Here is a 42385-nt window from a genome sequence, read left to right as displayed (position 1 = left end):
GGACGACGTCTACGCGATGATCAACGTGAGCGCGTTCTTCTACGGCGCGTCCCCCTTCCTCACCTCGGCGGCGAGCGACACCCCGGTCATCGGCGGCGCCTGGGACGGCGCCCAGGAGTGGTCGGCCACCGACGACAACCTGTTCAACTCCGGCTTCGTCCCCGACTACGACACCGTCTACAGCGGCGCCGGCCAGTTCCTCGCCGACCAGGGGGCGACGAAGGTCGCCGGCATCGCCTACGTCAGCCCGAGCTCGCAGGCCGGTCTCGAGAGCGGCTTCGCGTCGATCGAGGCGGCCGGCCTCGAGCGCGGTTACGTGAACAACAGCGTGCAGTTCGGCAGCACCGACGTCGGCCCGCTGGTGCTGGGCATCCTCGAGTCCGGGGACGACGCCGTCTACACGACGATCAACTTCGACACCTCGCTGGCCCTGGTCGCGGGGCTCAAGCAGGCGGGTTGGGAGGGGAAGGCCTTCATCTCCCCGACCGGCTACGGCGCCGACCTGCTCGCCTCGGAGCCGGCCGTCGAGATCGGGCAGGGCGTGATCTTCTCCAACGCCTTCACCCCGGTCGAGAACGACACCGAGGCGACGCGGGCGCTGAGCGAGGCCCTGCAGGCCGAGGGCAACGAGTCCGGCATCCCCGGCTTCTACGAGAGCCAGGGCTGGTTCGGCGCCGACCTGCTGCTCTACGGCCTCGAGCAGGCCGGCTGCGACGCCACCCAGGAGGAGCTCATCTCCACCCTCCAGGAGACCGACGACTGGGACGCCGGCGGCCTCTACCCGCGGGCCATCCCGCAGAGCACCACGGAGTACGACGAGCAGTGCTCGTTCTACCTCCGGCTCGAGGGCGACAGCTTCGTGCCGCTCAACGACGGCGAGCCCGTCTGCGGCGAGGCCATCAGCTAGGAGGGGCCCATCCCCCCGGACGGCCCGGCCGGTCCCGTGCGGACCGGCCGGGCCGTCCGGCCGCGCGGCACCGGTGGTCGCGCGGCGGCGCGCCTCGGGACGGGCGGTGGGCATGCGGCTCCTCCGGAGACACCTCCCCGGCACGGGGAGTTCGTGGCAGTTCCTGCCACGAGGCAGATCGTGCCATACATTGACGACCTTCGACAGGTGCCGTGCGGCACCGGCCCGGACGGCGAGGAGAGCGGCATGGAGGGACTCCGCGAGCGCAAGCGCGCGCACGCCCGCGCGGCGACGGTCGAGGCCGCGCTCCGGCTCTTCGCCGAGCACGGCTACGAGCGGGTCACCGTGGCCGACATCTGTGCCGCGGCGACCATCGCCCCGCGGACCTTCTTCCGCTACTTCCCCTCGAAGGTCGACGTCCTGGCCGCGCCGGTGCAGGACCTCGCCGACCGCCTGGTGGAGACGATCGAGGCCGCTCCGGAGGACTGGGGCGACAGCGAGGTGCTGCGGCGCGGGCTGCGCGAGGTGGGCGAGCGCATCGTCGCCCACGAGGGGTCGATGTCCCTGCTGTTCCGGCTGATCCGCTCCTCGGAGGAGCTGCGGACCTCGCCCTGGATGTCCCTGGAGGACCACGAGCTGCGGTTGGCCACCATCCTCGCCGCGCGTCGTGGCCAGCCCGGCGGGGCCGACTGGCGCACCCGCCTCGAGGTGGCGTGCCTCCTGGCCGCCTTCCGGATCTGGCTGCACGACTTCGCCGAGCAGCGCGGCGCCGACCCGCTCGGGCACCTCGACGAGGTGCTCACCCACCACTGAGGCCGGCCTGGCCCGACGGCGGCGGCCGGGGATCCCGCTCAGCCGCCGGCCGCGGCCTCGCGCCGGGCGATCCACTGCTCGGCCGCGGCCAGCACGCGCAGGTGGTAGGCCCGCGCCGTCCACCCGAGGCTGATGTTGTGGCCGGCGTCGGCCTCGAGCGCCGTCTGCACCACCGGGGCGGCGGTGAACAGCGCCGCCACCTCCGCCAGCGCCGCCGGTCCCGGGGCCCACCACGCCTCGTGCTCGGCGAGGACGTACCGCGTGGGCACGCGCACCCGGGCGGCCAGCCGCGGGAGCTCCTCGCCCCAGCCGGCGAGGTCGGTGCCCTCGCTGACCGTGCCCGGGGTCGCCGGGCGGACGGCGCGGCGGCTGCCCGCCGGGTACAGCTCCTCGTGCCCCCAGATGAGCCGGCCCAGCGAGGACCCGCCCAGCCGGCCGTCGCCGGCCGCGGTCGCCTCGTGCACCGCCGGGGAGAAGCGCAGGCCGGTACCGGAGAACTCGAGGCCGAGGAGGCCGGCCCCGCGCGGGTCGGCCGCCATCCGGATCGCGGAGATGCAGCCCATCGAGTGGGCGAGCAGGAGCACCCCGGCGCCGCGGCCCCGGCCGGCCAGCGCGGCGTCCAGGACCGCGTACAGCAGGTCGGTCCGCTGCTCCGGCGGCAGGGCCGCCGCGCCGTCGCCGGGCACGTAGCCCGGCCGGTCGGGGGCCACGACCGTCCAGCCGAGGGCCGGGGCGACCCGCAGCAGCGACAGGGACGGTTCCAGCGGGTGGTCGAAGTACTCCTTCCCCGAGCCACCGCCGTGCAGGGCGAGGACCACCCCGCGCGGTCGCTCGGCGTGGGCCACGAGGACCGACACCGGCGTGCCGAGGACCTCGGTCTCGAGCAGCTCGGGGGCGTCGCCGACCCGCACGCCGGTCACCGCCACACCTCCCGGACCGCGGCCGCCACGGCGCCGGCCTGCCGCCGGCCCGCGCGGGCGGAGGGGGCGCGGATCCGCGGGTCGAGCGGGTCGGTGCCGAACGCCGCCCGGGAGTCGTCGTCGGCGACCACCGCGAGCACCGTGCCCTGCCGGCGGACCGTCTCGAGCTCCGCGGCCAGGCCCGGTCCCAGCCCGCTCACCGCCGAGCCGTCGACGGGGGCGAGCACCAGCACGCGGGCGCAGCCGGCCGCGAGGTCGGCGTTGGTGGCCGAGCGCATGCCGCCGTCCACGTACCGGGAGCCGCCGACCGTCACGGGGGGCCACAGGCCGGGGACCGCGCAGCTGGCGGTGACCGCGTCGAGCAGCGGCACCCCCGACCCGGCGTCGAAGGTGGTGAACGCGCCGTCGGCGGCGTCCACCGCGGTCACGACGAGCCGGGCGGCCGGCCAGCCGGCGTCCCCGATCCGCGAGGCGACGGCGGCCCGGCGGTCGGCCTCGGGCACGGTGTCGGCGGCCAGCGCGAACTCCCCCACCCGCGCCCGCGCCTCCTGCTCCCCGCCGGCGCCGGTCAGCGCGGCAGCGATGGCGCCCATCAGGAGCACCGGGTCGAACCCGACGGCCGGCTCCTCGTCCGGCACGGGCTGCAGCTGGTCGGCGTAGAGCTCCTCGAGGTCGCGCCCGGTGCCCAGGAGCGCGCCGACGACGGAGCCGGCCGACGTGCCGACGACGAGGTCGGCGTCCCGCACGTCCACGCCCGCCTCGGCGAGGCCGGTGACCAGGCCGATCTCCCAGGCCGCCCCCGCGATCCCGCCGCCGCCGAGCACCAGGCCCCGCTCGGGCGCCGCGCCGCCCCGCCGGGACATCAGCCGTACCTCTCGACGAAGGTCGCCAGCATCCGCCCCGGCTCGGTGACCACGGCGGTCGAGATGCGCGCGACGAGCTCCTCGAGCTCGGCGGGCGGGAAGTAGCCCGCGTGCTGGTAGACCCGGGCGCGGGTCACGACGCCCGCGACGTCGAGCTCCGGGTGGAACTGGGTGGCGTAGACGTTGCGGCCGACGCGGAACATCTGCACCGGGCAGGCCGGGGAGGACGCCAGCAGCACCGCCGAGGGCGGCAGCACCCGGCAGGCCTCCTTGTGCCCGACGAGCGCGTCGAACACCTCCGGCATCCCGGCGAGCACCGGGTCCTCGCGGCCGGCCGGCGTCAGGGTGACCGGCACGCAGGAGACCGGCTCCCCGTACGTGCGGTCGACCACCCCGCCCTGGTGCACACCGAGGGTGCCGACGCCGTAGCAGGCACCGAAGAACGGCTTGTCCGCCGGCACGACCCGGTCCAGCAGCGCCGCGAGATCGGCCTCCACCCGCCGCTGCACCGGCGACTTGTCCGCGTCGGGGTCGCTGGAGGTGAACGGGCTGCCCCCGACGATCACCCCCGCGTAGTCGTCGAGGTCCAGCTCCGGCATCGGCGCGGCCTCCAGGCGCACCCGGCGCAGCCGCGACTCCGGCAGGCCCGTGACGCGGAGGAAGGCCGCGTACTCGTCATCGGCCGCGGCGTCCTCCGCCCGCGTGGCCAGCAGGACGAAGGGCCGGCGCACGGCAGCGATGCTAGGGCCGCGATGCTGGTCCGGTGACGGCCGAGCCCACCACCACCGACCTCCCCCGGGCCGCCCGCGCCGCGGTGGCCGCCTGCTTCTTCACCAACGCCGTCCTCTACGCCGCGCTCGTCCCCCGGCTGCCGGAGGTCAAGGACCGGCTGGACCTGTCCAACTCCGCCCTCGGCGCCGCCCTGGCGGCGCTGCCGCTGGGCGCCCTGCTCGCCGCGCTCTCCTCCGCCGCGCTGATCCGCCGCTTCGGCTCGGGCCGCGTGGCGTCGGCGGGGCTGGTCGCCCTCGCCGCCGGGATCTGGGCCGCCGGGGTGGCGCCGTCGTGGGGGCTGTTCGCCGGGGCGCTGCTCGTGGCCGGTGCGCTGGACGCGGTGGTGGACGTCGCGCAGAACGCGCACGGGCTGCGGGTGCAGCGCCGGTACGGCCGGTCGATCCTCAACTCCTTCCACGGCATCTGGAGCGTCGGCGCGGTCACCGGCGGGCTGCTCGGGTCGGCGGCCGCCGGGCTCCGCGTCCCCCTCGCCGCACACCTGGGGGCCACCGCCGTCGTCTTCGCGGCCGTCGCGGTCGCCGCCGGGCGGCGCATGCTGCCCGGCCCCGACGACGCCGACCGCGACCCGGCGGCCGGCGCCGCCGCCGGCGAGCGGCCGCTCCCCCGGCGCGGGCTGCTGCTCGGCATGGCCGCGCTCGGCGTCCTGGCCGCGTGCGGCGCCTTCGTCGAGGACGCCGGCTCGTCGTGGAGCGCCCTCTACCTGCGCACCGAGCTGGACGCCGGCGCCGCCACGGCCGGCCTGGGCTTCGTCGCGCTGTCCGCGGCGATGACGGTCGGCCGGCTGACCGGGGACCGGGTGGTCGACCGGTTCGGCCAGCGGCGGGTGGCCCGGGTCGGCGGCGCGGTGGTCGCCGCGGGTCTGGGGCTCGCGCTCGCGCTCCCCTCGGTGCCGCTCACCCTGGCCGGCTTCGCGCTGGCCGGGCTCGGCGTGGCCACCCTCGTCCCCGCCGTCTACGCCGCGGCCGACGCGCTGCCGGGGCTGCGCCCGGGCACGGGCCTGACGGTGGTCAACTGGCTGCTGCGGATCGGCTTCCTGGTCAGCCCGCCGCTGGTCGGGCTGCTGGCCGACGCCGCGAGCCTGCGGGTGGCGCTGCTGACCGTCGTCGTCGCCGGGCTGGTCACCCTGGGGCTCGGCCGGGTGCTCCGGCGCTCGCCGGCGGGCTGAGGTCAGGCAGGGACGGCGAGGACGTCGTCGACCTGGGCCAGCGACGAGGTCAGCCCCTCGACCACGCCCATGTCGAGGACCTGCTGCATCTGCTCGCGGGAGGCGAACCGCGACCGCACGGTCATCCGGGTGCCGCCCCCGACCGGCTCGAGGTCGACCCGTGCCCGGGTCACGGGCATGCCCTCGGCGGGCTCGCCGTCCGGTCCGGAGAACCCGTCCTCGAACTCCAGCGAACGCGGCTCGTCGAGCGCGGTGGAGCGCCACCAGCCACCGGAGGCCGTCCCGTCCGGGCCGGTCATCGTGTAGCGCGACTGCCCGCCCACGGCGACCTCGTGCCGGGTGGAGCGGGCCGGCCAGGTGGGCGGCCCCCACCAGCGCTTCAGCTCCGCGGGTCGGCCCAGACCTGCCAGATCCGCTCCGGCGGCGCGGCCAGTTCGGCCACGACCGTCAGGGTCAGGGCGTCGAGGTCGGTGGTGGTGTCGACGACGGTCACGGGTTCCCTCCGGGGTCCTCGGCGAGCAGGTCCTCGATCCGGCCGATGCGGCCGCGCCAGACCCGCTCGAGCTCTCCGAGCAGCCGGGCGGCCGCTCGGACGGTGCCCACCTCGCCGCGGACGAGCTGCTCGCGCCCACGGCGTTCCTTGCTGACCCAGCCCGGCCGGCTCGAGCACGGCCACGTGCTTCTGCACCGCGGCGAAGTTCATCGGGTACGCCCGCGCGAGCTCCGACACCGACGCCGGCGCGCTCAGCACGCGGGCGACGATGTCGCGCCGCGTGGCGTCGGCGAGGGCGCCGAACAGCCGGTCGGTGGTCGCCACGTCCAGCTGATCTACAACCACGAGGTCGTACGTCAGCGCCGCCGCCTCCGGCTGTCGACCCCGTTACCGTCGGGCCGTGGACCCCGACCGCCCCGGCTCGACCGTCGTCGCCGGGGTCGACGGCTCGCCCACCTCCCTGCGCGCCGCGGCGTACGCCGTGGGCCTGGCCCGCCGGCAGGCCGCCGGCCTGGTGCTGGTGTACGTGCGCGAGCCGGTGCCGGCCTCGGCCGCCATCGGCGCGGGCCTGGACCCGCAGGCGTTGGTCTCCGCCCGGGAGGTGCAGGACGCGGTGCAGGCCGAACTCGGCCGGGCCGTGGCCGAGCTCAGCGGGCCGGACGCCCCGCCGGCGGAGTTCGTCGTCCGGGTGGGCAACCCGTTCCGCGAGCTCACCGCGGTGGCGCGCGAGCGGCGCGCCGACGTCGTCGTCGTGGGGGCCTCCACCCACCCCGGCCACCGGGTGGCGGGCAGCCTCGCGCTGCGCCTGGTCCGCGCCGGCGAGCGGCCGGTGACCGTCGTCCCGTAGCGGTCCGGCGCGGCCCGGATCCCGGCTGCGCTGACGTACCCTGCCCCGGTCCCCTGCCGGAGCGGCCCGAGGACGGAGGGGAGCCCAGGTGAGCGCACCGGCCGCGGACGGCCCGGGCTGGCTGGCCGACCTCGTCGCCCGGCTGACCGGCGAGCTGGACGCGTCCGCAGGCCGCGCCCGCTCCTGGGCGGTCCGGCACCCGCTCACCGGCGCACCGCTCACCCTGACCGCCGAGCTCTCCGGCGGGGAACTCGGGCTCCGGCTGGCCGGTGGGGACCCCGCGGCCGACGGCGGGCTCCCGGTGGCCGGAGGTGCGCTCGACGCGCTCGCCGGCAGCCTGGACGTCGCCGAGGCCGCCGACCAGCTCGCCCGCCTGGTCGTGCCCGGCCTGGCCGACTGGGCGACGGTCACGGTGCTCGGCGAGGACGGCGCCCCGGACCGGTCCGCGCTGGCCCACACCGACCCGGCCCGCCTGGGCGACGTCGACACCTACATCAGCCGGCGGGTGACCGCCCCGCGCGACCAGGCCTCGGTCACGGCCGCGCTGCGCTCGGGCGAACCGGTGCAGATCCGGCAGATCGGCGTCGACCTGGGGCCCGACGCCCAGCCGGACCCGGAGGTGCGCGCCGCCTGGCGGCGGCTGGACCCCACCTCGTCGCTGTTCGTGCCGCTGCGGGCGCGCGGTGCCGCCTTCGGCGTGCTCTCGCTGGTGAACTGCGGGGACCGGCCGCCGCACGGCCCGGCGGAGATCGCCGCGGCCGTGCGCCTGGCCCGCCGCGCGGCGCTGGCGCTGGACAACGCCCGGCTGTTCGAGCGGCAGCTGCAGGTCGCCGAGACCCTGCAGCACAGCCTGCTCACCCCGCCGCCGCAGCCGGCCGGGCTGGCGATCGCCGTCCGCTACCGGCCGGCCAGCTCGCACGCGCTGGTCGGCGGGGACTGGTACGACGCCGTCGAGCAGCCCGACGGCGCGACGCTGCTGGTCATCGGCGACGTGGCCGGGCACAACGTCGAGGCAGCCTCGGCGATGGCCCAGCTGCGCAGCGCCGTGCGGACGCTGGCCTACGACCGCCCCGACAGCCCCGCCCGCACGCTGGAGCGGGTCGACCGGGTGCTCACCGGCCTGCACGTCGGCACGCTCGCGACCGCGCTGGTGGCGCGCCTGGAGGTACCGGGCTCCGACGGCGGCCGCGTGCTGCGCTGGTCCTCGGCCGGGCACCTGCCCCCGCTGCTGCTCGCCCCGGACGGCGACACCCGGCTGCTCGAGGCCCCGCCGGAGCGGATGCTCGGCCTCGAGGACCCGACGCAGCGCACCGACCACGAGGCGACCCTCCGCCCCGGCGACACCGTCCTGCTGTGCACCGACGGGCTGGTCGAGGCCGGGCGCGTGGACATCGACGCCGGCCTCGCCCGGCTCTCCGCGGCGGTCGCCGACCTGGCCGCCCTGGACCCGGGCGCCCTGTGCGACCGGCTGCTCTCCCGGCTGGTCCCCGACCGCGCGGAGGACGACGTCGCCGTCCTCGCCGTCCGCTGCCTGGCCGTCGGGGTCGGTCCGTGACCGCGTCACCACTGGTGACGTTCGACCTGTTCAGCGCGCTGCTGGACGCCCGCACCGGTGGCGCCGCCGTGCTCGGCCGCCTCGCCGCGGAGCACGGCCGGCCGGGGGCCGGCGAGGACCTGTACGCCGCCTGGGACGCCCGGAACAAGGCCTCCCAGCGGGACACCGCCGAGTGGCTCACCTTCGCCGAGCACAGCCGGCAGGCGCTCGCCGGCGCCTGCGCGGAGCTCGGTGTGCCGCTGGACGTGGACGCGGCCACGGCGGCCCTGCTGGCGTCCGTGGCGGAGTGGCCGCTGTGGCCGGACACCGCCGCCGGGCTGGCCGCCGTGGCGCGGGAGTTCGCGGTCGGCGTGCTCTCCAACGTCGACGACGAGGTGTTCGCCCGCACCCGCGTGGCGGCGCTCGTGCCCCCGGACGCCGTCCTCACGTCCGAGCGGTTGCGGGCCTACAAGCCCGCGCCGGCGGTCTACCGGCGGGCCCTCGAGCGCGCCGGCGGGCGGCTGGTGCACGTGGCCACCTCGGCGCGCGACGTGCGGGGCGCGCTGGAGGCCGGGCTGACCGTCGTCCGCCTGCGCCGGCCGGGGCACGCCCTGGACCCCGCCGGACCGGCTCCCCGCTGGGACGTCGGCGGCACGGCCGAGCTGCTGCCCGTGCTGCGGGAGGCCGCCGGCGCCCGGTGAGGGCCGCCGCCGGCGCGGGTGGGTCAGCCGGCGATGCGGCGGCACTCCGGGCAGCGGGCGCTGTCGCCGACGCGCTGCCAGGCGAGGTCGGCGACGGCGGTGACCAGCTCGCCGCACTCGGCGGCGGCCAGGCCGTCGACCACCGGGCGCGAGACCGCGTGCGCGCGGCCGAGGACCCGGTCGGCGTCGGTGGCGCCCTGGCCTGCACGGCCCGGGACGGCGGTGGGCGTGCCCACCACGTAGAGATCGGCACCCATGTGCGCACGATGCACGCCGTCCGGAACGGCCCGGTGTCGTCCAGGTGGCGGCCCGGTGTCGGCGGGACGGACGTCCGGCGCGGGCCGGACACGGACCGACGGCCCTACCGCCGCCGGCTGCGCGGGCGGACCCTGGAGGGGCACGGGGGACGGCCCTCGCGGAGGTGCGGCATGACCCTGACGACCCCCACCCCGACCGGCGCCCCGGCGGCCGCCGGCGACCAGGCACCGCCGGCCGTCGTGGTCGGCAGCGACGGGAGCCCGTGCGCCCTGGAGGCGGTGCGCTGGGCGACGGCTGAGGCCGCGCGGCGCAGCGCGCCCCTGCGGATCGTGCACGCCGCGCCGCACCTGCGGGCCGCGGCGCCGGCCGGGACGCCGGACCTGCGCGCCGCCCGGCGGCTGACCGGCACGGCGTACACCCTCGCCCGGCACACCGACCCGGCGGTGGTCGTCACCACCGAGGTCGTGCCCGACGCGCCGGTCCGGGCCCTGCTGCGCGCCGCGGAGGACGCACAGCTGCTCGTGCTCGGCATCTCGACGACCGGTGCGCTCGACGAGCTGGTCCTCGCGCCGGTCGCCCAGCACGTGGTCGCCGGCAGCCCGCGCCCGGTCGTCGTCGTCCCGCGCCCCCGGTCGGCGGCCGACGCCGGCCGGCCGCTGGTGGCGGTCCTCGGGCTGGGCGAGCCCGCCGACGACGAACCGGTGGCGACCGAGGCCGCCGCGGCGGCGGTGCGCCTGGGCAGGCCGCTCACGGTGCTCCACGCCGGTGGTGCCCGCCCCGGCTGGACCGCCGACCCCGCCGAGTGGGCGAGCCGGTACCCCGACCTCGACGCCATGCACACGCCGCTGGCGGCGGTCAGCGGGAGCCGGCTGGCGGCCGCGGCCTGCCCGACGCCGCTGCTGCTGCTCACCGCCGGCCACGGCGGGCTGCTGCACCGGCCGCTGGACGGCCTGCACCGCTGGCTGCTGCGGCACTGCACCTCGCCGATGCAGCTGATGCCCTCGCCGTCGCGGCCGACGGGGCGCGAGCCGCGGGAGGAGGTCGTCGCGATCGGCTGACCACCGTGCCGGCCGGGGAGGCGACCAGCGCCCTCGCGGAGCCCGGCGGCACGACCGCCGTAGATTCGAGGGCGTGAGCACCGCCGCCCCCGCCGAGACCCGTGAGCTGGCGGAGGCGCTGCGCTCCGCCGGCCTGGCCGACGTCGACGACTCCGGCCTGGCCCGGGCGCTGTACTCCTCCGACGGGTCGCTGTACCGGGTGCTGCCGCGCGCCGTCGTCCGTCCGCGGCACCCCGACGAGCTCGTCGCCGTCCTCGAGGTGTGCCGGGAGCTCGGCGTGCCGCTGACCGCACGCGGCGCGGGCACCTCGATCGCCGGCAACGCGGTCGGGCCCGGCGTGGTGGTGGACACCAGCCGGTACCTGCACCGCGTGCGGTCGATCGACGCCGAGGCGCGGACGGCGACCATCGACCCCGGCGTGGTGCAGGCGGCGCTGCAGACCGCCGCGCGGCCGCACGGGCTGCGGTTCGGGCCCGACCCGAGCACGCACAACCGCTGCACCGTCGGCGGGATGATCGGCAACAACGCGTGCGGCTCGCGGGCGCTGGGCTACGGGCGGACGTCGGACAACGTCGTCGGCCTGGACGTGGTGACCGGCGGCGGGGAACGGCTGGCCCTCGGCACCGGGCCGGTGAGCGGGTCGCCGACCCTGGACCGGCTGCGCGACCTGGTGGCCGGGGACCTCGCGGCGATCCGCACCGAGCTCGGCCGCTTCGGCCGGCAGGTGTCGGGCTACTCGCTGGAGCACCTGCTGCCCGAGCACGGCTTCGACGTGGCCCGCGCGCTGGTCGGTAGCGAGGGCACGCTGGCCCTGGTGCTGGGCGCCACCGTGCGGCTGGTCGCCGACGCGCCGTTCCGCGGGCTGGTCGTGCTCGGCTACCCGTCGATGGCCGACGCCGCCGACGCGACGCCGCCGCTGCTCGCGCACGGGCCGACCGCCGTCGAGGGCCTGGACGAGCGGATCGTGCAGCGGCTGCGCGACGTGCCGGCCGCCGTCGTCCCCGAGCTGCCGCGCGGCAACGGCTGGCTCATCGTGGAGCTGACCGGCGACTCGGTCGCCGAGGTGGAGGCCAAGGCGCGCGGCGTGGTCGCCGACGCCGGCGCCGTGGACACGATGGTGGTCACCGACGTCGCGCAGGCCGCGGCGATCTGGCGGATCCGGGAGGACGGCGCGGGGCTCGCCGCGCGCACCTCCGACGGGCGCCCGGCGCACGCCGGCTGGGAGGACGCCGCCGTCCCCGTGGGGCAGCTCGGCGGCTACCTGCGCGAGTTCGACGCGCTGCTCGAGGAGCACTCCCTGCAGGGCGTGCCCTACGGCCACTTCGGCGACGGCTGCGTGCACGTGCGGATCGACTTCCCCTTCGGCCGCGAGCCCGACCGCGGCCGCGAGGCCTACCGGTCGTTCGTCACCGACGCCGCAGCGCTCGTGGCCCGGCACGGCGGGTCGATCTCCGGCGAGCACGGCGACGGCCGGGCCAGGGGCGAGCTGCTCACCTCGATGTACTCGTCGAAGGTGATCGGCCTGTTCGAGCGGGTGAAGGCCGTCTTCGACCCCGACGACGTGCTGAACCCCGGCGTGCTGGTGCGGCCGGCGCCGGTGGACGCCGACATCCGGGTGTCGGCCGCGCCGCGGCTGACCCGCACCTCCCGGCCCACCCTCGCCTTCGCCTACCCGCACGACGGCGGTGACTTCTCCAACGCCGTGCACCGCTGCACCGGCGTGGGCAAGTGCCGGGCCGACCTGACGGCGGCCGGTGGGGTCATGTGCCCCTCGTTCGTGGCCACCCGCGAGGAGGCGCACAGCACCCGCGGCCGCGCCCGCGTGCTGCAGGAGATGATCGCCCCGGGCGGGCCGGTGACCGACTGGCGTTCCCCGGAGGTGCACGAGGCGCTGGACCTGTGCCTGTCGTGCAAGGGCTGCTCGCGCGACTGCCCCACCGGCGTCGACATGGCGACCTACAAGTCCGAGGTGCTGCACCAGACCTACCGCCGGCGCATCCGGCCGCGCTCGCACTACGTCCTGGGCCGGCTGCCGTTCTGGTCGGACCTGGCCGCCCGCACCCCGAGGCTGGCCAACGCGGTCATGCGCTCGCGCCTGGGTGGGCGGCTGGCGAAGTGGACCGCCGGGGTCGACCAGCGCCGCTCGCTGCCGGCGTTCTCGCCGCGCACGTTCCGCGCCGACTGGGCCGCCCGCCCGGCCGCCACCCACGACGGGCCGCCGGTCGCGCTGTGGGTGGACTCCTTCACCGACCACTTCGCCCCCGAGGTGGCCTCCGCCGCCGTCGCGGTGCTCGAGGACGCCGGCTACCGGGTGCAGGTGCCCGGCGCCGACACCTGCTGCGGGCTGACCTGGATCACCACCGGCCAGCTCGACGCGGCGCGGAGGACGGTCGGCGCGACCGTCGCCGCGCTGGCCCCGCTCGCCCGCGCCGGGGTGCCCGTCGTCGGGCTGGAGCCCTCGTGCACCGCGGTGCTGCGCGGCGAGGCGAAGGACCTCGTCCCCGGGGCCGACGCCGACGCCGTCGCGGCCGCGACGAAGACCCTCGCCGAGCTGCTGCGCGACACCCCGGGCTGGCGGATGCCCGACCTCACCGGCCTCCCGGTCGTGGCCCAGCCGCACTGCCACCACCACGCCACCATGGGCTGGACGACCGACGAGACGCTGCTGCGCGACGCCGGCGCGCAGGTCCAGCGGATGGGCGGCTGCTGCGGCCTGGCCGGCAACTGGGGCGTGGAGAAGGGCCACCACGACGTGTCGGTCGCCATCGCCGGGCACCAGCTGCTCCCGGCGGTCGAGGCGCTGCCCGCCGACGGCGTCGTGCTGGCCGACGGCTTCTCCTGCCGCACCCAGCTCGACGACCTCGCCGGCCGCCGCGGCCTGCACCTGGCCGAGCTGCTCGCCCAGCGGCTGCCCGACCGGGCCCGCGCCTAGCGGACGAGGACGGCGGCGTCCGTCGACGGCGCCGCGTCGCCGGCGTCGCCGTCCGGCTCCTCCTCGTCGGGCCGCTCGACGGTGGCGTGCGGCAGGCGCACCGTGACCACGGTCCGGCCGGGGCGACTCGCGACGTCGACGCTGCCGCCGTGCGCGGCGACCACGGCCTGCACGATCGCAAGGCCCAGGCCGGTGCTGCCGGCGGCGCGGTTGCGGGAGGCGTCGCCGCGGACGAACCGCTCGAACACCCCCGGCTGCAGCCCCGCGGGGATGCCGGGGCCGTCGTCGGTCACCTGCAGCACCGCGGTGCCGTCCTCGGCCCGCAGCCGGGTCGTCGCGGTGGTCCCCGGCGGGGTGTGCGTGCGCACGTTGGCCAGCAGGTTGGCCAGCACCTGGTGCAGGCGGACGGCGTCGCCGGGGACGCAGACGGCGGCCGCTGGCAGGTCGACCCGCCAGCGGTGTGCCGGACCGGCGGCGTGGGCGTCGCTGACCGCGTCGAGCACGGTGGCGGTGAGGTCGACGGTGCCGGGGACGATCTCCCGGCCGGCGTCCAGGCGGGCGAGCAGGAGCAGGTCGTCGACGAGGCCGGACATCCGCACCGCCTCGGCCTCCACCCGGCGCAGCGAGCGGTCGGCGTCCTCGGGCAGGTCGGTGGTGCGCCGCAGCAGCTCGGCGTAGCCGCGGATCGACGTCACCGGCGTGCGCAGCTCGTGGCTGGCGTCGGCGACGAACTGCCGCAGCCGGGTCTCCGACGTCTGCCGGGCGGCCATCGCGCCCTCGACGGAGTCCAGCAGCCGGTTGAGCGCCGCCCCGACCCGGCCGACCTCCGTCCGCGGGTCGGTGTCGGCCACCGGCACGCGGTCGGCCAGCCGGACCTCGCCGGAGGCCAGGGGGAGCTCGGCGACCCGGCCGGCCGTGGCCGCCACCCGGTGCAGGGGGCGCAGCGTCCGGCCGATCACCAGGTACGCGGCGGCGCCGGCGGCGACGAGCCCGAGCAGGCCGGCGACGGCCTCCGCGGCGGCCAGCCGCAGCAGCGCGCTCTGCACCGGCTCCAGCGGCAGGCCCGTCACGAGGACGGTGCCCTCGCCGGTGGCGCTCGCGACGACGCGGTACTCCCCCAGCTGCCCCAGGTCGACGGTGTGCGGCTCGCCGTCGGCCGGGACGCCGGCGAGGACGGCGGCCTGTGCGGCCGTGAGCGCCCGGCCGTCGCCGTCGGCCTCGATCACGGCGGCCGCGTCGACGACCCCGTCGGTGATGCTGGCGCCCAGCGTCCCGTCGCCCTGGCCGGGGGTGAGCAGCCAGTCCGGTCCCCCGCCCGGGCCGGTCCCGAACGGCGCCTCGTCGGCGTGCGAGGACCGGTCGGCGGCCGCGGCGAGCCGGGTGTCGACCTCGCCGACGAGCTGGCTGCGCAGCGCCGCCGTCGCGGCGGCGCCCACGACGGCGAGGACGACCGCCAGCGGCACGAGGAAGGCACAGAGCAGCCGGGCCCTCAGGGAGAGCCGGCGGGCGGACGGGCGTCGCATGCTCCCACGGTGGGCGGCCGCGCTGCCCGTTGCCTGGACGCCGGCGGTGAGCTCGCTGGACGGACTCCCCGGTCCGGGACGCGCCCGGCCCCGCGGCGGGGAAGACTGCCCCGGGAGCGGGGTGGGAGGGGGCGGCATGGACGTGCGGACGCCCGTCGGCGTCGCGGCCCCGGCCGGGCTGAGCGCGGCGGAGGCGGAGGCGCGGCGCCGGCGCGGGGAGGCCAACACCGCCGTCCGCGGCTCGTCGCGCAGCTACGCGCGGATCCTGCGGACCAACGTCTTCTCGTTCTTCAACGTCATCCTGTTCGTCATCGGCGCCGCGCTGCTGGCGCTGGGCCGGTACAGCGACGCGTTCACCAGCGTCGGGCTCGGGCTGGTGAACGCGGCGATCAGCGCGGTCCAGGAGATCCGGGCCAAGCGGAAGCTGGACCGGTTGCAGCTGCTCAGCCGCGGCCGGGTGACGGTGGTGCGCGACGGCCGCGACGCCGAGGTGCTGCCGCACGAGGTGGTCCGCGGTGACGTGCTGCACCTGCGGCCGGGCGACCAGGTCGTCGTCGACGGCCCGGTGCTCGACGGCGGGCAGCTGGAGGTGGACGAGTCGCTGCTGACCGGGGAGTCCGAGGCGCTGCTCAAGCGGCCGGGCGACGACCTGCTGTCGGGCAGCGTCTGCGTCGGCGGCGACGGGCACCAGCTGGCCCGGGACGTCGGCGCCGCCGCGTACGCCGGCCGGCTGACCGCCGAGGTCCGCCAGGTCAGCACCGACGCGACGCCGCTGCAGCGCCGGATCGCCTTCGTCGTCCGGCTGGTCATGGTGCTGGTCGGGCTGATGAGCGCGACGATCCTGGCGCAGGCCGCGCTGGAGGGGTTCTCGCTGGTCCGGACCGTGCAGACCACCGCGGTGCTCTCGGGGCTGGTGCCCTACGGGTTGTTCTTCCTGGTGGCCGTCGCCTACACCGTCGGCGCAGCCCGCAGCGCCGGCCGGGGGGCGCTGGTGCAGCAGGTCAACGCCGTGGAGTCGGTGAGCAACGTCGACGTCGTCTGCACCGACAAGACGGGCACGCTCACGACCGGCCGGCTCTCGCTGGCCGAGGTGGTCCCCCTCGGCCCGCTGCCGGCCGCGGAGGCCGGGCGGCTGGTGGGGTCGGTGGCGCGCAGCGCCGGGGCCGCGAACCTGACGACGGCGGCGCTGGCCGAGGCGCTGCCCGGCGACGCCGAGCCCGTGCTGGAGGAGGTGCCGTTCTCCTCGTCGCTGCGCTGGAGCGCGGTGCGCACCGCGGCCGGCGTGCTGGTGCTGGGGGCGCCCGACCGGCTGGCGCCGCAGCTGGCCGGCCCGCCACCGACCGACGCGGTGACCGCCCGGACCTCGCAGGGACTGCGGGTGCTGGTGGCCGCCCGGGCGGTCGATCCCGGCGTGCCGCTGCGGGACGACTCAGGCCGGCCGCGGCTGCCCGAGCTGGAGCCGCTCGCGCTGCTGGTGCTCGCCGACGAGCTGCGCCCAGGGGTGCCCGAGGCGATCGCGCGCTTCGCCGCGGACGGCACCGAGCTCAAGGTCGTGTCCGGCGACGACCCGGCGACCGTCGCGGCGCTGGCCCGGCAGGCCGGGCTGGACGGCGTCGACCCGGTGAGCGGCGCGCAGCTCGACGGGCTCCCGGACGCCGAGTTCGACGCCGTCGTCGCCCGCGCGTCGGTGTTCGGCCGGATCGCGCCGGAGCAGAAGGAGCGGCTGGTCGCCTCCCTGCGGCGGCAGGGCCGGTACGTGGCGATGATCGGCGACGGCGTGAACGACGCGCGGGCGCTCAAGCGCGCGCAGGTCGGCGTGGCGATGCGCAGCGGCAGCGCCGTCACCCGCGACGTCGCCGACATCGTGCTCACCGACGACTCGCTCGCCGCCCTGGCGCCGGCCCAGCACGAGGGCCGCCGGATCATCGCCGGCATCGGGACGTCGATGCAGGTGTTCCTGGCCCGCGTCGGCACCCAGGGGCTGGTGATCCTCGCCGTCACCATGCTGGGACTGGGCTTCCCCTACTCCCCCGCCAACGTCGGGCTGACGCTGCTGACCGTCGGGCTGCCGACGCTGTTCCTGACCGCGTGGGCGCGCCCGGCCCGGCCCGACCCCCACCTGCTGACGAACCTCTGGCGGTTCGTGGTGCCGGCGATGGTCGTGACCGCGGCCGCCGGCGTGGCCGTCTACGCCTACCACTACACGACGCTGCTCGACGGCTTCACCGACGACCAGGTGCCCGACGTCCTCGTCGACGCGTTCGAGCGGTTCACCGGCCTGTCGTCGGACGACATCGGCTTCACCGAGGCGGCGGCGACCATCGGCGCGCAGACCGCGCTGTCGACGTTCGTCTCCTACGCGGCGTTCCTGCTCATCCTGTTCCTGCGGCCGCCGCACCGGTTCTTCGCGTCGTGGACGAGCCCCGACGGCGACCGCCGGCCGGCCGTGCTGGTGGCGGCGCTGGTCGTCGTCTTCTCCGCGGGGTTGTTCGTGCCCTGGTTCACGACCTACTTCGGCCTCACCGACGCGGCTCGGCCGGTGTTCGAGACCGTGGTGCCGGCGCTGCTCGTGTGGTTCGCCCTGTTGAGCGCCGCCTACCGGTTCCGGGTGCTGGAGCGGGTGCTCGGGCTCCGGCACCTGCCGGCCGAGGGGACGCCGCTGGGCTGACCGGCGTCCCCTCGGCGGGGGCTCAGCCGCGGACGGCGCGGACCAGCCGGCGGGTGCCGAGCCAGGCAACCGCCGCGCCGGCCACCCACGGGCCGGCGACGAGGACCGGGTCGACCGTCTGGTGCCGGACGTCGACCCGCCCCCGGCGGGACGCGACCGGGTGCGCCGAGGCCTCGGTCAGCACGCCGGTCTCGGTGATCGGGTTGTCGGGCCGGAGCGTGGCGAGGGAGCGCAGGTGCGCGCCGGTCGCCTCGACCCGGTCGCCGGCGACCAGCAGCAGCCAGTGCGCGAGCCGGGCCTCGCTGAAGCGGGAGTAGGCCAGGCGGCGGATCGCCCCGGACACCCCGTGCAGCGGCTGCGCCGTCCCGAAGACCGGGGTGACGGCGGCGTGCTCGATGGAGTGCTCGCGCGGGCCGTGCCGCTCGGGCTGCTGGTCGGGGACCTCCCAGTGGGCGCCGGAGAAGCCCTCCTGCCACTGCAGCTTGGGCACCGACGGCCGGTCGGCGGGGTCGAGGTCGACGCCCCAGTACGGGATGCGGGCCTTGAGCTGCTCGGTGGTCTCGGGCAGCGGGGGCTTCTGCGGGGTGTAGGCCATGGTCGCTCTCCTCGCTCAGGCCGCGCCGGGCACGACGAGCGGCTTGATGCAGCCGTCGAGCTTGGCGGAGAAGACGTGGTACCCCTGGGCGACGTGCTCGAGCGGGAACCGGTGGGTGACCAGCTCGTGCGGGGTGAGGTGGCCGTTGCGGACGTGCTCGAACAGCCGCGGCCACTGCCGCTTGACCGGGGTCTGGTTCATCCGCAGCGTCAGCCCCTTGTTGAGCGCGTCGCCGAACTTGACCATGTTCGGGATCGGGCCGTACGCGCCGACCACCGAGACGGTGCCGCCCTTGCGCACCGAGTCGATGGCCCAGTTCAGCGCGATCGGCGAGCCGCCCTGCAGCTTGAACTTCACGCCGGTGAGGTGCTGCAGGAGGTTGCCGTCGGCCTCGGCGCCGACCGCGTCGATGACGACGTCGGCGCCGAGGTGGCCGGTCGTCCGCTTCATCTCCACGACGATGTCGTCGTACTCGGCGAAGTTGAACGTCTCGGCCGAGGCCCAGGAGCGGGCGACCTCGAGGCGGTACTCGAGGTGGTCGACGACGATGACCCGCCCGGCGCCCATCAGCCAGGCCGACCGGGCGGCGACCAGGCCGACGATGCCGGCCCCGAAGACGACGACGACGTCGCCCTCGACGATGTCGCCGAGCTGGGCGCCGAAGTACCCGGTGGGGACGGCGTCGGTGAGCAGGACGGCGTCCTCGTCGCTCATCCAGTCGGGGATGCGCACCGGCCCCACGTCGGCGAAGGGCACCCGCACGTACTCGGCCTGTCCGCCGTCGTAGCCGCCGGTGGTGTGCGAGTAGCCGTAGATGCCGCCGACCGCCGTGGCGTTGGGGTTGACGTTGTGGCAGTTGGAGTAGAGGCCGCGGGCGCAGAACCAGCAGGTGCCGCAGAAGATGTTGAACGGCACCATCACGCGGTCGCCGACCTGCAGGTTGCGCACCGAGGGGCCGACCTGGTCGACGACGCCGATGAACTCGTGGCCGAAGGTGTGCCCGATCCGGGTGTCCGGCATGAGCCCGTGGTAGAGGTGCAGGTCGGAGCCGCAGATGGCGGCGAGGGTGACCCGCACGATCGCGTCGTTGGGGTGCTCGATCGCCGGGACGTCCTTCTCCTCGACGCGGAGCTTGTACGGGCCCCGGTACACCATCGCTCGCATGGGCGGGGTGCCTCCTCTGACCGCGGGCGCCGCCCCGGCCGTCGTGCCTCCCGGCGTTGCTGACCGGCGTGCCCCGACCCTGCGCCGACGGGACCCGGCGTGCCACTCGAGGGGTCAGGGGCTGGCCAGGACCTCGCCGAGCGTGAGCCGGTCGGCCTCGGCCCGGCCGACGCGCAGGGCGTCGTCCCCGGCGGCGCCGAGCAGCTGCGGCCAGCGGGTGGCGTGCCGCGCCATCGCGCGGTCCGACAGCGACCGGCCGCGGGCGGTCTGCCCGTCCCGCGCCTGCGTGGCGGGCACGTCGAGCAGCACCACGTGGACCGAGCGGCCGGCGTCGCGGGCGGCGCCGAGGACGGCGGTCCGCCAGCGCGGGCTGGTCCACGGGTCGGTGAGGACGACGACCGGCGCCGGACCGGCCACCGCCCGGAGCACCCGCCACCGGTGGAGCAGGTGCACCGCCGGCCGCAGCAGCCGGTAGGGAACCCGTGCACCGACCCGCCGCACCCGCGCGGCGACGTCCTCGGAGTCGAGGCCGAGCACGTCCGGGCCGGCCACGCCGGGGTCGGCCACGTCCGGGCCGGTGCGGTCCCGCGCCGCGTCGGCGAGCCAGCGGCGCAGCAGGGTGGTCTTGCCGCTGCCGGGCAGGCCGCCGACGACGACCAGCACTCCCCCGGTCCGCGGCGCGCGCGGGGGCAGCAGCCCGACCGCTCCTGGCGTCGTCCCGTCCGTCATGCCGGCTCCTCTCGCCTGTGCGCTCAACGGTCCACGCGGCGCTTGCGATCCAGCCGGGAGCCACCTGGACGGGAGCTGTGAACGCGGGGCCGGGCCCGGCGACCCAGGGGCTCGGCAGCTAGGCACCCGCCGGTGGCCGCCCGCGCGATGCCCGGGCGGCTGGGCCGGACCGGAGTGCGGTCAGGCTGGAACGAGCGGGTCGCCTCGCCCGGAGGCGAGGTCGCGGTGGCGACCCGGTCGGGATCGCGGAGGTCGACCGGGTCGCCGGACCCCAGGTCGGTGCCGTCGAGCAGGTGGTCCCGGGTCAGGACGATCTCGGTGCCGTCGGGGCGGTAGGTGTGTCAGACGCCGTCGGCGTCGCGTTCGACGGTGTAGCCGTGGTGGACCTTGCCGTGGTGCCGTTCGCACAGCAGGCCGAGGTTCTCGAGCTCGGTCTGGCCGCCGAAGGCCCAGTGGATGCGGTGGTGGGCCTCGCACCACCAGGGCGGGGCGTCGCAGCCGGCGAACACGCACCCCTTGTCCCGCAGGTCCAGCAGGTGCCGCAGCGCCGCTGGCACGATCCGTACCTCCCGGCCGCGGTGTATCGGCTCCCCGTCGGGGCCCATCACGATCCGGGCGACGGTGGAGTCGCACGCCAGCCAGCGGGCGCGGGCGGCGGAGATCGTGGCGCCGAACCCCAGCTCCGCCGCGGTCTTCCCCGGCGCGGGGTCGACCAGGTCGTCGAGGTCGAGCACGGCGGCGATGCCGGGCTTGCGGGTGCGCTGGATCGGCACCGCCCCGGCGGCGAGGGTGAGATCGGCCCACTGCACGAACGCGTCCCCGCGCACCTGCGCGGGGCCGCGAACGTCGCCGGCGGTGCGGGAGGCCGCGGCCATCGGCTCGAGCACGGCTTTGACCTTCTCCCCACCGACGGGGTCCAGCTGGGCGATCAGGGTGACGGTGTGGTCGGCGTGGGTGACCATCTGCAGGCTGCGCTGCGTCTCCGGTTCCGGTTCGGGCCCGTCGGGGTCCAGCCGGGCCAGGTAGTCGGCGACCGCCCCTGCCAGCTTCTGGGAGGTCTGGGACACGGCGATCGTCGCGAGCGCCGCCTCCACCTCCCCCGCATCGATGCCCTGCGCGGCGGCCAGCGCCGCCGGCCGGGGCGCGACCACCTTGCTGATCTCGGTGACGTGCTCGGCCCCGATCGCTCCGGCCGCGAAGGCGGCCGCGGTGGCCGGCAGCAGGGCCAGCGCCCGCCCGCGGTGCACCAACCCGGCTGCGGCGTTGCCCTTGAGCCCGGCGTGGGTGCGCAGCCACGCGGCCATCGTCTTCAGCCCGTCGTGCTCGCACGCCGACCGCGCGTCGGCGGCCCGCACCACGGCGGCCAGCCGGGCGGCGGCCCGGTTCTGCTCGGCCACTGCCGCAGCGACCTCGGCCAGCAACTCCCCGTCGGACAACACGTGCAGGTCCACCCGGTCCGCATCTGGCGAGCTGTTCGAACACATGTACGGAGTCTAGCGGCTACGACCGGACTGCGCAGGGCGAATCCCCAGCTCAGACGCTTGTCCACAATCTTCTCGCCAGGCTTGCGCGGAATCCCGGTCGGCGTCCTCTCGCCCGGCTCGGCGATCCACAGGCGCGCCACGGGCCGGTGCCAGGAAGGACACAGGAACGCCCCTCAACCTCGGGTCAGACGGCCGGACGGACCGGCCGACAGGAGGACATCGTGCGCAAGAAGCTGATCATCGCCGGCGCCACCGGGGCGCTGACCCTGGCCGGTCTCGGCGTCGCCCTGCCCGCACTGGCCGACGACGAGACGACCACGGGAACGGGGACGTCGTCGGAGGACCGCATCCGCGACGCCCTCGCCGATCTGGTCGAGGACGGCTCCATCACCCAGGAGCAGGCCGACGAGGTGGCCACCACCCTGAGCGACGCCGGGTTCGGCGGCCACCACGGCGGCGGCCCCGGGTTCGGCCGGCTCGGGCTGTCGACGGCCGCCGAGGCCCTCGGCATGACCGAGGACGAGCTGCGGACCGCGCTCGAGGCCGACGACGCCTCGCTCGCCACCGTGGCCGAGGCGCAGGGCGTCGACGTCCAGACGCTCGTCGACGCGCTGGTCGCCGAGGCGACCGAGCGGATCGAGCAGGCCGTGACCGACGGCGACCTCACCCAGGAGGAGGCCGACGAGCGCCTCGCCGACCTGGAGGAGCGCATCACCGAGCGGGTCACCAGCACCGACGGCCCCGGCGGCTTCGGCGGCCCGCGCGGCGGCCACGGTCAGGGCGGCCCGGGTGGCGAGGGAGAGGGCGAGGGCGACTGACCGTCCTCACCGCCCGACCTCGAGCGGCGCCACCTCCCCGGGGGTGGCGCCGCTCGCGCGTGCGGCCCGCCCCGCGGACACCGTCCCGGTCACCGCCGCCACGTTGGCCAGCACGACGACGGCGATCCCGATCCACACGTGCGCGGCGAGGAACTGGCCGAGCAGCACCATCCCCACCAGCGCGGCCAGCACCGGGTGCACGCTCATGGCGACCCCGAACGCCCGCGGGGGCACGTACCGCAGCGCCGCCAGGTCCGCGGCGTACGGCACGGCCGACGACAGCACCCCCGCCGTCACCGCCGCCAGCAGCGGGGCTCCGCTCAGCCGGTCCTGCGCGGCCAGCACGACGAGCACCGGCAGGTACCCGACCGCGCACAGCGCGGAGGCGACCGCGGGCGCCTGGAGTCCCGGCAGCCGCGCCCCGGCGAGCCGGTTGAGCAGGATGTAGGCCGCCCAGCAGCACCCGGCCACGGCGCCGATCAGCAGGCCGGCGACGTCGCTGGCCGGGCCGGGCAGCACCAGCACGTAGACGCCGGCCGCCGCCACCACCGCGATCAGCAGGTCGCGCCGCGTGCGGGAGCCGGCGAGCGCGACCCCGAGCGGGCCGAGGAACTCCAGGGTCACCGCGAGCCCCAGCCCCACCCGGTCGATCGCCGTGTACAGCGACAGGTTCATGGTCGCGAAGACGACGGCCAGCAGCAGCACGGGCCACCACTGCGCCCAGGTCAGGCGCCGCACCGGCGGGCGCGCCAGGGGGAGGAGCACCGCCGCGGCGACCCACTGCCGCACCGCGACCACCCCCGGCGGGCCCACGGCGTCGAAGGCGTGCGCGCCCACCGCCGCGCCGACCTGGTTGCTCAGCGCGCTCCCGGCCATCGTCGCGAGGCCGCGCAGCCGCCGCCCCCTGGTCGCGTCGCGGAACACCCGGTCGAGTCTGGGCACCCACCGCCGTGGAGAGAAATGCCGATCCCGGCACCGGCGATACGGTCGGTGTATGGAACCGGAGGTCCGGCAGCTGCGCGTCCTGCTCGCGGTCGTCGACACCGGCACCTTCACCGCGGCGGCCGCTGCACTGCACACCACCCAGGCCTCGGTCTCCCGCACGGTCGCCGCACTGGAGCGGGCACTGGGCGCCCGGGTGCTGCACCGCACCACGCGGCACACGGTGCCGACCCCGGCCGGCGCCCGCGTGGTCGCGCATGCCCGCCGGGTCCTGGCCGAGGTCGAGGCGCTGCGCCGGGCGGCGCGGGAGGCCCGCACCGAGCTGCGCGTCGGCTACCCGTGGGCCGCGCTGGGCCGGCACACCACCCCGGTGCAGCGCGCCTGGGCGGCCGCTCACCCCGGCTCGTCGCTCGTGTTCGTGCAGTCCAACACCCCCACGGCCGGCCTCACCGAGGGGACGGCGGACGTCGCCGTCCTCCGCCGCGCCGTCCGTGAGCCCCGGCTGGCCACCGCGGCGCTCGGGACGGAGCGGCGCTCGGCCGCGCTGGCCGCCGACGACCCGCTCGCCCGCCGGCGCAGCGTGCGGCTGGCCGAGCTCGCCGAGCGCACCGTGGCCGTCGACGGCCTGACCGGGACGACGACGGAGTCGTTGTGGGCGCCTTCGGCCGGTCCCTCCACCCGCACGGTCCGCGGCGTGGACGAGTGGCTCACCGCGATCGCCGCGGGCGACGCGGTCGGCATCACGACCGAGGCGACGGCGGCCCAGCACCGCCGGCCGGGCGTGGTGTACCGGCCGGTCCGCGACGCCCCGCCGGTCGACGTGCGGCTGGCCTGGTGGGCGGCCGCTCCCCCGCCGGCGCTCGAGCCGTTCCTCGCCCTGGTCCGCGACCGCTACGCGGGCAGCCCTCACCCGTAGGGGTCGTACGCTCCGTCGACCCGTCCCGGGCGGAGGGCCCAGGCCCCACCATCACCGGATGACGACGCGGCAGCAGGAGGGCCGGCCGGGCATCGGCCGGGTCGGCACCCGCCTGCTCGAGTACGCCGAGAACGTCGTCTACGCCGGGATCGCGGCCTTCCTCGTGGTCACGGCCCTGGTCTGCCTCGCCCTCGCGGGACGGACGACGTGGCGACTGACCTCGGACTTCTCCGAGCAGCCGGTGCTGGACCTCCTCGACGTCCTCCTGCTGGTCTTCATCGTCGTGGAGCTGCTGTTCGCCGTCCGCACCACGGTGGAGAAGCGGGAACTGCTGGCCGAGCCCTTCCTGCTGGTCGGGATCATCGCCTCGATCAAGGAGATCGTGGTGCTGTCGGTCGAGTCGGCGAAGGAGGTCGGCAACGGCGCGCAGTTCACCGACCGGATCGTCGAGATCGGCGTCCTCGGCGTGCTGGTGCTCCTGCTCGGCCTGACCGCCCTGCTGCTCCGTCGCAAGGAGCGCGAGCCCGACGAGGGCGAGAGCGGCCCACCTCCGCCGGAGCGCCGCGCCGACTGAGGCCGCCCTCCTCGACCCTAAGCGTGTGCGCCGGCGCCGCAGGATCCGACCGATCCCGCGGCCCCGGCGCACACGCTCGTCGCAACCCTTGACGGATGACAGTAACGATGTATCGTTACAGTCATTCGATGAAACAGGAGGAGCACCATGCACCCCATGCGAGGACACGCCGGACACCCCGGCGCACGCTTCCACCACCCCCGCGCCGGCCGCCCGCCGTTCGGCGAGGGCGGCCCCTTCCGCGGCGGCCCGCACCACGGCGGACGGGGACGCCGCCCGCGCGGCGACGTGCGCACCGCCGTCCTGCTGCTGCTGGCCGACCAGCCCATGCACGGCTACCAGCTGATGCAGGCGATCGGCGAGCGCAGCGGCGGCCGCTGGACGCCCAGCCCGGGCGCGATCTACCCGACGATCAGCCAGCTCGAGGACGAGGGCCTGGTCACCGTCACCGCCGACGCCGGCCGCAAGCTGGTCACCCTCACCGAGGCCGGCCGGGCGCACGTCGAGGAGGTGCGCCGGACCGCGGCGGACCCCTTCGCCGGCGACGAGGCGGCGGGTGCCGGGCCCGACCTGCGCGGCCTGGTGGCCGGCCTGCACGGCGCCGTCAAGGAGGTCGCCCGGACCGGCAGCGAGGCCCAGCGCGCCGAGGCCGCGCGGATCCTGGCCGACGCCCGCCGGTCGCTGTACCTGCTGCTGGCCGACGGTCCGCAGGCCCCGGCCGACGGGGGTGCCGCGTGAGCGCCACCTCCCGGGCCGACGTCGCCACCTCGACCCCCGAGCGCTACGCCAAGCAGCTGGCCGCCCACCTCGGGCGGCGCAGCGCGGTCCGCGAGGAGGCCGACGGCACCCGCGTCGTGCTGGCGGTGGGCGACTGCCTGCTGCGGTCGCACGAGGGTCGGCTCGAGCTGCTCGCCACCGCGGCCGGTCCGGAGGAGCTCGAGCGGGTCGAGTCCGTCGTCGGCTCGCACCTGGAGCGGTTCGGCCAGCGCAACGAGCTCCGGGTCGTCTGGCAGCGCGGCTGACCTAGGCCGAGCGGTCCCGTCCGGCCAGCGTCCGGTCGAGGAACGCGGTCACGTCGGCCAGGACCTCGTCGGCGTTGGTCTCGTTGAAGACCTCGTGCTGCGCGCCGGGGTAGATCCACTCCTCGTGGCGGCCGCCGCCCAGGTGGGCGATGCCGGAGCGGCTGCCCTCCACCGGCACGAGCCGGTCGTCGGCACCGTGCACCCACAGCAACGGCAGGTCGCCGAGGTCGGGGCCGGCGTCGATCGCCGCGAGCGCCCGCTGCCAGGCCTCGAGCATCGGCCGCTTGAACGGCCCGTGCCAGACCAGCGGGTCGGCCTCGTAGGCCTCCCCCACCGCCGGGTCGCGGGACAGCGTCGTGCTGTCGAGCGGGACGTCGGGGATCTCCGGCATGCCCAGCAGCACCTCGACCGTGGCGAACTCCCCGACGACGGGCCCGGAGAGCACCAGCGCGGCCAGGGTGTCGCCGTACCGCTGCGCGTAGCGGGCGGCGACGAGCCCGCCCATCGAGTGCCCGATGAGGACGACGGGCAGGCCGGGGTGCTCCTGGCGGGCCCGCTCGTCGACGAGGTGGAGGTCGTCGACGACGGCCTCGACGTCGCCGAACACCACCCGCTCGCCCTCGCTGCGGCCGTGGCCCATGTGGTCGACCGCGTACACGACCGCGCCGTTCGCGACGAGCGCGTCGGCCACGTGCCCGTACCGGCCGATGTGCTCGCCGTAGCCGTGCGAGAGGAGCACGACGTGGCGCGGGTCGCCGTCCCCCTCCCAGGTGCGGGCGGCCAGCTGCCCGGCCGATCCGTCGAGCGTCCAGTCGCGGGACGTGGTCACGTGCACCTCCTCGTGCGGCCGCGCCCGCGGCCGGAGCCCATCCTGGCCGAGCCGGCGAGGGCGCGCGCTCCGGCAGCCCGGAGCCGGCGGGGCTCCCGACGGCGGTGGCGCCGGGAGCCCCGCTTCCGTCAACGCACCGGGTAGGCCGGGAGCCGGGTGACCGCCGTCATCCCGAACACCAGGCCGTTGGGCTGGGCGGCGTCGACGGCGACCCCCGCGTCGTTGACGACGTGTCGGATCCCGCCGCCGGCGTTGATGACACCGGTTGCCATCGACGCGAAGCGGACGCCGCCGGTCCGCGGTGCCTCGATGGCGCTCGCCACATGGACCTGCGGCCCGGACAGGGGACCCTGCGGCCCGAAGCCGGCGAGGAACAGGGAGTACATCGCGAGGCCGGTCGCCTGGTGCCGGCGCACCCCGGGTGCGACGACGTAGGCGGCATGGCCCTCCGAGGTGCCGTCCATCCAAGCAGCCTGGTTGGGGGGGTCGTAGGGGAACTCGCTCTGGTAGAAGACCGTCTGGCCTCGCTCGCCGTTCCAGATGACCTGCTCGCGCTGGTAGTGCTCCACGAACAGCCCGAGCGCGGTGACGTCGTCCCCGTTCACCACCAGGCCGTGATCGGCGCGGTTGACGTTCCACCCGGTGGTCCCGGGGAGGCCGTGGTCGCCTCGCCAGAGCCAGGTGTGGTCCAGCAGCACGTGGTCGCTGTTCACCTCGACGCTGGTGGTCGCCTGACCCGAGCGCGGCCCGCCGACGCGGACGAACAGGTCGGTCAGGGTGGTCGGGTCCATGGCGTGGCCGACCTGCCGGTTCCCGGTCCCGATGCGGACGAGGACGTCGGTGCTCGGCCCGGCGTCCACGGTCAGCCCGGAGACCACGACGCCGTGGACGTCGCCGACCTCGAGCGCGGTCGTGCCGGCGGCCGGCGCGAGCGATGCGTAGCCCAGCCCCATGACGACCGTGTCGGGGCGAGTGACGCGGATCGGCTCGTCGAGCGCGTAGACGCCCGGCGTCAGCATGAGGTGCTTGCCCGAGGCGAGCGCCGCGTTGATCGTCGCAGCGGAGTCCGACGGCTTCGCGATGAAGAACCGGTCGATCGGCAGGACCTCGCCGTCGCGCCGTCCCTGCTCCCAGTGGGTCCCGGACGTGTTGTTCCGCGCCTCCGGGACGAACACGGCGTAGTCGTCGCCGTCGACGAACAGGTACGGCGCCTCCCGCGACACCGGCGTGGCGGGCAGCGTGGTCATCCCGCCGGTGCCGAAGTCCGTGGCGGGGGCTCCCCGCACGCCGGAGAAGACGTAGTTCACGCCCCACCCGTCCCAGGCGCCGATCTGGCTGTCCCGCGTGTACCACTGGGCCTGCGCCGGCTCGACCTGCGTGTCCCCGCTGATCACTGCGCCGTCGACGCGGCTGTTGGCCATGTAGGTGCCGAAGGCGTTGGCGCCGTACCGGCCGGTCAGGTCGAGGTCGCCCTGGATGTGCACCCGCCGCAGCGTCGCCGCCTGGGACACCGCCCAGCGCATGGTGTGCGGCTCGGCGATGCCCTCCGGGTTCGGACGCGCCGCGTCCGCGCCCACGGGCCGCTGGATCGGGTTGATCGTCATGTTGCCCAGCGAGCGCCAGAAGTTCGTCAGCGCGCTGCTGCCGCGCGACGTCTGCTGCGGTTCGACGTGCAGCGCGCCGTTGATCACGACGTCCCCGGGAGAGGCGCCGAGTCCGTGGATGGCGGTGTAGTAGCCGACCTCGGAGTTCACGATCCCCGGCGCGGTCGCCGGGTCGTCCTCCCCCGCGGCGCTGCCGTACGTGCCGGGCAGGAAGAACACGGCATGCCGGTCGCTGCTCATCTCGGCTGTCGCGGAGATGCCCTGCAGGTAGGCGTTGATCTCCTCCACCGGGGTGTCCGGGGCGAAGATCTTGACGTTGGGGCCGAAGTCCGGCGTCGACGGCGCCTGCGCGACGGCCGGCGCCACGCCGGAGAACGTCAGGGCTCCGGCGACGCCGATGGTCGCGACGGCCAGGAACCGTCGCCTGGTGGCTGGGGGCACGTACGTCCTCCTCGATGAGGTACTCACGCGGGACCGGCCCGGCGGACGAGGTGCCGGGCCGGGGGCTGTCAGGTGGTGCGGACGCCGCGGCTGCGGCCGAGGTAGTGGGACAGGCCGACGGCGACGAGCAGGGAGGCGCCGTTGAACACGGGGCTGACCCAGGTGCTGGCGCCGGCGAGGGTGAGGCCGCTGACGCTGACGGAGACGAACAGGACGCCGATGAGCGTGCCGACGACGTTGAAGAACCCCGGCCGCACCGCGGTCGCCCCCAGGAACGCCGCGGCCAGCGCGGGGAACAGCAGCGTGGTGCCGGGGTCGGCGGTGGCCGAGCCGGACCGGGCCAGCGCCATCACGCCGACCACCCCGGCGATGGCCCCGGCCAGGACGAACGTGCTCCACACCGAGCGCTGCACCCGGATGCCGACCAGCGCCGCCGAGCGGGGGTTGGAGCCGATGGCGTGGAGGCTGCGCCCGAACGGGGTCTGGGCCAGCAGGTACCACAGCAGCAGGGCGACGACGGCGACGACGTAGACCACCTGCGGGACGCCGAGCAGCGTGGTGGAGCCGAACTCGGCCAGCCGCGGGTCCAGGCCGGCGAGGATGGTCTGGCCGCCGGTGTACCACTGCACCAGCCCGCCGAGCAGGGTGGCCATGCCCAGGGTGGTGACGAAGGCGTTGAGGCCGAAACGGGTGACCAGCAGGCCGTTGACCGCGCCGACCAGCACGCCGACGCCGATGCCGGCGGTCGCGGCCAGGCCGAGCGGCAGGTCGTGGAAGCTCATCAGCCCGGCGGTGAGCACGGTGGAGGCAGCGGCGGTCGCGCCGAGGGAGAAGTCGAAGTAGCCACACACCAGCGGCAGCACCACGGCCAGGGCCAGCAGGGCGACGGTGGCGTTGTTGCCCAGCAGGACGCTGACGTTGTCCTGGGTGAGGAAGGTGTCGGAGCTTGCCGGCAGGAAGGTGAAGAAGGTCCCGACCGCCAGCAGCAGCAGGAGCAGCGCGTGCCGCTCGAGCAGGCCAGTGACCCCGCCGTGCCCGCCGGTGCGCGGGCTCGCCGGCGCAGCCGCGGTGTCGGTGGGCGCGGTCTGGTCGGTGGCCGGGGACGGCACGGGTGGGGTGTCGGTGACGCTCATCGCGGTGCTCCAAGCAGTTCGCCGGCCGGGTCGGCGGCCGTGCTCTGGGTGAGGGCGGTCAAGTGGTCAGGAGTGAGGTCGGGCCCGGAGACCTCGGCGGTCACCCGCCCGTCGGCCAGCACGACCACGCGGTCGCACAACGTGGCCAGCTCCAGCAGGTCGGAGGAGGCGACCAGGACCGCACAGCCGCGGCCGGCCGCCTCGCGGACGGTGGCGTAGATGTCGGCCCGGCTCATCACGTCCACGCCCTGGGTGGGCTCGTCCAGCAGCAGCAGCGCCGGGTCGCGCTGCAGCCAGCGGGCCAGCACGACCTTCTGCTGGTTGCCGCCCGACAGCGACGCCAGCGGCACCTCCGCCGAAGGGGTACGCACGCCGTACCGGGCGACCAGCCCGGCCGCGTCGGACCGCTCGCGGCGCCGGTCCATCCCCCACGGGCGCCAGTACCGGCGCAGCACCGGCACGCTGAGGTTGTCCCGGACCGTCAGCCCAGCGAACGCCGCCTCGCCGCCCCGGTCCTCGGGCACCAGCGCGACGCCGGCGGCCATCCGCCCGGGGACGTCGCCGGTGGTGGTCACACGACCGGCCGTCCCGCGGACGGTCACGGTCCCCGCCGCCGGCCGGTGCTCGCCGAACACCGTCCGCAGCAGCGAGCTGCGCCCGGATCCCACCAGCCCGGCGACCCCGACGACCTCGCCCCGGCCGACGGTCAGGTCGACCCCGCGCAGCGGGCCGCCGCGCAGACCGCGGACCGAGAGGACGGCCTCCGACTCGTCGGCGGACGCCGCCGGCGGTCCTCCGGCGGTCCGCCCGACCGTCTCGTCGGCGGTGCGCGCCGGCGGCGCCCCGGTCATGTGCCGCACGAGCTCCCCCTCGGAGGGCCGCTCGGCGACCAGCGCGGCGACGGTCCGGCCGTCCCGGAAGACGGTGAAGTCGTCGCAGACCGACAGCACCTCGGGCATCCGGTGGCTGACCATCAGCACCGTCTGCCCGTTGTCCGCCCGCCGGCGGACGGCGTCCAGGAGCACCTGGGACTCGTGCTGGGGCAGGGTCGCCGTCGGCTCGTCGAGGACCAGGACCAGCTGCCGGTCGGCCTCCTGGTCCTGCAGCGCCCGGCAGATCGCGACCAGGGTCCGCTGCGCCGGGCGCAGCGCGGCGACCGGGGTGCGCGGGTCGGCGTCGATCTCGTAGGCGGTCAGCAGCCGGGCGACCCGGGACTGCAGGCTCCCCCACCGCACCCGCCGGGCGGGCCCGGTCGGGTAGCCGGCGTCCAGGGCGAAGTTCTCCGCGATCGACAACTCGGGGAACAGGCCGAGGTCCTGGTGCACGAAGCGGAGCCCCGCCGCCCGGCCGGCCTTGGCGTCGTAGTGCGCGGCGTCCCACTCCTGCCCGGCGACCTCGATCCGCCCGGCGTCGGCGCGGTGCACACCGGCCAGCACCTTGATGGTGGTGCTCTTGCCGCAGCCGTTGCCGCCCACCAGCGCGTGCACGGTGCCCGGCCGCAGCGCCAGGTCGGCCCGGTCGAGAGCCAGCGTCGCGCCGAAGCGCTTGGTCAGCCCGGTCACGCGGAGCACGGCGTCGCTCGTCATCGGGTTCACGTGGGTCCTCCCCCTGTGCCGCTGGCCGCCCCTCGCGGGGCGGCCAGCGGGTGGTGCCGGACGTCGGTCAGAGACCCCAGGCCTCGCGGTAGGCGGCCTCGAAGTCCACGCCGCCGGTGAAGGGCTGACCGGCCTCGGGCAGGTTGTTCTCGGCGTCGACGACCTGGAAGCCGTCGCCCTGCACCTGGGGCTCCTCGCCGTTGAGCACGCGGATGGCGGTGTCCACCGAGCCCCAGCCGCCCCACTCGATCGGGTAGCCGACGACCGCGTCGAGGCCGGCGTCGCCGCGGATCGCGTCGTAGCTCGGCGTGACGGGCAGCGCGGCGATGACGCTCAGGTCGGCGGACCGGCCGGAAGCGACCACCGCCTGACCGAGCCCGGCGTTGAGCACGCCGCTCACCGGGACGAAGACCGCGTTCGCGTCGGGCGCCTGCAGCAGTGCCGTGGAGAACTTCTGCGGGAGGGTGCCGCCGCCGACGTCGGAGTTCGAGTACTCCAGCGTCGAGACGATCTCGCACTCCGCGCAGGTCGCCATCTCGTCCTCGAACCCCTGCGCCAGCCACGGACCCCACAGCGGGTCGGTGAACACCAGGTGCAGGACCTTCGCCTGACCGTCGGTCCGGCCGATGAGCCAGTCCGCGGCGAGCTTGCCCTGCAGCTCGTACAGGTCCTGGGCGGAGACGCCCTCCAGCTGCAGGCGCTCGCTGGCCCACAGCGCCTCCCCGCCGACGGAGTCGCAGTCCGCGCCACCGCCGCCGACCACGGTCACACCGGCGTCGCGCGCCTCCTGGAACGGCTGCTGGATCGACGGGCAGTCGATGCCGACCGGGATGATGACGTCGGCGCCGGCGCTGACCGCCTGCCGCACACAGGTGCCCCACCCGTTGGGGTTGAGCTGGCCGTCGCAGACGTTGACCGTCCAGCCGACGGTCTCGGCGGCGTCGACCGCGCCCGCGACCGGCGCCGCGCAGCTGGGCACCTGCTCACCGCAGGAGACGACCCAGACCTCGACGTCCTGCGGCGGCGTGGTCGCGGTGGTCGGCGGGGTGCCGAGCTGTCCCTCGTAGGCGACGTCGAGCAGTTCCTGCGAGTCCGAGGACACCGATCCGCCGTCCCCGCTCCCGGAGGCGGACGACCCGGAGCCGGAGTCGGACTCGACCTCCGACGGCGAGCTGCAGGCGGACAGGACGACGGCGAGGGCGATCCCCGCGACGGCGCCGAGCCGGGTGCGGCGACCGCGGCCGGAGCCCGAGCGCGGGCTCCCGGCGGCGGGGCGGGGGTGGTCGAGGGCGTGCTCCAGCACGGGCATCTCCGTTGATGGTGGGCGCCGGACTCGGTGACCGGCGTCACTGGCGGAGAAGTGTGCGGAGACGTCGCGGGATCAGGGAACGCGAGATTGCTGATGATCGGCATCAGCTCCGTCTATGCCGCTGCCCTCCGTCGAGCTGCTCCCCGACGAGATGCGCGGCGCGTGCCACCAGGTCGCGGAACCAGGCGTGCTCGGGGTCGCGGTCGTGCACCGGGTGCCACCACATGGCCTCCACCAGCGGCCCCAGCTCGAACGGCGGCGCCAGCGCCCGCACCCCGACGTCGAGCGGCAGCAGGCGGACCAGCCGCTCCTGCAGCAGCGCGATCCGGTCGCTGCCGGCGACCAGGCCCGGCACGGTCAGGAAGCTCTCGGTGACCACCTGGACGCGCGGTTCGATGCCGAGCTGGCGCAGCTGCCGCGCGGCCGGGGTGGACGCCGTCGGCCCGTGGTAGGTCGCCACCCACGGGAGCGTGCGCAGCTGGTCGACGGTGAGGTCCTCCCCCACCTGTTCGTTGTCGGCGGAGACCACGATGACCCACCGGTCGCGGTGCAGGTCGGCGTGCGGCAGGTCGATGACGAAGCCGTGCGGGATCACCAGCAGGTCGGTGTTGAGCAGCGTCTGCTCGGCGGAGTCCACGGCGCCGGGCGTGTTGTGCGCCAGCCGCAGCCGCGCGTGAGGTGCCTCCTCGGCCAGCAGCTGGGCCACGGTGTCCCCCAGCACGGCCGCGCCGTAGTCGCTGACCAGGACCGAGAACTCGCGGGTGGACTCGACCGGGTCGAACTCCGGCTGCGCCGTGAACACCCGCTCGATGCCGTCGAGCGCCAGCCGCACCCGCGGCTTGAGCTGAGCGGCCAGCGGGCTCAGCCGGTAGCTGTTCCCCACCCGGGACAGCAGCTCGTCGCCGAAGTGGCGGCGCAGCCGGGCCAGCGACGCCGACAGCGCCGGCTGGCTCAGCCCCAGCTGCTGAGCCGCGCGGGTGACGCTGCGCTGCTCGAGCAGGGCGTCCAGCGAGACCAGCAGGTTGAGGTCGAGGTTGGCCAGGTTCACCCGACGAGGCTATCCACGGCGTCGATGCCCGGCATCATCCTTTCGGTCTTCCCTGATACCTGAGCGCAACCGACGGTGGACGGCGTGACGCACACCACCGCCGATGTGCCGGCTCTCGACCGCACCGACCCCGAGGGCGCCATCGCCACCGCAGCCAAGCGGTGCTCGAACTGGGGCCGCTGGGGCGCCGACGACGTGCTCGGCACGCTCAACTTCCTCACCGAGGAGAAGCGGGTCGAGGGCGCCCGCCTCGTCCGCCGCGGAGTCAGCTTCTCGCTGTCGCAGGCGTTCGACATGGACGGGCCGCAGAAGGGCTGGCGCCGCCGGACCAACCCGGTCCACACGATGCTCGACACCGGCACCGACGCCGAGCGCGGCGTGCAGGGCTTCCCGCACGGCATCGGCGGCGCCGACGACGTCGTGGCCATGCCGCTGCAGTGCTCCACCCAGTGGGACGGCCTCGGCCACATCTTCGACCACGGCATGGCGTGGAACGGCCGCCGCGCCGGGGACGTCGTCACCAGCCTCGGCGACTCCGTCACCGGCATCGAGACCGCCGCCGCGCACATCGCCGGCCGCGGCGTCCTGCTCGACGTCGGCCGCGCCATCGGCACCGACGGCGAGCTGCCCGACGGGTTCCCCATCACCGCCGACCACCTCGAGGCCACCATCGCCGCCCAGGGCGAGTCCGCCCGGGTCGGCCGCGGGGACCTGCTGCTGGTCCGCACCGGGCAACTGACCCGCGCCCGCCGCTCCATCGCCGCCGGCACCGGCTGGGGCGACTACGCCGGCGGCGCCGCCCCCGGCCTGAGCTTCACCACCGCCGACTGGCTGCACGCCTCCGAGATCGCCGGCATCGCCACCGACACCTGGGGCTTCGAGGTCCGCCCCAACGAGTTCGACGTCGCCTTCCAGCCGCTGCACCAGGTCGCCATCCCCAACATCGGCCTGTTCCTCGGCGAGATGTGGGACCTCGACGCGCTCGCCGCCGACTGCGCCGCCGACGGCCAGTGGGACTTCTTCCTCACCGCCGCCCCCCTGCCCGTGACCGGCGCCGTCGGCGCCCCGGTCAACCCCATCGCCGTCAAGTGAGGGAAGCCGTGACCGCTGTCAGCACCGTCCTCGTGGTGGGGGCCGGCCTCGCCGGAGCCGCCACCGCCATCCGCCTCGCCGAGGCGGGTGCCGCCGTCGACCTGGTCGAGATCAAGCCCGAGACCACGGCGCTCGGCTCCGGCATCACTCTGCAGGGCAACGCGCTGCGCGAGTTGCGCACCCTCGGGGTCTGGGAGCAGGTGAGCGCCGCCGGCTACGCCTTCGACGTCACCGGGATCCGCGCGCCGGACCCGACCGGGACCGTCGTCGCCGAGATCCCCGACGCGAAGACCGGCGGCCCGGACCTGCCCGCCGTCATGGGCATGCCCCGCCCCGAGCTGGCCCGCATCCTGGTCGACCGGGCCACCGAGGTCGGCGTGAAGGTCCGCTTCGGCACGACGCACACCGAGCTGCACCAGGACGACGCCGGCGTGGACGTCACCTTCTCCGACGGCTCGACCGGCCGCTACGACCTGGTCGTCGGCGCGGACGGACTGCGCTCCTGGACCCGCCGCGCGATCGGCATCGAGCTGGACACCAAGCCGGTGGGCATGGGCATCTGGCGCGCGTTCGGCCCGCGACCGGCGAGCGTCACCCGCACCGACCTGTACTACGGCGGGCCGTCGTTCATCGCCGGCTACTGCCCCACCGGCGAGGACTCCCTCTACGCCTACATCGTGGAGCCGGCCCAGGACCGCTCCACGCTCACGCCCGACGAGCAGCTCGCCACGATGAAGGAGCTGTCGCAGGCCTACCACGGTCCGTGGGACGAGATCCGCGAGACGCTCACCGACCCGGCCCGCGTGAACTACACCTGGTTCGAGACCCACGTGCTGCCCGCGCCGTGGAACCGCGGGCGGGTCGTGCTCATCGGCGACGCCGCGCACACCTGCCCGCCCACCATCGCCCAGGGCGGCGCGCAGGCCCTCGAGGACGCCTACGCCCTCACCGACCTGCTGCGCACCCGCGAGGTCCTCGACCAGGACCTGTGGGACGCCTTCACCGAGCGCCGGTTCGAGCGGGCCAAGACCGTCGTCGACGCCTCCAACCAGCTCGCCCAGTGGCAGCTCGACCACGTCCAGGGCGACATCCCGGGCCTCATGCGCTCGATCGCCGTCCTCACCTCCCAGCCCGCGTAACCCCCGACCTCCCTGCCGAGATCTGCACACTCGACGCCATCAGCGCCTGATGGCCACGACTGTGCAGATCTCGTCGCGAACCGACGGAGCACCCACATGACCCAGCGCCTGATCACCCACCTGCGGCACGTCGACCTGGCGGTGCCCGACCTCGCCGTCCAGCGCGAGTTCTTCACGAGTACCTGGGGGCTGAGGGAGGAGCACACCGACACCGGGCTCTCCTTCCTCGCCGCCGAGGGCTCCCCGGAGAACTACGTCGTCCGGCTGCGGGAGTCGGCCGACAAGCGGATCGACCTGATCGCCTTCGGCGCCGCCTCGGCCGCCGACGTCGACACCCTCGCCGCGCAGTTGGCCGCCGACGGCGTGCAGCTGGTACACGAGCCGCGCGACCTGCAGACCCCCGGCGGCGGCTACGGCTTCCGGTTCTTCGACAACGAGGGCCGCACCGTCGAGGTCAGCTCCGACGTCGCCGTGCGCGAGCACCGCGCCGTCGAGGAGGGCGAGTCCATCCCGGTCCGCCTCTCGCACGTCGTCATCAACTCCGCCGACCCCGAGGCCACCGTCGCCTTCTACGAGAAGCACCTGGCCTTCGCGCTGTCGGACACGCTCATGCACCCGCGCATGGGGAAGATGATGTGGTTCCTGCGGACCAACGCCTGGCACCACAGCCTCGCCATCGCCCGCTGCCCGCACCCCTCGCTGCACCACGCCTCCTTCGAGCTGCGCGGCATCGACGAGTACATGCGCGGCACCGGCCGGCTGCTGCGCGGCGGCGTGGAGAAGATCTGGGGCCCGGGCCGGCACATGGCCGGCAACAACACCTTCAGCTACTTCCTCGACCCGCACGGCAACACCGTCGAGTACACGACCGAGCTGGAGGTCCTCGACGAGGACACCTGGCACCCGCACCTGTACGACTTCACCCAGCCCGAGGTCTCCGACCAGTGGGGCACCGCGAACGCGATGAACGAGTTCGTCGCCCAGCGCTCGTTCAACGACCCCGACAAGGGCCTCTTCGTGGCCCCGCCGGTCTGATGCGGTTCGCCACCTGGGAGGCCGGCGGGGTGGTCTCCGCCGGCGTCGTGTCGGACGCCGGGCTGCACGCGCTCCCCGCCCGGACGACGGTGCTCGACCTCGTCCGGGCGGGGCTGCCCGCCGCGCTCGAGGCCGGCGCCGCCGCGCTGGACGGGCCCGCGGTGCCGGTCTCCGAGGTGCGGCTGCTGCCGCCGCTGGAGGCGCCGACCGTGCGGGACTTCGTCGCCTTCGAGGAGCACGTCGAGGGTGTCCGCAAGGCCATCGACGGCGTCGCCGGCGTCGTGCCCGAGTGGTACCAGGCGCCGACCTTCTACTTCACCAACCCCTACGCGCTCATCGGCGCGCACGACGACGTCGCGGTGCCCCCGGGCTCGCAGCGGTTCGACTTCGAGCTCGAGGTCGCCGTCGTCGTCGGGCGTGACGGCGCATCCCTCACCCCCGAGCAGGCCCGCGCGCACGTCTTCGGCTACACGGTGCTCAACGACTGGTCCGCCCGCGACCTGCAGGCCCGGGAGATGAAGGTCAACCTCGGCCCGGCCAAGGGCAAGGACTCCGCCACCACCCTCGGCCCGTGGCTGGTCACCGCCGACGAGCTCGAGCCGTACCGCGACGACGACGGGTTCCTCGCCCTCGACCTCCGGGTCAGCGTCAACGGCGCCGAGATCGGCCAGGACCTGCTGTCCAACATGGGCTGGCCCTTCGAGGAGCTCATCGCCTACGCCTCCCGCGGCACGCAGGTGCGCGCCGGCGACGTGCTCGGGTCGGGCACCTGCGGCAACGGCGGCTGCCTCGCCGAGCTCTGGGGGACCCGCGGCGAGTCCGCCCCTCGCCCGCTGCAGGTCGGCGACGTGGTGGAGATGACCGTCGAGGGCATCGGCACCATCCGCAACCGCGTCGTCGCCGGCGTCGGCCTGCCCCCGGTCGCACCCGCGCGTCCCCGGCCGCGCACCCGGAAGCGCCCGGCGTGAGCGCGGCCGGCAGGGTCGTCGTCGTCACCGGCGCCGCCCAGGGCCAGGGCGCGGCCGAGGCCCGGCTGCTCGCCGCGCAGGGCGCGACCGTCGTGGCCACCGACGTGCAGGAGCGGCCGGCCGAGGACCTCGGCGGCGCGGCCTACCGCCGGCTCGACGTGACCGACGCGCCGGGCTGGGCCGCGCTCGCCGCCGACCTGGAGGCGCGGCACGGCACGGTGCACGGGCTGGTGGCCAACGCCGGGATCACCTGGCGCGCCCGGATCACCGACCTCGACCCGGCCGACCTCGCGCGGGTCGTGGACGTCAACGTCACCGGCACGCTGCTCGGCATCCAGGCGCTCACCCCGCTGATGACCGCCGGCGGCTCGATCGTCGTCGTCGGCTCGGTCGCGGCGCTGACCGGGCACTACCCCGCCGCGTACACCGCCTCGAAGTGGGCGCTGCGCGGGCTGGCCAAGGCCGCGTGCCTGGAGCTCGGCCCGCGGGGGATCCGGGTCAACACCGTGCACCCCGGCTACGTCGAGACGCCGATGACCGCCTCGGCGGCGCCGGCGTTCCGCGCCGCCAACGTCGCCGAGACCCCGCTCGGCCGCACCGGCTCCGTCGACGAGGTGGCCCCGCTGGTGGCCTTCCTGCTCTCCGACGGCGCCTCCTTCATCTCCGGCGCGGAGATCCCCGTCGACGGCGGGATGACCGCCCACGGCGGGGTCAAGTCGATCAGCGACGCGGTGCGCGCGTGAGCGGGCGGCTGGCCGGGAGGGTCGCCCTGATCACCGGCACCGCGGGCGGGCAGGGACGGGCGGCCGCGCTGCTGTTCGCCGCCGAGGGCGCGGTCGTCGTCGGCACCGACGTGGACGCGTCCGGAGCCGAGGAGACCCTCGAGATGGTCCGCGCGGCGGGCGGGGTCATGGACAGCACCCACCCGCTCGACCTCGCCGACGAGGACGGCGTCCGCGCGTGGGTCGACGACGCCGCGAGCCGGCACGGCGGCATCGACGTCCTCTACAACAACGCCGGCGCCACCCGCTTCTCGCCGATCGCCGAGACCTCCTACGCCGACTGGTCGTTCGTCCTGCGCAACGAGCTGGACATCGTCTTCCTCGCCACCAAGCACGCGTGGCCGCACCTGGTCGCCCGCGGCGGCGGCAGCGTCCTGCTGGTCGGCTCGACCGCCGGGATCACCGGGTCGCTGACCAACGCCCGCATCGCGCACACCGCCACCAAGGGCGGCGTCGTCGCGATGACGAGGCAGCTGGCCGCCGAGGGCGCCGCGCACGGCATCCGCGCCAACTGCATCAGCCCCGGCATGATCCGCACCCCCGCCACCGAAGGCGACCTGCTGGCACCGGCCACCCCATGCGGACCATCGCCCGCGCCATCCCGCTCGGCCGGATCGGCGCGCCGGAGGAGGTCGCCCGGTGCGCCCTCTTCCTCGCCTCCGACGAGGCCTCCTACGTCACCGGCGCCAACCTCGTGGTGGACGGCGGCTGGTCCGCCGTGCTGCCCGGCGCCTGCTGAGCACCCTGCAGAGAGGAACACCGTGTTCGAGTACTTCCCCACCGGGCCCTACACCTGGAACCTCAGCGTCGTCGCCACGCTGAACTCCGGCGGGCTGATCGACGAGGTCGACCGCGCCTGCCGGCCGATCAAGGACGCCGCGAACGCCGGGGAGGACGCCGGGACGCCGGAGTTCCTCCGCGCCTGGACCGCGCTGACCGACCAGCTCGTCGCGCAGGCCGAGGACGCCGAGAAGCGCGGGCACACCCGCACCGCCGGGCAGCTGTGGTTCCGCGCCAGCAACTACCTGGCCCAGGCCGAGCGGATGCTCGCCCACTCCGACCCGAACCGGGTCCCGACCTACCGGCGGATGCTGGAGATCGCGCAGAAGGCGTTCGAGCTGCACAGCCCCCGGGTCTCCCGGGTCGAGATCCCCTACGAGGGGACGACGCTGCCGGCCTACTTCAGCCAGGCGCCGGCCACCGACGACGGCCCTGCGCCGGTGATGGTCCTGGTCAACGGCCTGGACTCCACCAAGGAGCACATGTACGCCTCGAACCACTGGGAGGAGCTGGCCGCCCGCGGGATCTCCTGCCTCATGCTCGACCAGCCCGGCACCGGCGAGGCGCTGCGGCTGCAGGGGCTGACCGCCCGGATCGACACCGAGGTGTGGGCCGGCGCGGCGGTGGACTGGCTCGAGACCCGCGAGGACGTCGACGCCGCCCGCATCGGCATCGTCGGCTGGTCGCTGGGCGGCTACTACGCCCCCCGCGCCGCCGCCTTCGAGAAGCGGCTCGCGCTCTGCGTGGCGTGGGGCGCCAACCACGACTGGGGGTCGGTCCAGCGCCGCCGCAAGGAGCGCGAGGGCGAGCGCCCCGTCCCCCACTACTGGGAGCACGTCCTGTGGGTGTGGGGCGCCGACGGCGACGAGCACCACCTCGACGCCTTCCTCGGCCTCGCCGACGACGTCCACCTGAACGGCGTCGTCGAGCAGATCACCGTGCCGTTCCTGATCGCACACGGCGCCAACGACCGCCAGATCCCGCTGGAGATGGCGCACCGCTCCTACGACCAGGCGGTCAACTCCCCCAAGCGCGAGCTGCGGGTGTTCACCCCCGAGGAGGGCGCGACCGAGCACATCGGCCTCGACCACCTGCCCCACGTCAGCACCTTCATCGCCGACTGGGTCGCCGACACCTTCGCCGAGCTCGCCGCCCGCTGACCCGCGGGGGCGCCCCGCCCGCCGGCCGGGCGCCCCCGGTGTTCAGACCGTGCGGGTCAGCGCGCTCCACAGGTGGTCGCCACCGCCGGCGACCAGGCCGGCACCGAGCACCGGGGCCCAGGTCGCCTCGCCGCCGGCCTCGTCGCGCCACGACCAGCAGCGCCGGGTGAGGTGGTGCAGCCGGTGCTCCTGGGTGAAGCCGATCGCGCCGTGCACCTGGTGGGCCAGCCGGGCCACGACCTCGACCGCGGCCCCGGCGCGGACCTTGGCCGCGGCGGCGGCGAGGACGACGGACTCGCCCCGGTCGAGCGCCTGGACGGCGGCGTCGGTCAGCGCGGCGACCGCGGTGACCTCGCCGGCCATCTCGGCGAGCTCCATCTGGATGGCCTGGAACTTGGCCAGGGGGCGGCCGAACTGCTGCCGCTCGCCGGCGTACTGCACCGTCCAGGCCAGCACCTGCTCGAGCGCGGCGGCGATCTGCAGCGCCCTCGCCAGGGCGTAGCGGGCGCGGAACGCCTCCGCCTGCTCCACGGTCAGCCGCGCGCCGGTCGCCGGGGTCCCGTCGAACGTCATCGTCCCGCGCGGCTCGCCGGCGAGGTTCGCCGCGGCGGTGACCGGCAGCCCGGCGGCGTCCACCAGGGCCAGCACCGGCGCGTCGGCCGGCCCGGCGAGCACCACCACCCACGAGGCGACCCCCGCGGAGGGGACGCCGGCCGCGGTGCCGGTGAGCACGTACCCGTCACCCTCGGCGGTGGCCGTGACGTCGGGGGCGACGGCGACGGTCAGCGGCTGCTCGACCGCCGGGACCGCCAGACCGGCGGCGAGCAGCGCGGGCGCGGCGACCAGGAGGTGCTCGGCCACCGGCACGGCCGCGGCTCCCGCGGCCAGGGTGCGGACGACGGCGACGGCGTCGGCCGGCTCCCCGCCGGAGCCCCCGGCGTCCTCGGGCACCCCGACCCCGGTGAGGCCGGTGTCGACGAGGGCCTGCCACAGACCCTCGTCCCAGGGCCGCTCCGGGGTGAGCACGAACGGCTCGAACGACCCCAGGATGTCCCGGACGGTCTCGACCACCAGCTCCTGGTCGCTCATCGCAGGCCCAGTCCTCTCGCCACGATCCCGCGCAGGATCTCGTTGGTGCCGCCCCGCAGGGTGTAGCCGGGCTGGTGCAGCTGCGCCTCGGCCAGCGCCCGCCCCAGCGGATCCGGGGAGTCCAGCGACGCCGGCACGTCGACCACCTTGCGCACCTCGTCCACCACGTCGGCCTCGAACGTCGTCCCCACGTCCTTCACCAGCGCCGCGGGGATGTTCGGCAACTCCCCCCGGTCCAGCGCCGCGGCGATCCGCAGGCTCAGCTGCCGCAACGCCAGCAGCCGCGCCGAGAGCCGGCCCAGCGTGGCCAGCTGCGCCGCGTCCTGGGTCTTGGCCGCCCGCCGGCCGAACTCGGCCAGCAGCGGATAGGTCGACAGGAACCGCTCCGGCCCGCTGCGCTCGAACGCCAGCTCCGCGGTCACCTGGTGCCAGCCCGCGCCCTCCTCCCCCAGCAGCATCCCCGCCGGGACGACCACGTCGTCGAAGACCACCTCGTTGAAGTGGTGCCCGCCGTCCAGGATCCGGATCGGGTTGATGCTGATCCCCGGCAACGACAAGTCGATGAGCAGCTGCGACAGCCCGGCGTGCCGGTTGGCCGGATCGGCCGGGGAGGTGCGCACCAGCACGATCCCGTAGTGGGAGTGGTGGGCGTTCGACGTCCAC

The 42385-nt window shown here is 75.8% G+C and carries 40 protein-coding genes and 1 pseudogene; 22 read left to right on the top strand and 19 right to left on the bottom strand.

The window, feature by feature from the left end; genetic code table 11:
* Positions 1–907 (top strand): ABC transporter substrate-binding protein (locus ACI8AX_RS20400; protein WP_456551688.1); only part of this gene is annotated, 907 nt, incomplete at its 5' end.
* 246 nt (positions 908–1153) lie between these two features.
* A complete protein-coding gene (locus tag ACI8AX_RS20395; protein WP_456551687.1) occupies positions 1154–1720 on the top strand; it encodes a TetR/AcrR family transcriptional regulator in 567 nt (188 codons plus the stop codon).
* 38 nt (positions 1721–1758) lie between these two features.
* On the opposite strand, the gene ACI8AX_RS20390 is transcribed toward ACI8AX_RS20395, so the two are convergent.
* Genes ACI8AX_RS20390 through ACI8AX_RS20380 form a run of 3 tightly spaced genes read right to left on the bottom strand, consistent with a single transcriptional unit; the run spans position 1759 to position 4234 of the window.
* Positions 1759–2640: a hypothetical protein gene (locus ACI8AX_RS20390; protein ID WP_456551686.1), complete on the bottom strand. Its 882-nt coding sequence runs from the start codon at positions 2638–2640 to the stop codon at positions 1759–1761.
* A complete protein-coding gene (locus ACI8AX_RS20385; protein WP_456551685.1) occupies positions 2637–3503 on the bottom strand; it encodes a patatin-like phospholipase family protein in 867 nt (288 codons plus the stop codon). The genes ACI8AX_RS20390 and ACI8AX_RS20385 overlap by 4 nt, the downstream gene beginning before the upstream one ends.
* Positions 3503–4234 (bottom strand): glutamine amidotransferase, encoded by a 732-nt coding sequence (locus ACI8AX_RS20380; RefSeq protein WP_456551684.1) that lies wholly within the window; start codon positions 4232–4234, stop codon positions 3503–3505. Before ACI8AX_RS20380 ends, ACI8AX_RS20385 begins: the two co-directional genes overlap by 1 nt.
* Before the next feature lie 32 nt (positions 4235–4266).
* On the opposite strand from ACI8AX_RS20380, the gene ACI8AX_RS20375 reads away from it, so the two are divergent.
* Entirely contained in the window at positions 4267–5460 is a 1194-nt protein-coding gene (locus tag ACI8AX_RS20375; protein WP_456551683.1) for an MFS transporter, read from the top strand.
* A gap of 2 nt (positions 5461–5462) precedes the next feature.
* Here the strand turns inward: ACI8AX_RS20375 and ACI8AX_RS20370 are convergent, their stop codons facing one another.
* Positions 5463–5843, bottom strand: a complete 381-nt coding sequence (locus ACI8AX_RS20370) for an SRPBCC family protein (RefSeq protein ID WP_456551691.1) — start codon at positions 5841–5843, stop codon at positions 5463–5465.
* Positions 5844–6353: 510 nt separating this feature from the next.
* On the opposite strand from ACI8AX_RS20370, the gene ACI8AX_RS20365 reads away from it, so the two are divergent.
* The 3 genes from ACI8AX_RS20365 (at position 6354) to ACI8AX_RS20355 (ending at position 9035) form a co-directional block, all read left to right on the top strand.
* Positions 6354–6800, top strand: a complete 447-nt coding sequence (locus tag ACI8AX_RS20365; protein WP_456551682.1) for a universal stress protein — start codon at positions 6354–6356, stop codon at positions 6798–6800.
* An 88-nt stretch (positions 6801–6888) separates the two neighbouring features.
* Positions 6889–8355 (top strand): PP2C family protein-serine/threonine phosphatase, encoded by a 1467-nt coding sequence (locus tag ACI8AX_RS20360; RefSeq protein WP_456551681.1) that lies wholly within the window; start codon positions 6889–6891, stop codon positions 8353–8355.
* Entirely contained in the window at positions 8352–9035 is a 684-nt protein-coding gene (locus tag ACI8AX_RS20355) for an HAD family hydrolase (RefSeq protein ID WP_456551680.1), read from the top strand. The genes ACI8AX_RS20360 and ACI8AX_RS20355 overlap by 4 nt, the downstream gene beginning before the upstream one ends.
* Before the next feature lie 23 nt (positions 9036–9058).
* On the opposite strand, the gene ACI8AX_RS20350 is transcribed toward ACI8AX_RS20355, so the two are convergent.
* On the bottom strand, positions 9059–9292 hold the full coding sequence (locus ACI8AX_RS20350) for a hypothetical protein (RefSeq protein WP_456551679.1): 234 nt from the start codon (positions 9290–9292) through the stop codon (positions 9059–9061).
* Positions 9293–9463: 171 nt separating this feature from the next.
* On the opposite strand from ACI8AX_RS20350, the gene ACI8AX_RS20345 reads away from it, so the two are divergent.
* Both ACI8AX_RS20345 and ACI8AX_RS20340 read left to right on the top strand, forming a co-directional pair.
* Positions 9464–10351, top strand: coding sequence for a universal stress protein (locus tag ACI8AX_RS20345; protein WP_456551678.1), 888 nt, complete (start codon positions 9464–9466; stop codon positions 10349–10351).
* Between the two features lie 73 nt (positions 10352–10424).
* On the top strand, positions 10425–13283 hold the full coding sequence (locus ACI8AX_RS20340; protein ID WP_456551677.1) for an FAD-binding and (Fe-S)-binding domain-containing protein: 2859 nt from the start codon (positions 10425–10427) through the stop codon (positions 13281–13283).
* Here the strand turns inward: ACI8AX_RS20340 and ACI8AX_RS20335 are convergent.
* Positions 13280–14806: a sensor histidine kinase gene (locus tag ACI8AX_RS20335; RefSeq protein ID WP_456551676.1), complete on the bottom strand. Its 1527-nt coding sequence runs from the start codon at positions 14804–14806 to the stop codon at positions 13280–13282. The two genes, ACI8AX_RS20340 and ACI8AX_RS20335, sit on opposite strands and share 4 nt — an antisense overlap.
* A gap of 136 nt (positions 14807–14942) precedes the next feature.
* Here ACI8AX_RS20335 and ACI8AX_RS20330 point away from each other — a divergent pair, with 136 nt between their 5' ends.
* A complete protein-coding gene (locus ACI8AX_RS20330; protein WP_456551675.1) occupies positions 14943–17474 on the top strand; it encodes an HAD-IC family P-type ATPase in 2532 nt (843 codons plus the stop codon).
* A gap of 22 nt (positions 17475–17496) precedes the next feature.
* Here the strand turns inward: ACI8AX_RS20330 and ACI8AX_RS20325 are convergent, their stop codons facing one another.
* From ACI8AX_RS20325 to ACI8AX_RS20310, 4 genes are all read right to left on the bottom strand, one after another.
* Positions 17497–18069: a hypothetical protein gene (locus ACI8AX_RS20325; RefSeq protein ID WP_456551674.1), complete on the bottom strand. Its 573-nt coding sequence runs from the start codon at positions 18067–18069 to the stop codon at positions 17497–17499.
* A gap of 15 nt (positions 18070–18084) precedes the next feature.
* A complete protein-coding gene (locus tag ACI8AX_RS20320; RefSeq protein ID WP_456551673.1) occupies positions 18085–19233 on the bottom strand; it encodes a zinc-dependent alcohol dehydrogenase in 1149 nt (382 codons plus the stop codon).
* Positions 19234–19347: 114 nt separating this feature from the next.
* A complete protein-coding gene (locus ACI8AX_RS20315) occupies positions 19348–19962 on the bottom strand; it encodes an AAA family ATPase (protein ID WP_456551672.1) in 615 nt (204 codons plus the stop codon).
* 341 nt (positions 19963–20303) lie between these two features.
* Positions 20304–21446: a DUF222 domain-containing protein gene (locus ACI8AX_RS20310; RefSeq protein ID WP_456551671.1), complete on the bottom strand. Its 1143-nt coding sequence runs from the start codon at positions 21444–21446 to the stop codon at positions 20304–20306.
* Positions 21447–21667: 221 nt separating this feature from the next.
* Here ACI8AX_RS20310 and ACI8AX_RS20305 point away from each other — a divergent pair, with 221 nt between their 5' ends.
* A complete protein-coding gene (locus tag ACI8AX_RS20305; RefSeq protein ID WP_456551670.1) occupies positions 21668–22264 on the top strand; it encodes a hypothetical protein in 597 nt (198 codons plus the stop codon).
* 6 nt (positions 22265–22270) lie between these two features.
* Here ACI8AX_RS20305 and ACI8AX_RS20300 read toward each other — a convergent pair whose 3' ends face one another.
* A complete protein-coding gene (locus ACI8AX_RS20300; RefSeq protein WP_456551669.1) occupies positions 22271–23188 on the bottom strand; it encodes an EamA family transporter in 918 nt (305 codons plus the stop codon).
* 70 nt (positions 23189–23258) lie between these two features.
* Between ACI8AX_RS20300 and ACI8AX_RS20295 the strand changes: the two genes are divergently transcribed.
* The 4 genes from ACI8AX_RS20295 (at position 23259) to ACI8AX_RS20280 (ending at position 25718) form a co-directional block, all read left to right on the top strand.
* A complete protein-coding gene (locus tag ACI8AX_RS20295; protein ID WP_456551668.1) occupies positions 23259–24122 on the top strand; it encodes a LysR substrate-binding domain-containing protein in 864 nt (287 codons plus the stop codon).
* A 58-nt stretch (positions 24123–24180) separates the two neighbouring features.
* On the top strand, positions 24181–24696 hold the full coding sequence (locus ACI8AX_RS20290; protein WP_456551667.1) for a phosphate-starvation-inducible PsiE family protein: 516 nt from the start codon (positions 24181–24183) through the stop codon (positions 24694–24696).
* Positions 24697–24852: 156 nt separating this feature from the next.
* On the top strand, positions 24853–25434 hold the full coding sequence (locus ACI8AX_RS20285) for a PadR family transcriptional regulator (protein WP_456551666.1): 582 nt from the start codon (positions 24853–24855) through the stop codon (positions 25432–25434).
* Positions 25431–25718 carry a DUF2218 domain-containing protein gene (locus tag ACI8AX_RS20280; RefSeq protein ID WP_456551665.1) on the top strand — a complete coding sequence of 96 codons (288 nt, stop codon included), beginning with the start codon at positions 25431–25433 and terminating at the stop codon, positions 25716–25718. The genes ACI8AX_RS20285 and ACI8AX_RS20280 overlap by 4 nt, the downstream gene beginning before the upstream one ends.
* A 1-nt stretch (position 25719) precedes the next feature.
* Here ACI8AX_RS20280 and ACI8AX_RS20275 read toward each other — a convergent pair whose 3' ends face one another.
* From ACI8AX_RS20275 to ACI8AX_RS20250, 6 genes are all read right to left on the bottom strand, one after another.
* A complete protein-coding gene (locus ACI8AX_RS20275; protein WP_456551664.1) occupies positions 25720–26547 on the bottom strand; it encodes an alpha/beta hydrolase in 828 nt (275 codons plus the stop codon).
* Positions 26548–26675: 128 nt separating this feature from the next.
* Complete coding sequence (locus ACI8AX_RS20270) at positions 26676–28592, bottom strand: hypothetical protein (protein ID WP_456551663.1); 1917 nt, start codon at positions 28590–28592, stop codon at positions 26676–26678.
* Between the two features lie 68 nt (positions 28593–28660).
* Positions 28661–29725, bottom strand: a complete 1065-nt coding sequence (locus tag ACI8AX_RS20265) for an ABC transporter permease (protein ID WP_456551662.1) — start codon at positions 29723–29725, stop codon at positions 28661–28663.
* On the bottom strand, positions 29722–31311 hold the full coding sequence (locus ACI8AX_RS20260) for a sugar ABC transporter ATP-binding protein (RefSeq protein WP_456551661.1): 1590 nt from the start codon (positions 31309–31311) through the stop codon (positions 29722–29724). Before ACI8AX_RS20260 ends, ACI8AX_RS20265 begins: the two co-directional genes overlap by 4 nt.
* 76 nt (positions 31312–31387) lie before the next feature.
* Positions 31388–32629, bottom strand: a complete 1242-nt coding sequence (locus ACI8AX_RS20255) for a sugar ABC transporter substrate-binding protein (RefSeq protein ID WP_456551660.1) — start codon at positions 32627–32629, stop codon at positions 31388–31390.
* Between the two features lie 103 nt (positions 32630–32732).
* The gene (locus ACI8AX_RS20250) at positions 32733–33677 is read right to left on the bottom strand and encodes a LysR family transcriptional regulator (protein WP_456551659.1); all 945 of its coding nucleotides are present in this window, start codon (positions 33675–33677) and stop codon (positions 32733–32735) included.
* Between the two features lie 84 nt (positions 33678–33761).
* Here ACI8AX_RS20250 and ACI8AX_RS20245 point away from each other — a divergent pair, with 84 nt between their 5' ends.
* The 8 genes and pseudogenes from ACI8AX_RS20245 (at position 33762) to ACI8AX_RS20210 (ending at position 40633) form a co-directional block, all read left to right on the top strand.
* Positions 33762–34769 (top strand): cyclase family protein, encoded by a 1008-nt coding sequence (locus ACI8AX_RS20245; RefSeq protein ID WP_456551658.1) that lies wholly within the window; start codon positions 33762–33764, stop codon positions 34767–34769.
* Positions 34770–34777: 8 nt separating this feature from the next.
* Positions 34778–35908, top strand: coding sequence for an FAD-dependent oxidoreductase (locus ACI8AX_RS20240; RefSeq protein WP_456551657.1), 1131 nt, complete (start codon positions 34778–34780; stop codon positions 35906–35908).
* Between the two features lie 96 nt (positions 35909–36004).
* Positions 36005–36943 carry a VOC family protein gene (locus ACI8AX_RS20235; RefSeq protein ID WP_456551656.1) on the top strand — a complete coding sequence of 313 codons (939 nt, stop codon included), beginning with the start codon at positions 36005–36007 and terminating at the stop codon, positions 36941–36943.
* Positions 36943–37911, top strand: a complete 969-nt coding sequence (locus ACI8AX_RS20230; RefSeq protein WP_456551655.1) for a fumarylacetoacetate hydrolase family protein — start codon at positions 36943–36945, stop codon at positions 37909–37911. Before ACI8AX_RS20235 ends, ACI8AX_RS20230 begins: the two co-directional genes overlap by 1 nt.
* Complete coding sequence (locus ACI8AX_RS20225; protein ID WP_456551654.1) at positions 37908–38654, top strand: SDR family NAD(P)-dependent oxidoreductase; 747 nt, start codon at positions 37908–37910, stop codon at positions 38652–38654. The genes ACI8AX_RS20230 and ACI8AX_RS20225 overlap by 4 nt, the downstream gene beginning before the upstream one ends.
* Positions 38651–39235: pseudogene (locus ACI8AX_RS20220) on the top strand (SDR family NAD(P)-dependent oxidoreductase); the annotation flags it as partial. The gene ACI8AX_RS20225 and the pseudogene ACI8AX_RS20220, both read left to right, overlap by 4 nt.
* Positions 39236–39270: 35 nt before the next feature.
* Positions 39271–39432 carry an SDR family oxidoreductase gene (locus tag ACI8AX_RS20215; RefSeq protein ID WP_456551690.1) on the top strand — a complete coding sequence of 54 codons (162 nt, stop codon included), beginning with the start codon at positions 39271–39273 and terminating at the stop codon, positions 39430–39432.
* A 22-nt stretch (positions 39433–39454) separates the two neighbouring features.
* On the top strand, positions 39455–40633 hold the full coding sequence (locus ACI8AX_RS20210) for an alpha/beta hydrolase family protein (protein ID WP_456551689.1): 1179 nt from the start codon (positions 39455–39457) through the stop codon (positions 40631–40633).
* A 42-nt stretch (positions 40634–40675) separates the two neighbouring features.
* On the opposite strand, the gene ACI8AX_RS20205 is transcribed toward ACI8AX_RS20210, so the two are convergent.
* Together ACI8AX_RS20205 and ACI8AX_RS20200 are read right to left on the bottom strand one after the other, a co-directional pair.
* Positions 40676–41722: an acyl-CoA dehydrogenase family protein gene (locus tag ACI8AX_RS20205; protein ID WP_456551653.1), complete on the bottom strand. Its 1047-nt coding sequence runs from the start codon at positions 41720–41722 to the stop codon at positions 40676–40678.
* On the bottom strand, positions 41719–42385 hold a 667-nt coding region (locus ACI8AX_RS20200), incomplete at its 5' end, for an acyl-CoA dehydrogenase family protein (protein WP_456551652.1). The genes ACI8AX_RS20200 and ACI8AX_RS20205, both read right to left, overlap by 4 nt.

This window comes from Blastococcus sp. SYSU D00813 (genome assembly GCF_054050735.1).
This window is presented reverse-complemented; position numbering and strand designations above follow the sequence as displayed.

What these genes read in the sequence shown, in the direction of transcription:
- ACI8AX_RS20285 (WP_456551666.1), top strand. Translation starts at nt 24,853, where the DNA reads ATGCGAGGACACGCCGGACACCCCGGCGCACGCTTCCACCACCCCCGC.
- ACI8AX_RS20230 (WP_456551655.1), top strand. Translation starts at nt 36,943, where the DNA reads ATGCGGTTCGCCACCTGGGAGGCCGGCGGGGTGGTCTCCGCCGGCGTC.
- ACI8AX_RS20335 (WP_456551676.1), bottom strand. Translation starts at nt 14,806, where the DNA reads ATGCGACGCCCGTCCGCCCGCCGGCTCTCCCTGAGGGCCCGGCTGCTC.
- ACI8AX_RS20215 (WP_456551690.1), top strand. Translation starts at nt 39,271, where the DNA reads ATGCGGACCATCGCCCGCGCCATCCCGCTCGGCCGGATCGGCGCGCCG.
- ACI8AX_RS20325 (WP_456551674.1), bottom strand. Translation starts at nt 18,069, where the DNA reads ATGGCCTACACCCCGCAGAAGCCCCCGCTGCCCGAGACCACCGAGCAG.
- ACI8AX_RS20395 (WP_456551687.1), top strand. Translation starts at nt 1,154, where the DNA reads ATGGAGGGACTCCGCGAGCGCAAGCGCGCGCACGCCCGCGCGGCGACG.
- ACI8AX_RS20290 (WP_456551667.1), top strand. Translation starts at nt 24,181, where the DNA reads ATGACGACGCGGCAGCAGGAGGGCCGGCCGGGCATCGGCCGGGTCGGC.
- ACI8AX_RS20260 (WP_456551661.1), bottom strand. Translation starts at nt 31,311, where the DNA reads ATGACGAGCGACGCCGTGCTCCGCGTGACCGGGCTGACCAAGCGCTTC.
- ACI8AX_RS20385 (WP_456551685.1), bottom strand. Translation starts at nt 3,503, where the DNA reads ATGTCCCGGCGGGGCGGCGCGGCGCCCGAGCGGGGCCTGGTGCTCGGC.
- ACI8AX_RS20350 (WP_456551679.1), bottom strand. Translation starts at nt 9,292, where the DNA reads ATGGGTGCCGATCTCTACGTGGTGGGCACGCCCACCGCCGTCCCGGGC.
- ACI8AX_RS20235 (WP_456551656.1), top strand. Translation starts at nt 36,005, where the DNA reads ATGACCCAGCGCCTGATCACCCACCTGCGGCACGTCGACCTGGCGGTG.
- ACI8AX_RS20315 (WP_456551672.1), bottom strand. Translation starts at nt 19,962, where the DNA reads ATGACGGACGGGACGACGCCAGGAGCGGTCGGGCTGCTGCCCCCGCGC.
- ACI8AX_RS20330 (WP_456551675.1), top strand. Translation starts at nt 14,943, where the DNA reads ATGGACGTGCGGACGCCCGTCGGCGTCGCGGCCCCGGCCGGGCTGAGC.
- ACI8AX_RS20205 (WP_456551653.1), bottom strand. Translation starts at nt 41,722, where the DNA reads ATGAGCGACCAGGAGCTGGTGGTCGAGACCGTCCGGGACATCCTGGGG.
- ACI8AX_RS20310 (WP_456551671.1), bottom strand. Translation starts at nt 21,446, where the DNA reads ATGTGTTCGAACAGCTCGCCAGATGCGGACCGGGTGGACCTGCACGTG.
- ACI8AX_RS20320 (WP_456551673.1), bottom strand. Translation starts at nt 19,233, where the DNA reads ATGCGAGCGATGGTGTACCGGGGCCCGTACAAGCTCCGCGTCGAGGAG.
- ACI8AX_RS20345 (WP_456551678.1), top strand. Translation starts at nt 9,464, where the DNA reads ATGACCCTGACGACCCCCACCCCGACCGGCGCCCCGGCGGCCGCCGGC.
- ACI8AX_RS20295 (WP_456551668.1), top strand. Translation starts at nt 23,259, where the DNA reads ATGGAACCGGAGGTCCGGCAGCTGCGCGTCCTGCTCGCGGTCGTCGAC.
- ACI8AX_RS20265 (WP_456551662.1), bottom strand. Translation starts at nt 29,725, where the DNA reads ATGAGCGTCACCGACACCCCACCCGTGCCGTCCCCGGCCACCGACCAG.
- ACI8AX_RS20255 (WP_456551660.1), bottom strand. Translation starts at nt 32,629, where the DNA reads ATGCCCGTGCTGGAGCACGCCCTCGACCACCCCCGCCCCGCCGCCGGG.